64 protein-coding genes (2 of these 64 only partly in view) are annotated in these 54,890 nt (G+C 59.3%); 14 read left to right on the top strand and 50 right to left on the bottom strand.

The window, feature by feature from the left end:
- Positions 1-1,148 carry the 5' portion of a DNA topoisomerase IV subunit B gene (gene parE, locus AAY24_RS17005; protein ID WP_046860680.1) on the bottom strand. It extends 742 nt beyond the left edge of the window, so the window shows 1,148 of its 1,890 coding nt (coding positions 1-1,148); it begins with the start codon at positions 1,146-1,148; the stop codon falls past the left edge of the window.
- Between the two features lie 201 nt (positions 1,149-1,349).
- Here parE and AAY24_RS17000 point away from each other — a divergent pair, with 201 nt between their 5' ends.
- Complete coding sequence (locus AAY24_RS17000; protein ID WP_234422203.1) at positions 1,350-1,604, top strand: exodeoxyribonuclease VII small subunit; 255 nt, start codon at positions 1,350-1,352, stop codon at positions 1,602-1,604.
- Complete coding sequence (gene ispA, locus AAY24_RS16995; protein WP_046860678.1) at positions 1,594-2,496, top strand: (2E,6E)-farnesyl diphosphate synthase; 903 nt, start codon at positions 1,594-1,596, stop codon at positions 2,494-2,496. Before AAY24_RS17000 ends, ispA begins: the two co-directional genes overlap by 11 nt.
- A gap of 81 nt (positions 2,497-2,577) precedes the next feature.
- On the opposite strand, the gene hybE is transcribed toward ispA, so the two are convergent.
- The 8 genes from hybE to AAY24_RS16955 are packed head-to-tail and all read right to left on the bottom strand — an operon-like array spanning position 2,578 to position 9,008.
- Entirely contained in the window at positions 2,578-3,162 is a 585-nt protein-coding gene (gene hybE, locus AAY24_RS16990) for a [NiFe]-hydrogenase assembly chaperone HybE (RefSeq protein WP_052761299.1), read from the bottom strand.
- Positions 3,159-3,377, bottom strand: a complete 219-nt coding sequence (locus AAY24_RS16985) for a rubredoxin (RefSeq protein WP_046860677.1) — start codon at positions 3,375-3,377, stop codon at positions 3,159-3,161. The genes hybE and AAY24_RS16985 overlap by 4 nt, the downstream gene beginning before the upstream one ends.
- Complete coding sequence (locus AAY24_RS16980) at positions 3,374-4,234, bottom strand: hydrogenase expression/formation protein (protein WP_046860676.1); 861 nt, start codon at positions 4,232-4,234, stop codon at positions 3,374-3,376. Before AAY24_RS16980 ends, AAY24_RS16985 begins: the two co-directional genes overlap by 4 nt.
- Positions 4,235-4,256: 22 nt before the next feature.
- Positions 4,257-4,682 carry a thioredoxin domain-containing protein gene (locus tag AAY24_RS16975; RefSeq protein WP_046860675.1) on the bottom strand — a complete coding sequence of 142 codons (426 nt, stop codon included), beginning with the start codon at positions 4,680-4,682 and terminating at the stop codon, positions 4,257-4,259.
- Between the two features lie 3 nt (positions 4,683-4,685).
- Positions 4,686-5,426 (bottom strand): HyaD/HybD family hydrogenase maturation endopeptidase, encoded by a 741-nt coding sequence (locus AAY24_RS16970; RefSeq protein ID WP_046860674.1) that lies wholly within the window; start codon positions 5,424-5,426, stop codon positions 4,686-4,688.
- Positions 5,423-6,106, bottom strand: a complete 684-nt coding sequence (cybH, locus tag AAY24_RS16965) for a Ni/Fe-hydrogenase, b-type cytochrome subunit (protein ID WP_046860673.1) — start codon at positions 6,104-6,106, stop codon at positions 5,423-5,425. The genes AAY24_RS16970 and cybH overlap by 4 nt, the downstream gene beginning before the upstream one ends.
- Positions 6,107-6,135: 29 nt before the next feature.
- A complete protein-coding gene (locus AAY24_RS16960; RefSeq protein ID WP_046860672.1) occupies positions 6,136-7,932 on the bottom strand; it encodes a nickel-dependent hydrogenase large subunit in 1,797 nt (598 codons plus the stop codon).
- Positions 7,929-9,008, bottom strand: a complete 1,080-nt coding sequence (locus AAY24_RS16955; RefSeq protein ID WP_046860671.1) for a hydrogenase small subunit — start codon at positions 9,006-9,008, stop codon at positions 7,929-7,931. Before AAY24_RS16955 ends, AAY24_RS16960 begins: the two co-directional genes overlap by 4 nt.
- A 498-nt stretch (positions 9,009-9,506) precedes the next feature.
- Here AAY24_RS16955 and folE2 point away from each other — a divergent pair, with 498 nt between their 5' ends.
- Positions 9,507-10,316, top strand: a complete 810-nt coding sequence (gene folE2, locus AAY24_RS16950) for a GTP cyclohydrolase FolE2 (protein WP_046860670.1) — start codon at positions 9,507-9,509, stop codon at positions 10,314-10,316.
- Positions 10,317-10,447: 131 nt separating this feature from the next.
- Here folE2 and AAY24_RS18670 read toward each other — a convergent pair whose 3' ends face one another.
- The 15 genes from AAY24_RS18670 to glyA form a co-directional block, all read right to left on the bottom strand.
- On the bottom strand, positions 10,448-13,294 hold the full coding sequence (locus AAY24_RS18670) for an autotransporter outer membrane beta-barrel domain-containing protein (RefSeq protein WP_052761298.1): 2,847 nt from the start codon (positions 13,292-13,294) through the stop codon (positions 10,448-10,450).
- A gap of 172 nt (positions 13,295-13,466) precedes the next feature.
- Positions 13,467-15,233 (bottom strand): ATP-binding response regulator, encoded by a 1,767-nt coding sequence (locus AAY24_RS16940; protein ID WP_046860669.1) that lies wholly within the window; start codon positions 15,231-15,233, stop codon positions 13,467-13,469.
- A gap of 6 nt (positions 15,234-15,239) precedes the next feature.
- Complete coding sequence (locus AAY24_RS16935; RefSeq protein ID WP_046860668.1) at positions 15,240-15,857, bottom strand: LuxR C-terminal-related transcriptional regulator; 618 nt, start codon at positions 15,855-15,857, stop codon at positions 15,240-15,242.
- 176 nt (positions 15,858-16,033) lie between these two features.
- Positions 16,034-16,675, bottom strand: a complete 642-nt coding sequence (locus tag AAY24_RS16930) for a TetR/AcrR family transcriptional regulator (protein WP_046860667.1) — start codon at positions 16,673-16,675, stop codon at positions 16,034-16,036.
- Positions 16,676-16,980: 305 nt separating this feature from the next.
- Positions 16,981-18,672: an AMP-binding protein gene (locus AAY24_RS16925; RefSeq protein ID WP_046860666.1), complete on the bottom strand. Its 1,692-nt coding sequence runs from the start codon at positions 18,670-18,672 to the stop codon at positions 16,981-16,983.
- 245 nt (positions 18,673-18,917) lie between these two features.
- Positions 18,918-19,586 (bottom strand): retropepsin-like aspartic protease family protein, encoded by a 669-nt coding sequence (locus AAY24_RS16920; protein WP_082117204.1) that lies wholly within the window; start codon positions 19,584-19,586, stop codon positions 18,918-18,920.
- 35 nt (positions 19,587-19,621) lie between these two features.
- Entirely contained in the window at positions 19,622-20,125 is a 504-nt protein-coding gene (locus AAY24_RS16915) for a phosphatidylglycerophosphatase A family protein (RefSeq protein WP_234422304.1), read from the bottom strand.
- Positions 20,088-21,092, bottom strand: a complete 1,005-nt coding sequence (thiL, locus tag AAY24_RS16910; RefSeq protein WP_234422202.1) for a thiamine-phosphate kinase — start codon at positions 21,090-21,092, stop codon at positions 20,088-20,090. Before thiL ends, AAY24_RS16915 begins: the two co-directional genes overlap by 38 nt.
- Before the next feature lie 40 nt (positions 21,093-21,132).
- Positions 21,133-21,555 (bottom strand): transcription antitermination factor NusB, encoded by a 423-nt coding sequence (nusB, locus tag AAY24_RS16905; protein WP_046860664.1) that lies wholly within the window; start codon positions 21,553-21,555, stop codon positions 21,133-21,135.
- Positions 21,556-22,026 (bottom strand): 6,7-dimethyl-8-ribityllumazine synthase, encoded by a 471-nt coding sequence (gene ribH / locus AAY24_RS16900; protein ID WP_046860663.1) that lies wholly within the window; start codon positions 22,024-22,026, stop codon positions 21,556-21,558. It lies immediately after the preceding gene.
- Between the two features lie 90 nt (positions 22,027-22,116).
- Positions 22,117-23,229, bottom strand: coding sequence for a bifunctional 3,4-dihydroxy-2-butanone-4-phosphate synthase/GTP cyclohydrolase II (ribBA, locus tag AAY24_RS16895; protein ID WP_046860662.1), 1,113 nt, complete (start codon positions 23,227-23,229; stop codon positions 22,117-22,119).
- A gap of 159 nt (positions 23,230-23,388) precedes the next feature.
- On the bottom strand, positions 23,389-24,054 hold the full coding sequence (locus AAY24_RS16890) for a riboflavin synthase (protein WP_046860661.1): 666 nt from the start codon (positions 24,052-24,054) through the stop codon (positions 23,389-23,391).
- A 3-nt stretch (positions 24,055-24,057) separates the two neighbouring features.
- Complete coding sequence (ribD, locus tag AAY24_RS16885) at positions 24,058-25,206, bottom strand: bifunctional diaminohydroxyphosphoribosylaminopyrimidine deaminase/5-amino-6-(5-phosphoribosylamino)uracil reductase RibD (RefSeq protein WP_234422201.1); 1,149 nt, start codon at positions 25,204-25,206, stop codon at positions 24,058-24,060.
- Entirely contained in the window at positions 25,181-25,696 is a 516-nt protein-coding gene (gene nrdR, locus AAY24_RS16880; RefSeq protein WP_046860659.1) for a transcriptional regulator NrdR, read from the bottom strand. Before nrdR ends, ribD begins: the two co-directional genes overlap by 26 nt.
- A gap of 50 nt (positions 25,697-25,746) precedes the next feature.
- Positions 25,747-27,000: a serine hydroxymethyltransferase gene (glyA, locus tag AAY24_RS16875; protein WP_046860658.1), complete on the bottom strand. Its 1,254-nt coding sequence runs from the start codon at positions 26,998-27,000 to the stop codon at positions 25,747-25,749.
- Positions 27,001-27,466: 466 nt separating this feature from the next.
- Here glyA and AAY24_RS16870 point away from each other — a divergent pair, with 466 nt between their 5' ends.
- Positions 27,467-28,249, top strand: a complete 783-nt coding sequence (locus AAY24_RS16870) for a type IV pili methyl-accepting chemotaxis transducer N-terminal domain-containing protein (RefSeq protein WP_234422200.1) — start codon at positions 27,467-27,469, stop codon at positions 28,247-28,249.
- A gap of 195 nt (positions 28,250-28,444) precedes the next feature.
- Here the strand turns inward: AAY24_RS16870 and AAY24_RS16865 are convergent, their stop codons facing one another.
- Positions 28,445-29,185 (bottom strand): class I SAM-dependent methyltransferase, encoded by a 741-nt coding sequence (locus AAY24_RS16865; RefSeq protein ID WP_199930423.1) that lies wholly within the window; start codon positions 29,183-29,185, stop codon positions 28,445-28,447.
- Between the two features lie 24 nt (positions 29,186-29,209).
- Complete coding sequence (locus tag AAY24_RS16860; RefSeq protein WP_046860655.1) at positions 29,210-29,791, bottom strand: TetR/AcrR family transcriptional regulator; 582 nt, start codon at positions 29,789-29,791, stop codon at positions 29,210-29,212.
- Between the two features lie 170 nt (positions 29,792-29,961).
- Here AAY24_RS16860 and AAY24_RS16855 point away from each other — a divergent pair, with 170 nt between their 5' ends.
- Together AAY24_RS16855 and AAY24_RS16850 are read left to right on the top strand one after the other, a co-directional pair.
- Entirely contained in the window at positions 29,962-30,510 is a 549-nt protein-coding gene (locus tag AAY24_RS16855; protein WP_046860654.1) for a carboxymuconolactone decarboxylase family protein, read from the top strand.
- Between the two features lie 131 nt (positions 30,511-30,641).
- Entirely contained in the window at positions 30,642-30,893 is a 252-nt protein-coding gene (locus AAY24_RS16850) for a DUF2798 domain-containing protein (RefSeq protein ID WP_046860653.1), read from the top strand.
- A gap of 44 nt (positions 30,894-30,937) precedes the next feature.
- Here AAY24_RS16850 and acuI read toward each other — a convergent pair whose 3' ends face one another.
- From acuI to AAY24_RS16805, 9 genes are all read right to left on the bottom strand, one after another.
- Positions 30,938-31,924 (bottom strand): acrylyl-CoA reductase (NADPH), encoded by a 987-nt coding sequence (gene acuI, locus AAY24_RS16845; protein ID WP_046860652.1) that lies wholly within the window; start codon positions 31,922-31,924, stop codon positions 30,938-30,940.
- A gap of 54 nt (positions 31,925-31,978) precedes the next feature.
- Positions 31,979-32,614 carry an acrylate utilization transcriptional regulator AcuR gene (gene acuR / locus AAY24_RS16840; RefSeq protein WP_082117202.1) on the bottom strand — a complete coding sequence of 212 codons (636 nt, stop codon included), beginning with the start codon at positions 32,612-32,614 and terminating at the stop codon, positions 31,979-31,981.
- Positions 32,615-32,780: 166 nt separating this feature from the next.
- The gene (locus AAY24_RS16835) at positions 32,781-33,278 is read right to left on the bottom strand and encodes a nitrous oxide reductase accessory protein NosL (protein WP_234422199.1); all 498 of its coding nucleotides are present in this window, start codon (positions 33,276-33,278) and stop codon (positions 32,781-32,783) included.
- 75 nt (positions 33,279-33,353) lie between these two features.
- Positions 33,354-34,037 (bottom strand): nitrous oxide reductase accessory protein NosL, encoded by a 684-nt coding sequence (locus AAY24_RS16830; protein WP_052761297.1) that lies wholly within the window; start codon positions 34,035-34,037, stop codon positions 33,354-33,356.
- Between the two features lie 85 nt (positions 34,038-34,122).
- Positions 34,123-34,614 (bottom strand): TlpA family protein disulfide reductase, encoded by a 492-nt coding sequence (locus AAY24_RS19335; protein ID WP_046861422.1) that lies wholly within the window; start codon positions 34,612-34,614, stop codon positions 34,123-34,125.
- Complete coding sequence (locus AAY24_RS19330; protein ID WP_046860651.1) at positions 34,611-35,618, bottom strand: hypothetical protein; 1,008 nt, start codon at positions 35,616-35,618, stop codon at positions 34,611-34,613. Before AAY24_RS19330 ends, AAY24_RS19335 begins: the two co-directional genes overlap by 4 nt.
- Positions 35,619-35,620: 2 nt before the next feature.
- Entirely contained in the window at positions 35,621-36,298 is a 678-nt protein-coding gene (locus tag AAY24_RS16815) for an ABC transporter ATP-binding protein (RefSeq protein ID WP_199930422.1), read from the bottom strand.
- Positions 36,299-36,305: 7 nt separating this feature from the next.
- On the bottom strand, positions 36,306-37,436 hold the full coding sequence (locus tag AAY24_RS16810; RefSeq protein WP_046860650.1) for an ABC transporter permease: 1,131 nt from the start codon (positions 37,434-37,436) through the stop codon (positions 36,306-36,308).
- Positions 37,436-37,726: a hypothetical protein gene (locus AAY24_RS16805; RefSeq protein ID WP_199930421.1), complete on the bottom strand. Its 291-nt coding sequence runs from the start codon at positions 37,724-37,726 to the stop codon at positions 37,436-37,438. The genes AAY24_RS16810 and AAY24_RS16805 overlap by 1 nt, the downstream gene beginning before the upstream one ends.
- Before the next feature lie 227 nt (positions 37,727-37,953).
- Between AAY24_RS16805 and cobO the strand changes: the two genes are divergently transcribed.
- The 8 genes from cobO to AAY24_RS16765 all read left to right on the top strand — a co-directional run bounded on the left by cobO (position 37,954) and on the right by AAY24_RS16765 (position 44,627).
- A complete protein-coding gene (cobO, locus tag AAY24_RS16800; protein WP_046861419.1) occupies positions 37,954-38,490 on the top strand; it encodes a cob(I)yrinic acid a,c-diamide adenosyltransferase in 537 nt (178 codons plus the stop codon).
- Positions 38,491-39,139: 649 nt separating this feature from the next.
- Positions 39,140-39,742, top strand: a complete 603-nt coding sequence (locus tag AAY24_RS18665; RefSeq protein ID WP_052761295.1) for a hypothetical protein — start codon at positions 39,140-39,142, stop codon at positions 39,740-39,742.
- A gap of 111 nt (positions 39,743-39,853) precedes the next feature.
- Complete coding sequence (locus AAY24_RS16790) at positions 39,854-40,096, top strand: DUF4177 domain-containing protein (RefSeq protein ID WP_046860649.1); 243 nt, start codon at positions 39,854-39,856, stop codon at positions 40,094-40,096.
- The gene (gene yidD, locus AAY24_RS19715) at positions 40,096-40,302 is read left to right on the top strand and encodes a membrane protein insertion efficiency factor YidD (RefSeq protein WP_418064573.1); all 207 of its coding nucleotides are present in this window, start codon (positions 40,096-40,098) and stop codon (positions 40,300-40,302) included. Before AAY24_RS16790 ends, yidD begins: the two co-directional genes overlap by 1 nt.
- A 1,027-nt stretch (positions 40,303-41,329) precedes the next feature.
- On the top strand, positions 41,330-41,782 hold the full coding sequence (locus AAY24_RS19325) for an HNH endonuclease (protein WP_199930420.1): 453 nt from the start codon (positions 41,330-41,332) through the stop codon (positions 41,780-41,782).
- Positions 41,783-42,098: 316 nt separating this feature from the next.
- Entirely contained in the window at positions 42,099-42,545 is a 447-nt protein-coding gene (locus tag AAY24_RS16775) for a hypothetical protein (RefSeq protein WP_046860646.1), read from the top strand.
- A gap of 376 nt (positions 42,546-42,921) precedes the next feature.
- Entirely contained in the window at positions 42,922-43,467 is a 546-nt protein-coding gene (locus AAY24_RS16770; RefSeq protein WP_046860645.1) for a hypothetical protein, read from the top strand.
- A 497-nt stretch (positions 43,468-43,964) separates the two neighbouring features.
- Positions 43,965-44,627 carry an alpha/beta hydrolase gene (locus AAY24_RS16765; protein WP_046860644.1) on the top strand — a complete coding sequence of 221 codons (663 nt, stop codon included), beginning with the start codon at positions 43,965-43,967 and terminating at the stop codon, positions 44,625-44,627.
- 135 nt (positions 44,628-44,762) lie between these two features.
- Here the strand turns inward: AAY24_RS16765 and clpX are convergent, their stop codons facing one another.
- From clpX to AAY24_RS16690, 15 genes are all read right to left on the bottom strand, one after another.
- Entirely contained in the window at positions 44,763-46,037 is a 1,275-nt protein-coding gene (gene clpX, locus AAY24_RS16760; RefSeq protein WP_046861417.1) for an ATP-dependent Clp protease ATP-binding subunit ClpX, read from the bottom strand.
- Positions 46,038-46,141: 104 nt separating this feature from the next.
- Positions 46,142-47,005, bottom strand: coding sequence for a nitrogen fixation protein NifM (gene nifM / locus AAY24_RS16755; RefSeq protein ID WP_046860643.1), 864 nt, complete (start codon positions 47,003-47,005; stop codon positions 46,142-46,144).
- Positions 47,002-47,460, bottom strand: coding sequence for a nitrogen fixation protein NifZ (locus tag AAY24_RS16750; RefSeq protein ID WP_046860642.1), 459 nt, complete (start codon positions 47,458-47,460; stop codon positions 47,002-47,004). The genes nifM and AAY24_RS16750 overlap by 4 nt, the downstream gene beginning before the upstream one ends.
- Positions 47,444-47,791 carry a nitrogenase-stabilizing/protective protein NifW gene (gene nifW, locus AAY24_RS16745; RefSeq protein ID WP_046860641.1) on the bottom strand — a complete coding sequence of 116 codons (348 nt, stop codon included), beginning with the start codon at positions 47,789-47,791 and terminating at the stop codon, positions 47,444-47,446. Before nifW ends, AAY24_RS16750 begins: the two co-directional genes overlap by 17 nt.
- Positions 47,792-47,837: 46 nt before the next feature.
- Positions 47,838-48,365 (bottom strand): hypothetical protein, encoded by a 528-nt coding sequence (locus AAY24_RS16740; RefSeq protein WP_046861416.1) that lies wholly within the window; start codon positions 48,363-48,365, stop codon positions 47,838-47,840.
- A gap of 2 nt (positions 48,366-48,367) precedes the next feature.
- Complete coding sequence (cysE, locus tag AAY24_RS16735) at positions 48,368-49,159, bottom strand: serine O-acetyltransferase (protein WP_046860640.1); 792 nt, start codon at positions 49,157-49,159, stop codon at positions 48,368-48,370.
- Positions 49,156-50,304: a homocitrate synthase gene (nifV, locus tag AAY24_RS16730; protein WP_046860639.1), complete on the bottom strand. Its 1,149-nt coding sequence runs from the start codon at positions 50,302-50,304 to the stop codon at positions 49,156-49,158. The genes cysE and nifV overlap by 4 nt, the downstream gene beginning before the upstream one ends.
- A gap of 297 nt (positions 50,305-50,601) precedes the next feature.
- Positions 50,602-51,813: a cysteine desulfurase NifS gene (gene nifS / locus AAY24_RS16725; protein WP_046860638.1), complete on the bottom strand. Its 1,212-nt coding sequence runs from the start codon at positions 51,811-51,813 to the stop codon at positions 50,602-50,604.
- Between the two features lie 3 nt (positions 51,814-51,816).
- Complete coding sequence (gene nifU, locus AAY24_RS16720) at positions 51,817-52,707, bottom strand: Fe-S cluster assembly protein NifU (protein WP_046860637.1); 891 nt, start codon at positions 52,705-52,707, stop codon at positions 51,817-51,819.
- A gap of 18 nt (positions 52,708-52,725) precedes the next feature.
- Positions 52,726-53,049: a HesB/IscA family protein gene (locus AAY24_RS16715; protein WP_046860636.1), complete on the bottom strand. Its 324-nt coding sequence runs from the start codon at positions 53,047-53,049 to the stop codon at positions 52,726-52,728.
- Between the two features lie 254 nt (positions 53,050-53,303).
- Positions 53,304-53,726, bottom strand: coding sequence for a hypothetical protein (locus AAY24_RS16710; protein ID WP_199930419.1), 423 nt, complete (start codon positions 53,724-53,726; stop codon positions 53,304-53,306).
- Between the two features lie 6 nt (positions 53,727-53,732).
- Positions 53,733-54,059 (bottom strand): (2Fe-2S) ferredoxin domain-containing protein, encoded by a 327-nt coding sequence (locus AAY24_RS16705; protein WP_046860635.1) that lies wholly within the window; start codon positions 54,057-54,059, stop codon positions 53,733-53,735.
- Between the two features lie 10 nt (positions 54,060-54,069).
- Entirely contained in the window at positions 54,070-54,402 is a 333-nt protein-coding gene (gene fdxB, locus AAY24_RS16700) for a ferredoxin III, nif-specific (RefSeq protein ID WP_046860634.1), read from the bottom strand.
- 10 nt (positions 54,403-54,412) lie between these two features.
- Positions 54,413-54,628 (bottom strand): CCE_0567 family metalloprotein, encoded by a 216-nt coding sequence (locus AAY24_RS16695; RefSeq protein WP_046860633.1) that lies wholly within the window; start codon positions 54,626-54,628, stop codon positions 54,413-54,415.
- 53 nt (positions 54,629-54,681) lie between these two features.
- Positions 54,682-54,890: the 3' portion of a NifX-associated nitrogen fixation protein gene (locus tag AAY24_RS16690; RefSeq protein WP_046860632.1), read on the bottom strand. Its footprint extends 265 nt past the window's final position; 209 of the gene's 474 nt are visible here — the last part of the coding sequence; its start codon lies beyond the right edge, outside the window; its stop codon occupies positions 54,682-54,684.

The following is a 54,890-nucleotide window of genomic DNA, read 5'->3' as shown; positions in this document are numbered from 1 at the left end:
GCCCGCAGACGGGACTGGGCGGCACTGATGGCCATGTCGGCGATACGCTCACCCACATCGGTGTGCTGATTCAGCCAGAGACTGAAGGCGTCCTTCACCACCCCGGAGACAAACGAAGCGCACTCCCGGGAGGAGAGGCGCTCCTTGGTCTGACCGGAAAACTGGGGGTCGGCCAGTTTCACCGACAGAATATAGCAGCAACGGTTCCACACATCGTCCGGCGCCAGCTTGACCCCGCGCGGCAACAGGTTGCGGAACTCGCAGAACTCCCGCACCGCGTCGGTCAGGCCGGAACGCAGCCCGTTCACATGGGTGCCGCCCTGGGCGGTCGGGATCAGGTTGACGTAGCTTTCGGTCACCGCCTCGCCGCCCTCCGGCAGCCAGGTCACCGCCCAGTCGGCGGTCTCGGTATTGCCCGACATGGTGCCGACGAACGGCGGTTGCGGCAGCAGTTCCAGGCCCTGCAGGGCGTCCAGCAGGTAGTCCTGCAGGCCGTCCTCATAATGCCACTCATAGCTGTTGCCGCTCTGCTCATCCAGGAACAGCACCTTGAGTCCGGGACAGAGCACCGCCTTGGCACGCAGTACGTGGAGCAGTTGGCGTACCGAGAACTTGCCGGAATCGAAATAGCTGGCGTCCGGCCAGAAGCGCAACCGGGTTCCGGTGTTGTTCTTGCCGACCCGGCCCACCTCTTCCAGGTCGGACACCTTGTGTCCATCGGCGAAGGCCATGTTGTACTCGGCCCCGCCCCGCTTGACCCAGATCTCCAGGTGCTTGGAGAGGGCATTCACCACCGACACGCCGACCCCGTGCAGGCCGCCGGAAAACTGGTAGTTCTTGTTGGAAAACTTGCCGCCGGCATGCAGCTTGGTGAGAATCACCTCCACCCCGGGCAGGCCCTGCTGCGGATGGATATCCACCGGCATGCCCCGCCCATCATCCTTCACTTCCAGCGAACCGTCCTTGAACAGGGTCACCTCGATGGTGCTGGCAAAGCCCGCCACCGCCTCGTCCACACTGTTGTCGATCACCTCCTGGGCCAGATGATTGGGACGGGTGGTATCGGTATACATGCCGGGACGCTTGCGCACCGGCTCCAGCCCACTCAGCACCTCGATGGCGGAAGCGTCGTAAGAACTGCTGCTCATGGATTAAAGACCTGACTCAATGACACACAATGGGGCCAAAGTTTACACGCCCCCACGGCGCTATGCGAGTGGGGCACCGTTGAGCAGTTGGTCAAACCCCGCCTGTTGCGCGGCATTGCACTTTCCGACCACGGCGCCGATTGACCGCCACCCCTCCTCTGGTTAAGGTTTACCTAATACCCAACAACCATGAGACGCACCGTGCCGAAAAAAGAACCCAGCCAAAAAGAGCCGACAGCGCCCTCTTTCGAACAGGCGCTGAGCGAGCTGGAATCCCTGGTAGAGACCCTGGAACGGGGCGATCTCACCCTGGAGGATTCCCTCAAATCCTTTGAGCGGGGAGTTGCCCTCACCCGCACCTGCCAGATGGCCCTGAAGGAGGCGGAGCAGAAGATCCAGATCCTCACGGACCAGCGTGTCGACGCCGAACCGGAACCCTTTGATCGTGACAACTGAGTCCGCCCTCAAGCAGTACCTGACAGCGTGCCAGCAGCGGGTCAACGCCGCCCTGGAGCAACAACTGCCCATGGAGACCGTCCAGCCGGTCCGACTCCATCAGGCGATGCGCTACGCCACCCTGAATGGCGGCAAGCGTATCCGCCCCATGCTGGTCTACGCGGCCGGTGCAGCCCTGGGCACCGCCCCCGAGCGGCTCGATGGTCCGGCCTGCGCGGTGGAGCTGATCCACGCCTACTCCCTGATCCATGACGATCTGCCGGCCATGGATGATGACGACTTGCGCCGGGGTCGTCCCACCTGCCACAAGGCGTTTGACGAAGCCACCGCCATTCTGGCCGGCGACGCACTGCAGACCCTGGCCTTCAAGGTGCTGTGCAGGGATGACTGGACACCGGTCGAGGCGCCGGTCCGGGTGCAGATGATCGAAGCCCTGGCCCATGCCAGCGGCTCCCGTGGCATGGCCGGTGGCCAGGCGCTGGACCTGGCGGCAATCGGGCGGCAGATCGACCTGGCCCAACTGGAGAACATGCATATCCACAAGACCGGCGCCCTGATCCATGCCAGTGTCAAGCTGGGCTGTCTGGCCACACCGGCGGTGAAACCGGAGCAGACCCGGCAACTGGAGCACTACGCCAACTGCATCGGCCTGGCCTTTCAGGTACAGGATGACATCCTGGATGTGGAGGGGGACACCGAGACCCTGGGCAAGACCCAAGGCAAGGATGAGGCCAATGGCAAGCCCACCTACCCCTCCCTGATCGGTCTGAAAGGGGCTAAGGAGTTGGCCTCCAATCTGCGTCAGGATGCCCTGGACAGCCTGGCGAATCTGGACGAGCGGGCCGATCCACTGCGCTGGCTGGCGGACTACATCGTCAGCCGGGACGCCTGAGTCCAGATAACCGCGTGGGCACACTTGCCGCCCACCCTACCCGGCAGCTTTCAGCGCGGCGGCAGTCGTACGATCGGTGCCCTAGGATGGGCCGGTCAACAGCTCCCGGCGGGTCAGCGGCGTCTCCAGGCGCTCACTCAGGGTAGAACCCTGTTCAGGGTCGGCTGCCGGCTCTTCAGAAAGCGACGTATCACTGCCCCAGACCCGGGCGATCTCCTGTTCACGGGTGGAGATGCCGGAACGGTTCTCATCCTGCATGACACCGGTCATCACCGCCTGCGCCGTCTCCACCGCCAGCTGCTGACTGGTGAACTGCTGCATGGGTGAGAACAGGGAACAGGCCTGATAGCGGCCCTGGAACTGCCCCAGGGCCGGCTCTTCAGCGACAATGAACTCATACACGCCAGAGGGAAAGCGGTGCCGGATTTTGTCCCCAATCGGCCGCTCCGCCAACCCCACATCGGCCCCCTCCCCCAGCAGGACCAGGTTCATGAACCAGGGCGTGATCAGCACACCCAGCTGATAATCGTTCCAGCGGCTGAAACCTACCGCCTCGACCTGCAGCGCCAGGTTGAGAATCGGGATACCCGCCATGCGTGTCTGTTCGATATAGCGGAACAGCCCCTCCAGACGGGTCACCAATACTGGCCGATCAGCCTGTTTCACAGCACCACCATGAAGTCGTCTTTGCGGCCGTCACAGTTGGGGCAGCTCCAGTCTTCCGGCAGCCGGGAGAACGGCGTGCCGGGGGGAATCTGCCAGTAGGGGTCACCCTGGGCCGGATCGTACAGGTACCAGCAGATCTTGCACTCCAGGCGTGCTTCGTCGCTCAGCTTGTCCGCACTGCCACCGTAGGAGCCGGCAAAAAACTGATCCGTCACCGGTAAATCTCCAGTATCTCATCCAGCCGCTGGGCACTATCCACAATATCTTCCTGGGCGGCACAGGCCACCTCAGGCACATCGGTCACCTCCAGCGTATTGAGAATACTCTTGTCCTGGGAGTTGAAATACTGCACCCACCAGACAAACCGGGTGTTGGTGCTGGTGATGCGGCAGTTGCCATAGCCCCGGGAGAGGATGGTCACCGTACCGGCACCCAGCAACTGATCCAGAAACCCCAGATCCTGCTCGGTCTGGGGCAGCAGGGTCAGGTTGATCACATGGGGCTGGACACCGGGGCGGAAGCCGGTTGATTTCTCATCCAGTTCTGCCACCAGCGGCGGGGCGTTCAATACCCCCTCCGGCAGTGCCCCATCCGGCAGGACCAGCCGGTCGGCGGCCGAGGCGAAAGTGCCGTCTCGCACCAGCCGGGGAATATCCGCCACCTCCAGGGTATCCTGCACCAGCTTGCCCTGATCATCCAGGTAACGGACCCGCCACAACCCGGCCAGCACCGACTCCTGTATCCGGGCCCGGTACTGGCCGGTCACCACGATGCTCACTTCGCCTTCACCCAGCATCTGGTCCACCAGTTCCAGGTTGTCCTTATCCAGCTGATCCAGTACAAACTGCGGTGACGGCTCACCGACCCGGTAATCACCCATGGCACGCAGTACATCATCCAGCAGGCTGCGTGCCGCCAGGCAGTCCGCCACCAGTTCCGGTTCAGGTATATCCGGCATGGCGAAAGTGGCCATCTCCTCCGGCATCGGTTGATAGTTGAGCTCCGCCCCATCCTCTTCCGGCGGCTGTGTGCCGACACCCAGGGTGCCGGCCGGCAATTCGTAATAACCCATAATCTCTCTCCTGAAAGCTCGCTTAACCCTGGACGACTCCGGTGGCGATAACCGGGATACCGACACCACGTAGATGCAGCGCCTCGGCACCCAGCAGCCGCTCGATCTCGCCCAGGTAATCGCTCCAGTTCTGCACCCGGGTGATCGCCCCCAGGTAGTGCTCCCCGCGCAGAAACACCAGCGCCGGCCAGCTGCTGAAGGGGAAGCGCTGCTGCAGCGCCTCCTCTGCCTCCCTGGCCACCACCGCCACCCGGAAACGACCGGCAAAATGGGCCGCCAGCTCCGGCAGGATCACCGCCACGTCATCGCTCTCGGGGTATTTCTTCGGATCACCGGTAAAAAACAGCACCGAATGGGGCTGCGCCTGCAGGAAATCATCCAGGGTGGTGGTATCCACCACCGGGTAATCCTGCTGCTCTATCATCAGTCTGATCAGTGTTGATGGCATCTGCTACTCCTCTTGCTCAAACCGGGCCCGACGATACGGGTCCAGGTGTTGATCCAGTCCAACCTGCAGGAGCTCTCCGTCCAGATCGGCGGGGCGGTAACTCACCTGAAATTCACCAGACCAGACCACCCGCTCATCCCCTATCCGACACGCCTGTTCAGGCCGCGGCCGCTCCGCTTCATAACGCTGTATATCGCCAATAGCCGCGGCATAAGGATCACCTTCCAGGGGGTGGGGACGGCGGCGCACATCTACACCATGACGCTGCAGATAGGCCGCCGCCTGCTTTATGGCGGGCCCGACCTGCGCCTTGACCGACGGGTGCAGACTGCCACCAAAATCCTCGATCTCCGCCGGCTGCACACCGATCAGCAGCATCTGCTGCGGGTAGTCGCCCATCATCTCCGCCAGCGCCAGCACCTCCTGAAAACCGGTCTGGTGCAGGCTCACTTTCTTGACGCCGAGATATTTGGGTACCGCGTCATCCTCGATCAGCTTCAGGGTACCGGGGGGCAGGCCGTAATCGATGGCGTCGAACACCACCAGCAGCTCCGCCTCCCGCACCTCCTGCACCAGGTAGACGCCCTGGGTACCGCCGTCCAGCACCCGGACATTCACGGGAGTGTGGTAGTGCTGCTGAAAAGCCTCTACCGCCCGAACCCCAAACCCCTCATCCGCCCACAGCAGGTTGCCGATGCCCAACACCAGCACGCGGGGGGGACGTCGCTTCAGCTTGCAGTTCATGGCCGGTCATCCTTGAACGTGCGCCAACCGCTGATCATGGTGCTGATCAGGCTCTGGCGGGAGACGATATCCTCCCGGATCGCCACGTAGACATGCAGCATCACGAACACCACGATCACCCACATGCCCCAATGGTGCCAGGAGCGCACATCCATGCTCTGTCCCATGAGCGGAATCAACCAGCCAAACAGCCGGTCCTGCCAGCTGCCCAACCCGGTCTGCTCCGCGTACAGGGCAAAGCCGGTCACAATCATCACGACGCCGCCCACGGTAATGATTGCCACCATCACCAGGTGGGCCAGCGGATTGTGCCCTGCATACTTCTTCGGCTCCCGTTCCAGAAAGGCGTACCAGCGTATCTCGTGCAGCAACTCCTGCCAGAATGACAGCCTTAACAGCGGCAGTTTGAACAGCTGGCGGGAGTAGGTGTTGCCCACCATGGCCCAGTAGATCCGGCCCAGAAAAGCGACCGCGAAGATATAGGCGGCGGCAAAATGAACAAAGCGGATATAGCCCATGAGGAAGTGATCACTCGCCTCCCCGGGCAGGGTGGGCAAGGGATTAGCCACCAGGTAACCGGTGACGGCCAACAGGGTGATGGCCAGGGCGTTGACCCAATGCCAGACCCGGACCGGGGCTTCATAGACGTAGATCGCCCCCGATTTGATTTCTGTCTGCATAATCGTGCCTCCTTTGAGACGGGCTGATCCTAGCGAACCTTGACTTCGGCCAGATTCTGCCCGTCCTCGCTCATCACATGGGTGGAACAGGCAAGACAGGGGTCGAAACTGTGCAGGGTGCGCAGAATCTCCACCGGCTCTTCCGGACGCTCCACTTTGGTGTTCATCAGGGAGGCCTCGAAGGCACCAATATTGCCCTGATGATCACGGGGCGAGCCGTTCCAGGTGGTGGGCACCACGCACTGGTAGTTGGCAATGCGGGTATCCTCGATGCGCAACCAGTGCCCCAGGGCTCCGCGCGGCGCCTCGGTAAAACCGACCCCCTTGGCCTGCGCCGGCCAGGTCTCCGGATCCCACCGTTCCACGTTGGCGGTGTTGCTGTCACCGGCCTTGATATTGGCCATCATCTTGTCCATGAAGTAACGCATTTTGTCCGCCGCCCACTGCGCCTCCAGTCCGCGGGCAGCGGTTCGGCCCAGGGTGGAGAAGAGCGCCGTGACGGGCAGATCCAGGGTCTTGAGGGTAAAGTTGATCTGCTCGGTGATCTCCTTGTCCCCTTTGGCATAGCCGATGATGTAACGGGCCAGGGGCCCCACCTCCATGGCGTGCCCTTTCCAGCGGGGTGCCTTGATCCAGGAGTACTTGGCCGCCTCGTCGATCTGATGGATATCGGTCTTGCTGCCCCGGGTGTTGGCCCCCAGCTGAAAATCGGCCTCGGTCACACCGTCCCAGGGATGCAGCCCCTTGGACTCATCCGGGTACTTGTACCAGGAGTGGGGTACGAACTCCTGAATCTCGTCAGGGTCACGCAGGTCCACCTCGTGCACCTCTTTCAGGTTGCCGTTGATAATGGCGCCACTGGGCATCATCAGGTTCTCCGCCGAGTAGTCGTTGGCCCGGTCCGGGATATCACCGTAGGCCAGCACGTTCATGCTGGAGAGGCCACCGCCGTAGTTCCAGCCTTTGTAGAAGCCGGCGATCGCCAGCAGGTCCGGCACATAGACGTTGTCCACGAACTGCCGGATCTGATCGATGATGGAGGAGATCTGGTTCAGGCTGGCCATGTTCAGGGCACCCACCGCCCCCACACCGTCCAGATTGATGGGACAGGGCACCCCGCCCACCAGCCAGTTGGGGTGGGGATCCTTGCCACCGAAGATGGTGCGGACCTTAACGATCTCTTTCTGGAAGTCGAGCGCTTCCAGGTAGTGGGTTACCGCCATCAGATCCACTTCCGGCGGCAACAGGTAGGCGGGATTGGTCCAGTAACCGTTCTTGAACGGCCCCAGCTGCCCCGACTCGACAAACTTCTTCAACCGGTTCTGGATATCGCGGAAATAACCGGGTGAGGAGAGGGCATGGTGCGGTGAGACCTTCTGTTGCAGTTCGGAGGTGGCCTTTGGATCCGCCTTCAGGGCATTGACCGGGTTGACCCAGTCCAGCGCGTGCAGGTGGTAGAAGTGCACCAGGTGGTCGTGCACCTGCAGGGCCAGCTGCATGATATTGCGGATCGAGTTGGCGTTCTCCGGGATCTGAATCCCCAGGGCATCCTCCACCGCCCGCACCGAGGTGAGTGCATGGGTGCCGGTGCAGACGCCACAGATGCGCTGGGTGAAGGCCCAGGCATCCCGCGGGTCACGCCCCTTCAGGATCACCTCCAGACCGCGCCACATGGTGCCGGTGGAGACGGCATTGCGGATAACGTTGTTCTCATCCACGTTGACTTCACAGCGCATGTGTCCTTCGATCCGGGTAACCGGATCCACCACCACACGCTGACCGGAATCATCCAGGGAAAAACCGTTCGGTGTCTCTATTACGCTCATTGATCCTGCTCCCCTTTGTGCTGAGCCTGTTTGATAGCGGTGACGGCCAGGTGTGCCGCGGCCGCTGCGCCGACGGTGCCGGCGGCGGCCATACCAACCTTGTCCGCATTGGCCTCCACACCAAACTGATGGGTATCGGTAACCCGGTCATAGAAGCTGCCCTTGTCCCAGAAACCATCTTCGGAGCAGCCGATACAGCCGTGGCCGGCCTGGATCGGGAACGACAGGCCACCATTCCAGCGCACGGTGGAGCAGGCGTTGTAGGTAGTGGGCCCCTTGCAGCCCATCTTGTACAGGCAGTAACCTTTGCGCGCCGCTTCGTCATCCCAGTGTTCGACAAACTGGCCGGCGTCAAAATGGGGCCGCCGGTAACACTTGTCATGGATGCGCTGGCTGTAAAACATCAGCGGCCGCCCCTGGCGATCCAGTTGCGGGAAGCGTTCGAAGGTGAGGATGTAGGTGATCACCGCGGTCATCACCTCGGCGATGGGCGGGCAGCCCGGCACCTTGATGATCGGCTTGTCGGCCAGACCCGGCACCTTGTGCACCGGGGTTGCCCGGGTCGGATTGGGCCGGGCCGCCTGGACACAGCCCCAGGAGGCGCAGGAGCCCCAGGAGATGATCGCCCGGCAGTGCTCGGCCGCCTTGCGCAGCTGCTCCACGAACGGCTTACCGCCGATGATGCAGTACATGCCGTCCTCATCCAGGGGCGGATTGCCCTCCACGGCCAGGATGAAGTTGCCGTCGTACTTGGCGATGATCTCATCGATAATCGCTTCCGCCTCGTGTCCGGCAGCCGCCATGATGGTGTCGTCATAATCCAGCGAGATCATGGACAGCACCACATCCTTGGCCAGCGGATGGGCGGAGCGGATGAACGACTCGGAACAGCAGGTACACTCCAGGCCATGCAGCCAGAGCACCGGAATACGTGGCTTGGTCTCCATCGCCTCGGCGATGGTCGGCGCGAAGGCCGGACCCAATCCCAGCGCCGAGGCGGTCAGACTGCAATATTTCAGAAAACTGCGGCGGGTTATCCCCTGCCGGCGCATAACGTCGTAAAAGGTTTCGCTCATTACCCGACTCCTCCAGATGTTTTGGTTAGTTGGAGCGGCATCATCGGGATTTCTCTGCCGCCTCCTGGAGAGCGGGATTGCAACGGCTGTGCCAAACAGCTTTTTTCTGATATTTATCAGTTTCTTACCATTCAACTGGAGAATCTGCCAGGGGCGACAGGTGGTTAGTGATACCGGGTAATCGGCCCGCCGACTGACAAGTGCTATTCCACTGCAATACCAAGGTAATCGGTAGGAAATCCATCCGCCGCTAAAGAGGATTGCCGCAAGCCCGACGACTCACTCCCAAGCTGTCAGATGACACTGAAGTTGCACAGAACCATGCCAGCCATCATAATCTCCTGTTCCCTGACGGCTGGCAGAGCCCACGGAGCACAAAACCCGGCAAACCGCCAGTGTTCGCCCTTCGCCAAACAGGGTAGATTGCAGGAAAGGGTAAAAAAATTCTGGATGCGTAGGCCGATTGTGCGCGCACCGTTGTAGCGAGGAACAGAGACAGTGACCACCACCACCGAGATTGCTGACGTACAGAACAGCGTCGATACCCGGCAGATCGCCATTAACAAGGTGGGTATCAAAGACATCCGCCATCCGGTGCGGGTCAAGGACCGCAGCGACGGTGAGCAGCACACCATCGCCACTTTCAACATGTATGTGAACCTGCCCCACAACTTCAAGGGCACCCACATGTCCCGTTTCGTGGAGATTCTCAACTCCCACGAAAAGGAGATCAGCATCTCCAACTTCAAGGTGATGCTGGCGGAGATGGCCGAGAAGCTGGAAGCCAACTCCGGCCATATCGAGATGAACTTCCCCTACTTCATCAACAAGACCGCTCCGGTCTCCGGCGTACAGAGCCTGCTGGATTACGATGTCACCTTTATTGGTGAAGTACACAACGGCGAGCCGACCACCTACATCAAGGTGCTGGTACCGGTCACCAGTCTCTGCCCCTGCTCCAAGAAGATTTCCGAGCGCGGCGCCCACAACCAGCGCTCCCATGTCACCGTGCAGGTCAGAACCTGCGGTTTTGTCTGGGTCGAAGAGATTATCGACCTGGTGGAGAGCCAGGCCTCCTGCGAACTCTACGGCCTGCTGAAACGGCCGGACGAGAAGTTTGTCACTGAGCGCGCCTACGACAACCCCAAGTTTGTCGAGGACATGGTGCGGGATGTGGCCGGTATGCTGGATCAGGACGAGCGTTTCTGCGCCTACATTGTGGAGTCGGAGAACTTTGAGTCGATCCACAACCACTCCGCCTATGCGCTGATCGAGCGGGACAAGGAGGCCGAACAGGCCAACGCCTGAAGCGTATGCCCCAGGGCGCACTGAAGCGCGCATAAATAAACCCCGGCCATCCAGCCGGGGTTTGTCGTTTCCGGGGACCGGTGCCGGCCGGTTACACCCACCGGTCTGCGGGCCTGGCGGCCCGGCTCTGATTAAAAGTGCCAGTCAAAACGCAGCGAAGCGGTCTGGGACAGGAAATCCTCCCTGCCTTCCAGATCGTAACGAATGGCCAGCTGGGCCTGGTCACCCGTCTGCCAGGCGAGGCCCACTCCGCCCTGAAACAACCAGGGAGAGGGATCCAGCCCTTCACTGACAAACGCCGCACCGCCACCGCTGTAGCTGGCGTTGATCAGGCTGCGCTCATTCATCAAGTCATACCCCAGTCCGATATTGGCCAGCAGCCTGGCCTTCGGGTTCATCTGGTGTTCAACCCGTCCCTGCAGCGTCAGCACCAGCGCATCACTCTGCTCTTCAGCCACCTGCAGATTGAGCGCGCCGGCACCGCTTTCGCTGTAGGACTGCTGGCGCAACCAGGTGTAGTCCAGGCGCACCCCCGGCAGCCAGCGGGTCTGTTCATTCCATGTGAACAGCTGTTCCAGTCCCATACCCAGATGGGCCGTGTGGCTGTCATAATCGGCAACCGCGGTCCGGTTGATGAAGGCCATGTAGCGGCGGCTCTCGTTCTGGTTGAGCCCCAGATCCGCCTGCCAGTCAAACAGCATTCCGGGGCGGGACAGGGACCGGCTGCCGTAAAGGGTCACGTAGTAGGAGTCGATCTCGCTGTCGTTCCCGGCAGCAATGTTGCGGCCATCAACCCGGGTATCCCCGTAGGCCAGGGCCACACCCAATTGTCCTCCGTTCGCCAACCTGCCCTCGATACCCGCCACCACGCCACGGGTATCGGCATCATAGCCCCCGGCACCGTTGCGCGGGTCCTGCCGTACCTGGCTGTACAGGGGCATGACCCAGAGATTGTCCTCGGCGAAGAATCCATCTCCAGATGACATACCCTGGCCGGTTAGCTGCCGGCCCTGGATGACCCGGTCTATCCGGCGCTGCAGGGTCAGCGGAATGCGGGAAAGCCCGTGTACGCCGGTGGGCAACGTCTGTCCTACCGCATCACTCACCGCCTGCTCGGTGCCGAGCAGCCCTAACGCGGCAACCACGTTATCCATGTCGGTACCGGTGGCACCACCGGAGACAAAACCGTCCAGTACCTCAGCGGCGCCGAAGCCAGGGGTAAATCCGCTATCCAGTACGCTGTCGTAAACACCACTGGCAGTAGAATCGATCACCCGCAGGTCCACCGCATCGCCGCTAATGGAAGCGCTAAAGTCGAACAGCGCGCTGTTGTCGGTCAGGCTGAACGTGGAGGCGTTCAGGGTGCCGGCACTGATCACACCACTCAGAGTTTCGTTGTGGGCCAGGGTGTTGATCGTAGCCACATCGACTTCAATAGCGGCGCCATCCGCGAAGGTGGCGGTGCCGTCCACTTGTAAGCGTCCGTAACTGGCGGCACTGGAGACGCCAGTGCGGAAGCTGGCGGTCGCCGACTGGGTGTAATCCCCCTTGATATTCAGGGTCTCACCGTCGTCCACCCGCAGTGTCCCGCCAACTGCCTTTACGTTGTTCACCTCCACGGAACCGCTGCTGAAACGGGTAGTGCCCGCATGCAGTTCCACTTCGCCGGATCCGATAATAATAGGGTCAAAATCGTAACTTCCAGCAGTGTGATTAAACACCAGCCGACCGGAACTATCTCCCAGCAGGACTTCGTTAGCGTAGAGACTACCCGGGGCCGCCGCCGCGCTACCGGCCTCCGCACCGATATTGATAACACCGCTGGCATTCACGCTGTCCATCACGACCACCGATCCGGAATTCAGATCCACCACGCCGCCGTCGCTCAGGGTCAGGCTTCCGGTACCGAAGTCACCAATTATCAAGCTGTCAAAGCCCCCAGCGGTAATATCCCAGCGGGACCCGGCGCCCGTGACGATGACAGATCCGCTGCCGCTACTTTGCTGGCCGATAATTCCCTCCTTACTGGAAACTCCGGCCCCATTTTCGATGATCAGGGTGCCGTTACCTGTCAAGCCCACGTAGAGCTCGTTCTGAATGTCCAGGAGGGATCCGGCATCACCCACCGTCACGGAGCCAGTGCTTCCCGCGTAATACCCAACAAAAACGTCATCGCCGGTAACCTGGCCGCCATTTTCAATATACAGGGTTCCGCTGCCGAACGAACCAACGGAGAGGCGATCGCCCGTATCCCAGGTGGATCCGGCACCCGTCACAGTGGCGGTCCCGGAAGACCTCGCACCCAGAAGCGTGTTATAGCTGCCGTTCGTAGTGACAGCGCCGCCATTCTCGATCAACAGGATTCCGGTACCCCAGGATCCAACCTTCAGGCTGGAACCGACTGTCCACCGGGAACCGGCGCCGGTTATCGTCACCCGCCCTGTTGCACCTGCATCAGCACCGATATCGCTGGAGACAAAATCGCCCCCGGTGGCGAGTGTCGCGCCGGACTGCAGCTCCAGACTGCTGACTCCTGAATCTTTTCCAACGGTTATGTCTGTTTGCAGCGAGACAGCCGTACCCGCCCCCGTCAGTGAGAGGCTACCCCCGCCATCTATAGTACCCGAGGCCGTGACATTCAGATCCGAGCCACTGCTCATTGTCAGAGAATCGGGTTTACCGTCCGGATCGCCAACATAGAGCGAGAGCTGATCGACAGTCACCGTATCACCATTGTCGATCACCAGATCGGCGTCGGCCCTTGGTCCATCCCAGTTCCCGTCATCATTCCAGGAAGTGCCATCACCCGCCCCAGTCCAGGTAACGGTAGCGGCGGATACGGGATAACTCCCAACCAGCCCCCCCAGTATTGCGGTTGCTGCAAATACACCGGTCAGCATCCGCCGACCACCATCCCCATTTCGCTTCACGCCCGCGGCCACCCGGCCAGTGAGCATGTGTTCAAATACCCGGTTCATCGTCAAAACCACTCAAAAACTACAGGTTAGAAAGAAGATTCTAAGCTAGCACCATGCCACCTCTCTGCCCACCGTCCATTTGGACGGGCCAGGTATTGAACAGGCGGGATTCACGACACGGAAAAACAGGTTCTATCCCGGTAAGTGGGCCGGATATAACCGGCACAAGCGGTCACTCCGGTTCCGGTAGGGCGGATGGATAGTCAAGCGGACACCCGGCCGGGCGGAGTCTGGCCAGCATCCGATACAGCTGTGGCGCGGCAAGCGGCTTATGCAGCAGGGGTATACCACTGGCCTGGGCTTCCCGCAGGCGGGTCGGGGAGGTGTCACCGGTCACCAGCAGAGCAGGCAAATCGGTTCCCAGCTGCTTACGCAACAAGGCGATCACTTCACTGCCGGTCTCACCATCACCTAACCGGTAGTCGCTGACAACCACATCGGGACGGTTGGTCTGAACCAGCCGTTGCGCCTCCGACGAGGAAGTCGCCAGCCACGGGATGCAGGCCCATTTAAGCAACAACTGACACATCGCCTCACCGATGGCGGGATCATTATCAATCACCAGCACACAGATCCCCAGCGGAGCTTGCGGCACATCCACTCCTTCCGTATAGGGCTGCTCGATCAGCGCAGCTTCGGATAACGGCAGCTGGAGGCGGAAGACACTGCCCCGTCCGGGACGGGATGCAAGGGTCAGAGGATGGGCAAGGGCCCGGGACAGACCCCGTGCGATGGCCAATCCGAGACCAAGCCCCTTGCGCCGCTCCCGCGCAGGATTGTTTACCTGGTGAAATTCACGAAAAACCTGGCGCTGCTGATCCGCAGTCAGGCCGATACCGGTATCCCAGACCTCGATCCACACCCGGCTACCGCGCCGCCGGCACCCGAGCAGTACACCACCCTGCCGGGTGTATCTGATCGCATTGGTCAACAGGTTACGCAGGATCCGTTCCAGCAGAACCGGATCGGAAACTACCGCTACCGAAGTCTCCCGGACCCGCATAACCAACCCTTTTCGTTCCGCCTGGGGAGCCAGTTCACTCTCCAGCTTCTGGAACAGGGGCTGCAGGTGAAAAGCGGTACACTCCGGCACCACCACACCCGCCTCAATTCGCGAAATATCCAGCAAGGCATCCAGCATCTCAGCGGAAGCCTGCCAGGCTTGCCGTGACTTCCCCAACAACTTTTGCTGCCTGGGGGAGAGCCCCTCCCGGGAGAGCGCCTCCATGAACAGCCCCTGGGCATGCACCGGCTGACGCAGGTCGTGACTGGCAGCCGCCAGGAAACGGGTCTTGGCTTCATTGGCCTGCTGCGCATACTGCTTTTCCCGGCTCAACTGCTGTACCAGATCGAGATTTTCAAAACGCAGCGCAATGGTGTTGCCCACGGTACGGGCACCGTTACGCGCCATACCCAACAGACTGACCAGGTAGAGTATGCCGACCATGCCCAGGATCAGGTAGTTATCATCATCCAGCAGTATCAGGTAGACGATCGGCACCCCCATCTCAAACAGCACAAAAGCCAGGTAGGCAGGAAACAGCGGCATCAGGGTCGCCATCGCACCAGCAGCCACGCCAGTGATCACGGTCATCACCAGAATGCTGTCTACTGCACTGGCGGGGTCAAACGCCAGCAACGGCAAGACGCCCCAGCAGCACCCGGAAAGTACATTAACAGCAATGAAACGGCGCAGCACCAGCGGTGCCCTGGCCGGGGTGATTCCACTGGTCAGCCCCTGGCGCGCCTGGTAGAGAACGAGCAGACCGGAGAGTATGGTTGCCAGGCACCAGATACCAAGCTGTTGCCAGCTTTGACTATCGGCGAGTACCCACGCCAGCAGCAAGGCGACCAGCGGCGGAGGAAGGGCAGAGTTGATGAGATGACCGAAGGTGAGTTTCGCCCGCTCGGCCAGCATATGCTCATGGGACGGGGTCATCCGCGCCTAGTCCGTCAGTCCGAGACTGCGCGCCACAAACACCGCCTCAGAGCGGCTTGAGACCCGCAACAACTTCAACAGGTTCTGTACGTGCCAGCGTATGGTGTTTTCGGAGAGCCCAAGCCGACGACCGATACCCTTGTTTGAGAGCCCACGACACAGCAGATCCAGCACGTCGCACTGTCGTGGCGTCAGATCCAGTCGCTGCAGATGGGGTTGCTGTGAATTTTCCCGGGCACTGGTTTTGCTCCCGGTCGCTGTCTGGTAGAGCTGCTCAACCAGCTCGATAACGGCATCGGCTGGCGCGGTTTTGGGAATGAACGCACGAACACCTTGGGCAAGGGCCTGGCTGATGTTTCGCGGAGTATGCCAGGCGGAAAGCACGGCAACCACGATACCCGGCCAGCGCTGTCTGAATGCGCTTATACCATCCAGCCCGCTGCCCTCCTGTAACTGGATATCCAGCAGGAGCAGATCCGGGGCCGCTATTCGCAGCCGCTCCGCATCATCAATGGAGGCAGCCTCCAGCATCCTCACGCCTGGTAACCGACCCTCCAGTAACACACGCAACCCGGCGCGGAACATGGCATGGTCATCGATTAGCAGGATGGTGAACGGGGGCATGGAAAAACTGATTCAATAGCAACAAGCTGAGTCAGAAGAAACCGTGGTGTCGTCAGTAGTCTACCAGCAATCCCCAAGGCTGTCCGCCGCCGGGCCAAGCCGAAAAAACGCTGCGCACGACCGGGTTTGCAGGTCAACAAAAGCGTCCATGGCTGGCTGTCGGGAGAGGCGCAGCATCAGCTGGCAAGCCCGACCGGCTGGGGACGCTTCCGGGATGCGCCCTGACCACCAGCCACGCCCTGCCACATGGCATCGATCAGATCGTCATAGCATTCCGTCACCGGCTGGTCCATGACGCCGTCGAGCCGCAGGTGAATCAGGCGGAATGCACTGCCAAATACCGCGGCAGCAGCCACCCAGGGATTCCCCTGGCGGATCTCACCGGTTTCCATACCCTCCCGGACAATCTTGCGCATACCCTCGAAAGGCGTGGAGCTGCAGATTGGCGGTTCATCGGGCAGGAACTCCCGGTGTTTGGCATGCAGCATGAACTCGATGATATTGGTATGGCTCTCGGTGTACTCGAGCAGCAGGGCAATCACCCGGTTACAGCGCTCCCGGCAGCTCATATCCTCTGCCATGACCCGCTCCATCATCTCCTCGAACTCCTTCAGCAGATGATAATAGAGCGCCTTGGCGACCCCCTCTTTTCCACCAAAGTGTTTATAAATGGAACCGATACTGACCCGTGACTCCCGCTGAATATCGTGCACCGATACGTTATGGAAGCCGCGCTCTACAAACAGATCCAGAGCGGCGGTCAGCACCCGGCAATCCAGGGTCTCGGTTGACGGTTCTCTCTTGTTCAGGAAGGGCATGGGAACTCCAGGGTCCTCTGATGACTCCGGAGCATATATAACATAGGAATCGTCCGGGCAGTAATGAATATTCATTCTAGTTTTTGACCGGCATAACAGAAACGGGACCACACGGGGTATTTCAGGGAAATTTCAGGCCGCCATCTCGGTCAGCGCCGGCCTGATCCAATCGGAACAGGAGGGTTCCCGGAGTGCCCAGGCAAAAAAACCACCGGCCGTGCCAGCCGGTGGTTTCTATTCAGAGTCGATGCCTGGCGGGATTCATCTCCCGCTGGCCATCTCTGTTTCCATCGCCTGAGTACTGCTCAGGATTTCAGGGACGGGAAGTCCGACTCCCAATACTCGTTCGGCCGACGGCTATCGAGGCTGCGATTCTCCTCCTCCTTACGCAGTTGCACCCGCCGGATCTTGCCGGAAACGGTCTTTGGCAGATCGGTAAACTCCAGCCGGCGAATCCGCTTGAACGGCGCCAGGTGCTTGCGGCAGTGCTGCAGGATGGAGAGTGCCACCTCCTCACTCGGCTGATGACCATCAACCAGCATAACGAAGGCCTTGGGGACCGCCAGGCGTACCGGATCGGGGCTTGGTACCACCGCCGCTTCGGCAACCAGATCGTGTTCGATCAGCACGCTCTCCAGCTCAAACGGGCTGATACGGTAATCGGAGGCCTTGAACACATCGTCGGCACGGCCGACGTAGGTGTAGTAGCCATCCTCGTCCACCATCGCCACGTCACCGGTACGGTAGAAGCCGTCACGCATGATCTCGGCGGTCTTTTCCGCATCGTTCTTGTAGCCGATCATCAGCCCCATGGGACGCTCGGAGAGATCCAGGCTGATCTCACCCTCTTCACAGGGCTGACTGGCCGCATCGAGCAACTGCACCTTGTAACCGGGCAGTGGCCGACCCATGGAGCCGCTCTTCAGCTTCTGGCCCGGGGTGTTGCCGATCTGGGCGGTGGTCTCGGTCTGGCCGAAGCCGTCCCGCAGGGTCAATCCCCAGGCGGACTCAACCTGGGCGATGATCTCCGGGTTGAGCGGCTCGCCGGCCCCGATCACCTCGCGCAGCTTGACCGGGAACGATTTCAGATCCTGCTGAATCATCATGCGCCAGACCGTTGGCGGCGCACACAGGGTGGTCAGTTCACAACGGCAGATGGTGTTCAGCATCGCCTTGGCGTCGAAACGGTCGTAGTTGTAGACAAACACGGTGGCACCGGCATTCCAGGGAGCGAAGAAGTTACTCCAGGCGTGCTTGGCCCAACCCGGTGAACTGATATTCAGGTGGATATCCCCCGGCTGCAGCCCGATCCAGTACATGGTGGAGAGATGGCCGACCGGGTAGCTCTGGTGACTGTGCTCCACCAGTTTCGGCTTGGCGGTGGTACCGGAGGTGAAATAGAGCAGCAGCGGATCACTGGCCAGGGTCTCACCCTCGGGTGTGAACTCGTCCGATTGCTGATAGGCGTCCGCGTAATTCTGCCAGCCGGCCACTTCACCGTTCACGCTGATGCGAGTGAAGTCGCCCGGCATGTCGTCAAACTTGGCGGTAAACTCCGCTCCAACCACCGCATGGGAAACCTTGCCACGCTCAATGCGATCGAGCAGATCGTCATAACCGAGCAGGGTGGTGGCCGGGATAACCACCGCTCCCAGTTTGATGGCCGCCAGCATGGTTTCCCACAGGGGCACCACGTTGTTCAACATAAGCAGAATGTGTTCGCCACGCTGCACGCCCTGGGCACGCAGGTAGTTGGCCACCTGGTTGGAGCGGGCGGACATCTCCGCATAACTGATCCTGGTCTCGTCGCCCCCCTCCTGCACAACCCACAGCGCGGTCTGATTATTGTCTTTGGCCACCTCATCGAAGTACTCAAGCGCCCAGTTGAACTTGTCCAACTGCGGCCATTGAAACTCACGGTAGGCGGTGTCGTAGTCTTCCCGATGCTGGATCAGAAAATCACGGGCGGCGAGAAATCGCTCTGTAGCAGTCGACATGGGGGCTCCTGGTTTTCGTTTGAGACTGATGGATCATTACGGAGTAACACTACTTACGTTAACGTCAACTAACCTGATTACGTTTACGTAAACGTAAGTTATCTAAATCGACTCCATGATGCAAGTCCATCTGTATCATATTTGGAGTCACCATCTGACCGGCCTCCCGCCTGCCACAAACGGCGCAGAGCGGTCCGGTATCAGAACAGATCAGCAGGCGGATAGGGCGGTGCAACAGGGGCCGATCAGAACTTGCTCTGCAGGACCATCAGATTGCCCTTGTGCTCCATCTTCACCCGGCTCAGAAAACTCATACCAAGCAACACCTGGTGCGGGCTGCTACCCTCCACCACCACCGCATTAACCTGGTGCAGAACCAGCTCACCCACCCGCACCTGGTCCAGCTTCACAGCGTAAGCCCGGGCGATGCCCGATGCAGTGCGAACGGCGGTCTTGTCCCCATTGACACGATAGGCGATCCCCAGGCGCTTCGCCTCCACCTCGCTCATGGCAATGGAAGTGGCACCGGTATCCACCAGCATGTCGACCATGCGACCATTGATGCTGCCGGTGGTCCTGTAGGCCCCCCGGCTGTCCGCCCAGATCTGCACCTCAACCACCTTGCGCTTGGCAAAGTGACCTCCCACCTGGGAACCCAGCGCGTACTTGTCCCGCTTGCCGTTCACCTCGATCACGGCGCCCCTGGCATCGGCAGAGACCAGCAACACGCCCTCGGGACTGCGCTGGCCCGCCTTCAGCAACCGCTGCTTTCCATCGATCTGTAACATCGCCTTGTCGGCAAACAGAGCCATCACCCGCACCCGTTCAACCGCCAGAGACGGCGTTGCCCAACAGAGGCAGGTCAGCAGGAGCAACAGAAGGGATAAACGGGGCGCGGCGGGTAAGCAGGTCATGGGCAGTTCAACTCCGTCGATTCAGCACTATCTTCCTAGCCTATCAGATACCGGCCCAGTTGAATGATAACGAAACCAAATATTCCGGCCAGCACGTCATCCAGCATGATCCCCAGTCCACCGGAGACCCGGCGATCCAGCCAGCCGATCGGCCAGGGTTTGAGAATATCGAACAGACGAAACAGACAGAAGCCGGCCAGCAGCCAGTACCAGCCGGGCGGCGCCATCCACAGGGTGATCAGAAAGCCCACCCATTCGTCCCAGACGATGCCGCCGTGGTCGTGTACCCCCAGATCGCGGGAGGTGCGTTCACAGAGCCAGATGCCGAGCAGAAACAGCAGCACTACCAGGAGCAGGTAGTGCAGATCGCTCAGTGGCCGCACCAGCAGATAGAGGGGCACTGCCGCCAGGGTGCCGAAGGTACCGGGCGCTTTGGGGGCCGCACCGGAACCGAGGCCGAAGGCGAGCAGGTGGATCGGATTGCGCCAGTCCGGGCGCGCGTCAGGCGTTGCGGAAATGGTCGTACCCTCCCTGCAGATCGGCAACCTTATTGCCTGCCGCATCGACACAGTGGATGCCAGCGCCACTCTCCATCTGCCCGATCAGCGTCAACGGAACAGCCAGCGTCCGGGCGATGCGTTCGACCTGGGCCTGCTGCCCGGCCGGAATGACCAGGCAGAGTTCATAATCATCCCCGGCGGCGAGCGGCATGGACCAGTCGCCGGTGGTATGGACATAGTCCGCCACCGCTTCGGAAAGGGGAATGGCCGCCTGCCGGATAGTGGCCCCGAGCCCGCTCTTTTCGCAGATATGCCCCAGGTCGGCCAGCAATCCGTCGGAGATATCAATGGCACAGCGGCACAGATGGCGCAGTGCCTGGCTTGCCGCGACCCGGGGTTCCGGCCAATCCAGCTGCTGTTGCAGAACCGCCAGTCGCTCCCCGGCGTCATAACCCCCGCCAGCGGCCAGCAAGGCCAGTCCCGCATCCCCCAGGCTGCCGGTGACATAGATCTGGTCACCCGGTCGGGCCTGGTCACGCCGCAACGCCCGGCCCGGCTCCACAAAGCCGTGTACTTGAACCGAGATACTCAGGGGACCGCGGGTGGTGTCCCCCCCTACCAACTGCACCTGGTAACGGGCAGCCAGGCGGGCAAAACCGCGACAGAATCCCGCCAGCCAGGCCTCGTCCACTTTGGGCAGCGTCAGGGCCAGGGTAACCCAGGCCGGATCGGCCCCCATCGCCGCCAGGTCGCTGAGATTGACCGCCAGCGCCTTGTGGCCCAGGGATTCCGGGTCCACATCGGGGAAAAAGTGGATTCCCTCCACCAGGGTATCCATACTGACCGCCAGTTGCCGGTCCGCCGGCACCTGCAACAGGGCGCAGTCATCCCCCACACCCAGCACCACATCCGCCCGGGTCGTGCCGAGACGGGCGAAGTAGCGTTCGATCAGTTGGAATTCCGAGGCCGGCATGATGTTAGACAATACCCCGTGTTTAATCGGCATGCACGGGGCGCCCGGCAATGGCAGGGCGTCGACCCGCTGACTACCGTTTCAGCTCGCCTTTGCGCACCTGGCGGGCCAGCTTGTCCAGTACCCCATTGACATACTTGTGGCCCTGTTCGGCGCCAAACACCTTGGAGAGCTCGATCGACTCGTTAATGACCACTTTGTAGGGGACTTCAAGCTGATACTGCAGTTCGAAAGCGGCAAGACGCAGAATAGCCCGCTCGACCGGATCGACACTCTCGATGGAGCGATCCAGATAGGGCTCCAGGAGTTTGTCCAACTCGTCGAGATGGGCCGGTACGCCGTGCAGCAGGGCCTCGAAATAGGCCAGTTCAAAACTGTCCGCTTCCAGATCCGCGACAAACTGGTTACGAATATCCTTGATATCCTGCCCGGCGACCTGCCACTGGTAGATGGCCTGCACCGCATAGTGCCTGGCCTGGCTTCGTTTTTTGCTCATTCAGTCGATCTGACGCAGGACGTTAACCATCTCAATAGCGGACATGGCTGCTTCCGCTCCCTTGTTACCGGCCTTGGTACCGGCCCGTTCAATGGCCTGCTCGATGGTATCCACCGTCAACACGCCAAAGGCGATCGGTACCTGGTGCTTGAGGGTCACCTGGGCCATGCCCTTGACACACTCGCCGGCCACGAAATCAAAGTGGGGCGTACCGCCACGAATCACCGCACCCAGGGCGACAATGGCGTCATAACCACCCTTGGCCGCCAGCTTCTCCAGCACCAGGGGCATCTCGAAGGCGCCCGGCACCCGTACCACCGTGATATCGGCGTCGCCGGCACCGTGCCGTTTCAGGGCATCGATCGCCCCGTCCAGCAGGCTCTCCACCACAAAACTGTTGAAGCGCGCCACCACCAGGCAGAAGCGTGCATTTTGTACTGTCAGTGAACCCTCTATGGTTTTTATAGCCATCTCTTCATACAACCTTATAGTGCGGGAATATTCCCGATTGGATTATTCAATAGAGCAACCGTATTCGGAAGCCGGCGCGTTATCGGGCCGTTACTCACAAGCCACGTACTCGACAATCTCCAGGTCGAAACCGGAGATGGCGTGCAGACTTTTCGGCGCGCTCAGCACCCGCATCTTCTGCACTCCCAGGTCACACAGGATCTGGGCACCGATACCGTAGGTGCGCAGGTGCCGCTTGGAGTCGTTGGCGGTGGGTTTCTGCTCCTGACCCAGATGCTGGAAATCACGCATCCGCTGGATGATGTCCCGGGTGGTGTCATGATTACGCAGCACCACGATGATCCCGGAGCCCGCCTCGGCAATCTGTTTCATGGCGTTTTTCAACGGCCAGCTGCAGCCGGGATGGCTGGAGGAGAAAAGATCGCACAGGGTGTTCTGCATATGCACCCGCACCAGCACCGGTTGGCTGGTATCCACATCGCCGATCACCAGCGCCAGGTGCAGCTCCGGGTCGATACTGTCCTGGTAGGCCAGCAGACGGAAATCGCCATACTCGGTCGGCAGGACACACTCGCTGACCCGCTCGATGGTCTTCTCGTTACTGACCCGGTAGTGAATCAGATCCGCAATGGTGCCGATCTTCAGATTGTGCTCCTGGGCGAACCGCTCCAGATCGGCCCGGCGGGCCATGCTGCCATCCTCATTGAGGATCTCCACGATGGCGGCAGCGGCGCTGAATCCGGCCAGTCGCGCGAGGTCACAGCCTGCTTCGGTATGGCCGGCCCGCACCAGTACCCCACCCGGCTGGGCCATGAGCGGAAAGATGTGCCCCGGCTGCACCAGATCCTGGGGTACCGCATCCTCCTTCACCGCCGCCAGCACCGTGGTGGCGCGATCCGCCGCCGAGATACCGGTAGTAACCCCTTCAGCCGCCTCGATGGAAACGGTGAAGTTGGTGGCGTACTGGGATTCATTGACCCCCACCATCAGGGGCAGGCGCAGTTGCTGGCAGCGCTCCTTGGTCAGGGTCAGACAGATCAGGCCGCGCCCGTATCGGGCCATGAAGTTGATCGCTTCGGGGGTCACCGCTTCGGCGGCCATCAGCAGATCCCCTTCGTTCTCGCGATCCTCGTCATCCATGATGATCACCATCCGGCCCTGACGAAGATCCTCGATAATCTCTTCTGTTGTATTGAAAGCCATAGTTACTACTGTGCCTCGAAGCACCGGAAAATAGCAGAAAAGTGTAACAAAGCCGGGGGAAACACCCAAGCCATTAAAAAGTTGCCGGATAAATGGAGCCGGATTGACCGGCCGCACCCGGCGAGGCGCAGACTGCGTCCCACCGCGACAGATAATCGGTCAGCGCAGAAAACCCCGCTCCGCCAGCAGCGCCATGGTTACGCCGGATGCCGGCTGGGCCGGTTCCGCCGCCTGTTCCCCCAGCAGCAGACGCTCCAGGTAGCGGGCCAGCAGATCCACCTCCAGGTTGACCCGGCTGCCGGGTCGATAATCGGCCGTGATGGTCTCCTGCTGGGTATGGGGAACTATGTTCAGATCAAACCGATTGCCATCCACCCCGTTCACTGTCAGGCTGGCCCCATCCACGCAGATCGATCCCTTATGGGCAATATAGCGCGCCAGCGTCTTGGGCGCCTCCACCAGGAAGCGGATCGAACGGGCCTCTTCCCGACGCTCCAGAATGGTACCGACCCCATCCACGTGACCACTGACCAGATGCCCGCCCAGCGGCGTGCTGAGGGTCAATGCCTTCTCCAGATTGACCCGGCTGCCCACTGCCAGGTCAGACAGGGTACTGAGCGCCAGGGTTTCACGGGAGACGTCCGCCACATAACCGTCACCGGTCAGCTCGACCACCGTCAGACAGACACCGTTGGTGGCGATGCTGTCCCCCAGCTGCACATCCGCCAGGGGCAGCTGGTTGCTGCGAATCGTCAGGCGCAGATCGCCGCCCCGGAGTTCCCGGCCGGCTACACTGCCGACCGCCTGAATTATGCCTGTGAACATGGGCTATCCATCTCGGTTAATACGTTTTGGCCGCGCCCTGACCCGCAGGTCATTGCCGACTGAGCGCAGCTCCAGTATCTGCAGATCAATACGCTCTTTCATCTCCGTCACCCCCGGCAGATGCAGCAGCCCCCGGGCATCACCGCCCATCAGGATGGGGGCCGCATAGATCACCAGCTCATCCACCAGATTCGCCGCCACCGCTGCCCCGGCCAGGGTCGGGCCGGTTTCGATCAACACCTCGTTGATGCCCCGCTCCGCCAGTTGTATCAGAAGCGCTTCCAGGTCGATCCCCAGACCGGCCCGCGGCAACCGGATCACTTCAGCCCCCACCGCCTGCAGCGCCTGGCAACGCTCCTGGTCATCGGACGCGGTCACAATCAGCGTCTCACCCGGCAGGTTCAACAACCGGGCGCTGGGGGAAATCTGCAGATCGGGGTCCAGCACCACCCGCAGTGGTTGCAGCAGGTAGGCATCGGTCGCCACCCCCGGCAGATCGGCGGCGGTCAGACGCACATTCATGGAGGGATCATCCGCCAGCACTGTGCCGATGCCGGTGACAATGGCGTCGCTGCGGGCCCGCAGTCGCTGCACATCGCGACGGGCCTCGGGACCGGTAATCCACTTACTCTCACCGCTGGCCATGGCGGTGCGCCCATCCAGACTCATGGCCAGCTTGCAGCGCACGTAGGGACGACCACGGGTCATCCGGACGATAAAACCGGGATTCAGGGCCTCCGCCTGGGCCCTCATCAGCCCCTGCTCGACCCGGATGCCGGCCGCTTCCAGCTGGGCCATACCCTGGCCGGCCACCCGTGGATTGGGATCGGTCATGGCCACCACCACCCGCGCCACACCGGCCTCGATCAGGCCATCGCTGCAGGGCGGTGTTCTGCCGTGGTGGCAGCAGGGTTCCAGGGTCACATAGGCGGTCGCACCACGTGCCCGCTCCCCAGCCTCCGCCAGCGCATTGCGTTCCGCATGGGGCTCACCGGCTCGGCGATGGAAACCCTCCCCCACAATCTCGCCATCCCGCACCAGTACACAGCCGACGCGGGGATTGGGGTGGGTGGTGTAGAGTCCCTGTTCGGCCAGGCGGATGGCCCGGGCCATGTAACGGTAGTCGTCAGCCGTCATCGTCTTTGTCGCCATTGAGCAGATCCAGCTGATGACGACGCACATCCGGTGGCAGCTGTTTCTCCAACCGCTCGATCTCTTCGCGGAAGGCGTTCACATCCTCGAAACTGCGATAGACCGAAGCAAACCGCACGTAGGCCACCTGGTCCAGTGCCCGCAACTCCTCCATAACCCACTCGCCGATCTGCCTGGACGGCACTTCCCGTTCACCGTAGGCCAACAGCTTGCGGCGGATATGGCTGATCGCCTCGTCCACCTGCTCGGCACTGACCGGGCGTTTCTCCAGGGCGCGGGACATGCCGGAGGCCAGTTTACGACCATCAAACGGCACCCGGCTGCCATCCTGCTTGATCAGCAGTGGCAGGGTCAGTTCAGCGGTTTCGTAGGTGGTGAAGCGCTCCTTGCAGATAGCGCATTCCCGGCGACGGCGCACCTGGTCCCCATCCCCGAACAGCCGGGAATCCACCACCTTGGTATCCTGGGCACCGCAGAAAGGACATCGCATGATCTGGAACCTGACGATCGGGGCCGGCCTGGCCGACCCCGACGGTACACTTACTTATAGACGGGATGGCGCTTACACAGATCCAGCACCTTGGCCTTGACCTGGTCGATAGCCGCCTGGTCACCCCGGGCGTCGATCACATCACACATCCAGCCGGCCAGCTCTTTCGCCTCTGCTTCACCGATACCGCGGGTGGTCAGGGCCGGTGTACCAACCCGGATGCCACTGGTGATGAAGGGGGACTGGGGATCATTTGGCACCGCGTTCATGTTGACCGTGATGTTGGCCGCCCCCAGCCAGGCATCCACATCCTTACCGGTGAGACCGGCCTGGATGAAGCTGACCAGGAACAGGTGGTCATTAGTGCCGCCGGAGACCACATCATAACCGCGTTCAATAAAGACGCTGGCCATGGCCTGGGCGTTGGTCATCACCTGCTGCTGATAGGTCTTGAACTCCGGCTCCATCGCCTCTTTGAAAGCCACTGCCTTGGCGGCAATCACGTGCATCAGCGGGCCGCCCTGGGTACCGGGGAACACCAGCGAGTTGAGCTTCTTCTCGATCTCGGGATTGGCCTTGGCCAGGATCAGTCCACCACGGGGGCCACGCAGGGTCTTGTGGGTCGTTGTGGTGGTGACATCGGCGATCTGCACCGGGCTCGGGTAGAGACCGGCGGCGATCAGACCGGCCACGTGGGCCATGTCGACAAACAGATAGGCACCCACCTCGTCGGCGATGGCGCGGAAACGCTGCCAGTCGACCACCCGGGAGTAGGCGGAGAAACCGGCCACGATCATCTTCGGCTTGTGCTCTCGGGCCAGACTTTCCACCTGGGCGTAGTCGATCTCGCCGGTGGCGGGATCGAGGCCGTACTGGACCGCGTTATAGATTTTGCCGGAGAAGTTGGGCTTGGCGCCGTGGGTCAGGTGTCCACCGTCAGCCAGGCTCATGCCAAGCACGGTGTCACCCGGTTGACAGAGGGCCATGTAGACTGCTGCGTTAGCCTGGGAACCGGAGTGTGGCTGGACATTGGCGTAGTCGGCACCGAACAGCTGCTTGGCCCGGTCGATGGCCAGTTGCTCGGCGATATCCACAAACTCGCAACCGCCATAGTAGCGCTTGCCGGGATAGCCTTCGGCATACTTGTTGGTCAGCACGCTACCCTGGGCCTGCATCACCCGTGGGCTGGTGTAGTTTTCCGAAGCGATCAGCTCAATATGCTCCTCCTGCCGGATCTCCTCCGATTGGATCGCCTCCCAGAGCTCATCATCATAACCACTGATCTGCATATCTTTACTGAACATGACAGCCATCTCCGCCGGGAAAATAGAGTATTTTAACACCAAGCCGCGATAGCGTCGCCATATCTGTGGAGATAAACCGGCCAAACGGATCAAAAATCAATTTCCGAGAAATTAGTGCTTATAAAGCGAAGCAATCGGACGCTAACCCGTGGGAGACTTCACCACCAGGGAGACCAAACGGGGATGTTCACCCATGCCGCCTGCAGCCCCATGCCGCTGAGTTGGGCTGGCGCTCCGATTGAAAACGCAACCCGCCGGTTTCAACCGCAGCAAGAGCGGGGCAACCAACCCCTGGCATCGACCCACCGAACCGGCTTCCGGGTCATATCCGCAATACCTGGGTCGTGATAACCAGATGCACCAGATCAACCTCGATGAGAATTCGGATCATAATTCCTTGTTCTGATCGGGGTAATAACTATACACTTGAAACCATATAAGTAGAGAGAACCGGGGAACCAGCGCCATGATCCAAAAAAGCATTCAAGCCGTAATGTGCGGTCTGCTTATCCTGCTATGCCAGCTACCCGTTGCCCAGGCCGCTTCCAATATCGATATTGAGGAAGCGATCAACATGGCCGGCCGACAACGCATGCTCAGTCAACGCATCGTCAAGTCTTACTTACAGATGGGACAGGATGTTCGCTACCGCCTGGCGAGCAGACATCTGCGAAGCTCCATTGTGCTGTTCGAGCAGCAGCTTCGGGTACTAAAAGGATTTGCCAGCGACCCGGAAACCACCCGCACCCTGGAACTGATGGAGCAGCTATGGGTGCCGGTGAAGCAGATCGCCACCGGCCCGGTCCAGCGGGAGAAGGCCGAGGAGCTTCGGGAGCAGTCGGAAAAGCTGCTGGCGGCGGCACACCAGGTCGTGCTGTTGCTTACCGAGCAGTCCGGCACCAACCTGGGACAGGTGGTCAACATATCGAGTCGTCAGCGCATGCTGAGTCAACGCATGGGCGGCCTCTACATGATGATGAGCTGGAAGTTCGACAATGAGGTCTACCGCCAGGACTATAAAACCGCCAAGCGGGAGTTTGAAGAGGCGCTGCAGGAGCTGTTCAATTCCAATGAGAACACCCCCAAGATCAACGAGATGTTGCATCAGGTAGAGCTCAACTGGAACATGTACAAGCTCAGCGACCAGATGGAAAACGGCCAGTTTATTCCGGGGCTGGTGGCACGTCAGCTGGACAGAATTCTGATCCAGATGAACCAGATCACTGCACTGTACGCCGCCCTGCCGTAAGGGAAAAAGCGGCCGGTCACCGAATCCGGCTGGCAGCGCTCCCAAGGCAGTGAGACTCCGCGCAGATTAACCAGGGAAGAGAGGATTAATCGACTAAGGGAACTTCGCCCGGCCTCACGGCCTTGGGCGGGGTACTTTTGTGGCCAAAAGTACCCCGAAGCTTTGCGCCGCTCATCAAGCTAACCCTTAACGCTCCTATTTCCGGGTCAGCCTGAGTGAAAAGCCCGGATCCCGGTCCAGCAAAGGTGGCCCGAGTGCCAGCGTATAGTCGGGAAAGTTGGATTCACTCCAGCGCCATATCGCCTGCTGTCGAAAAAAAGAGCGGGCGCCCACATAGCTGAAGCTATGGTCATCGAATCTGTAGGAGACTCTCATCTTTACCCGGTTGAAGTCGGGCTCCTTTCCGGCTGGTGGCGCCAGCTCAAGAACCTCCCACTCCCCCCGACCGTCTGCGGCGTCAAACAGGAAGCGTTGCCCCGGTTCAATCTGATCGAGATCGAAAAAGTCGATCAACACCGTGTCCCGGGGCGCGGTACGTAGCGAATCGGCAAGCCGTTCAAGATCGGTCTGTGAATCCCAGTAGGCGGACAGGCGACAGGCGATGACCACATGGGGGTGGGCAAGGGTGCCGACCAGCCGGGTGACGTCCCCCGTCAATACCGCCTCCAGATCGGGGTACTGTTGCCGGGCGTGGGCGGTAATAGCCGGCGAATAGTCGATGAAAGTGACCGGATAGGCATCAGCCAAATGGGACGCGGTCTCCTGAAAACCGGCAAAGATGACCGGCCCGTTCCCGCCACACAGCGCCCGGTCTATTTCAACCGCCACCCGGGCGGGATCGTGGAAGGTGCGGTAGACTCGCTCCCAGTCCATGGCGCCGGAGTAGAGATCAAGCGTCATGACAGCTTCCGCCATGCCCGGCATTGGGGTCGGCACAGGGTCACCTGACAGCCCTGTGGTTTAATGCAGACCGGCGAAAACATCACCGATCAGCTCATTTACCTGTTCCATATTGTCATTGGCCCGGGTATAGGCGCGCAGTCCCATCAGTTGCATCTGTAAAACACGGGCCAGGCGGCGCGGATCCCGGGACGGGTCGATCTCGCCGCAGGCCTGGGCCTGGGCCAGCAGATCCGCAAACAGATCTTCAACCTGACTCAGTAGCTGTTTCGCCTCGGCCAGCAGTTCGGCGTTCTCCTCGGTCAGCTCCGCAACAGTTTTGACCAGCATGCACATACCGCTGGGGGAGGATTCACGATACTCCACCACCACCCGATTCACGAAGGTTTTCAAGGCTTCCAGCGGTGACGAGGACTCTTCCACACAGCTTGCCAACAGCTGCCGACTGGCATCGGCGTAACAGTGCAGGGAGGCCTTGAACAGCCCCTCCTTACTGCCAAAGCTGGCGTAGATACTGCCCGGGTGCATATCGGTCACATCATGCAGATTACGCATGGAGGTGGCGTGAAAACCCTTTTCCCAGAACAGGTAGGTGGCTTTTTGTATCGCTGCCTGGCGGTCGTGCTTGATAGCTTTGGTCATAAAGGCACCTCGAAGACCAACTTGAACATTTGTTCAATTTTAACTTGAACGACTGTTCCAGTCCAGGTAGGATAGCGGAATTGAACGAACGTTCAATTCTAATTCAAGGTTTAGCTGCACCCACGCCTAATCCTAAAACAGACTACTTAACCCATTGATCAGGAGAGATCATGAGAAACTTCACCATCCATAACGTGGATTCCGCCCCGGCTGAGAGCCAGCCGATGCTGGAAGATGCCCTCAAAACCACCGGCATGATTGCCAATCTGCACGGCGTCATGGCGGAGGCACCCGGCCTGCTGGAGGGTTATCGTCACCTGCACCAGCTGTTCATGGACTCCTCCTTCGATAAGGACGAACTGACGGTCGTCTGGCAAACCATCAACGTGGAGCATGAGTGCCACTACTGTGTTCCGGCCCATACCGCCATCGCCAACAGGATGAAAGTGGATCCGGCCCTGACCGAAGCGCTGCGCACCGGCGGTGCCATGCCCACAGCGAAACTGCAGGTACTGCACGACACCACCCTGGCCATGGTACGCAGTCGTGGCCGTCTGACCGATGACGAGTTATCCGTGTTTTACGCGGCTGGTTACAACAAACGTCAGTTACTGGAAATCATCCTGGGACTGTCACAGAAGGTGATCAGCAACTATGTGAACCGTATCGCCAGAACCCCGGTCGATGAAGTGTTCAACGAGTTTGCCTGGCAGAGTTAAAGCGCCAACGGCTGGCCGGGAAACGGGACCGTTTTCCAGCCAGCCCTGTCACCCCGGTAAAAATATCCACACGCTACGCCTGGCGGTCCGGTCGACTTAACCATTTCAGGGGAAACCTGGTTCAGATCATCATGAACAGCGAACCCGAAACCGACCCGCCCAAAGATGGCCGCGTCACCCGGAAAACCCTGATCCGCTCGATCCTGGTTGCCGCCCTGGTATCGGCGCTGGTTTCGTCGACCATCACCGCGCTCACCACCGGTATTGGGGAAGGATTTCTGGCACGTTGGTTGAGTCTCTATCCGTTCGCCCTGCCGCTCGCCTGGGTACTGCGCAATCTACTATGGCCGAAACTGGTACGGCTGCGCGCAGGTTCCGGCTAGGCCACCACCAGCGGACAGCACCGGTGGTCCTGCATCAACAGCTGTCAGCGACTCACATCGACCAAAACCCGTCCCCGTACCTTGCCCTCCAGCAGGTCGGCAGCCACCGATATCGCCTCGCTGAGATCGATTTCACTGCTCAGCATCTCCAGCTTGGAGGCATCCAGATCACGCGCCAGTCGCTGCCAGGCTGCAAGCCGCTCCGGCCGGGGACACATCACGCTGTCGATACCCGCCAGCGTCACGCCACGCAGAATGAACGGCGCCACCGTCGCGGGAAAATCCATGCCTCCGGCGAGACCACAGGCGGCAACCACACCGCGGTATTTCATCATGGAGCAGACGTTGGCCAGGGTATGACTGCCGACAACATCAATGGCACCGGCCCAGCGCTCCCTGGCGATCGGTTTGGCAGGGGATGTGAAGTCGGCCCGATCCAGCACCTCGGACGCACCAAGACTCTTGATGTAATCACTCTCTTCCGGACGACCACTGACGCCCACAACGGTGTAACCCAGCCTGGCAAGCAGGGATACAGCCACACCACCCACACCGCCCGCCGCACCGGTAACCAGTATCTCACCATCGTCCGGGGTCACCCCATGACGCTCAAGGGCCATCACACACAACATGGCGGTAAAGCCGGCTGTGCCGATCGCCATCGCCTGCCGGGGAGTGAACGCCTCGGGCAGCGGTACCAACCAGTCACTTTTCAGGCGTGCCTTCTCGGCCAGCCCACCGGGGTGCACCTCGCCCACGCCCCAGCCCGTATGGACCACGGTTTCCCCAACCTGGTAATCCGGGCTGTCGCTCTGTTCAACCGTACCGACCAGGTCGATTCCCGGAATCATCGGAAAGCGCCGCACCACCGGCCCCTTGCCGGTGATTGCCAATCCATCCTTGTAATTCAGGGTTGAGTAGGCCACCCGAATGGTGACATCGCCGTCATGCAAAACGGCCTCGTCGATCTCCTTCAGTGCCGCGCGATAACCCGCATCATCGTCCTTCTCAATCAGTATGCCTTTAAACATATCATGCCTCTCCAATAATTTTAGACCGTTTGTCTATTAAATAGCGAAAAAAATTTACCGCTCCAGGCTGGCAAAAAATCCATCGGCAAAAATCTCCAGCGGCGTCGCACTGAGCTCCAGCTTCGCACGCAGTACCGCCCCCTCCCAGCCGATCCAGAAAAACCGGGCCAAACCCACGCAATCGGCGGTTGCGGCGATTGTCCCCTCGTTACGCGCATCTTCCAGGCAGCGAGCCAGGCGCGACTCCCAGTCGGCGAAGACCGCTTGCAGGCGTGTCCGATACACCTCGGGGAGCGCGCCCATCTCCTGTCCCAGGTTGCCGATTACGCAACCGCGACGAAATCCATGCCGCTCCATGCCGGCACGGGCATCGGCAACAAAATTGGCGATGCGCGCCAGCGCCGGGACTGACTCGTCCAGCAGCCACCTATCCAACTTGCGTGCAAAGTAATGGGCATAGCTGTCGATCAGCTCCAGGCCGAAGGCCTCCTTGCTGTCGAAATAGTAATAAAAGGAGCCTTTGGGCACTCCGACACGACGCAGAATCTGTTCGATTCCGGTGGCGGCAAAACCCTTTTCGGTCAGTATTTCGACCCCGGTGCGCAGCAATGCGGCACGGGTCTCGTGCCGGCCATCGATCTGTTTTCGGGGCCGCCCTCGACCTCTCTTAGCAGGGGTCCCTGTGGTCATGGGACGAATAATAGACCGATCGTATAGTTAATTCAATCTTCCGCTCGGATTTTACTCTATGGGCAGTCGCCGACAGCCATCCCGATACTACCCACCCTAGCGCATGACGGCATCGTGGCAGTGCCGCCCTGGGGGACAGGAGGGCGGCCTTTAGCGTGGCCGTTAGCTATTCGAATTCACCCCGGTCCAGCTTCTCTAGCAGATCCAGTGACACCTCGTCTGCACGTAGTATGCGCACACCCTGGTGATCCTGCATGAACTCCTCGGCATCTTCCGGGGTCTCCAGGGGGATCAACTCGTGCCCCATGGGGCCAAGCACGTCGGAACCGATCACGTACCAGGCCTGCTGGGCGTCGATGCGGGTCAGGGTGTAATACTCGGTCACACCGATGGTTTGGATATTCTCCCGCTGATGACCAGGTGCCCAGCGCGGCAGATCCAGCAGGTACTTGAACAGATCCTTGGCCCCATCAAAATGGTGCAGATGGCCATCCTTGTATCGCACTGTCGCCACCCAAGCGGGATACTTGGCGACAAACATGCCGCACACCGGGCAGGTATCATCATCCTTCGGTGCCGGCAGATCGACCGGCTCCGACACCGCGCCCGCCACCAGACCGAACGACAGGCACAACGCCACAGCGTATTTTCTTATCAGAGTCACAGCTTTCCCATCCTCCGTAAAACCTGAGCCAAAGCGGTTGGCCAGTCCAGGCTGACCCACCGCTTCAAGCCGTTATTAACTGCTCTTTTTCATCTTCATTTTCTGCATCTTCTTGACCATCTCGGCGCGCCGTTTGCGGATCATCATGGTGTCTTTCGCCATGTCCAGATAGACCGCCTCCAGCGCCTCGTCGAAGGAGGCCAGTTTACCGCCCTGCTCCGCCTGGGCCGCCTTGGCCGCCGCCTCTGATGCAAACGCCATCTTGCTGTTGGCGGTCATGGTCCCCTTCAGCTTGGAGCCGACCAGGTAGGTCGCCTCGTCCACCTTCACCAGGGGCTTGATCTTCTCTGCGGAGGAGAAATCTGGCGCATAGATCGCCTTGGGTCCACGATCCAGATTCAACGACAGGCTGATCGCCAGACAGTGGATGGAACAGGTGCCGTCCACCAGGTCATCGTCATACTGCACCAGATGGCGGCTGTGGTTCCACTTGGTGCGGTTCATGCCGCAGTAGGGACAGACCGGATACTTCTCCAGCTCGTTCTCCAGCGGATTGCCATCCGGTGCCGTTTTCGGAATAAACTGCAGCGGTGTACCGTCGCCCTGGCAGGACTCACCGGAAGCCTTCACCCAGCCCTTGCCGGGCACCATGGCACCCGCGCCGGGACCTGCCACGACCGGGCCCGCCAGACTGCCGAGTCCTGCCACGGCCAGCATCTTCAGCATGCCACGTCGATCCATTGTCTTTGCTTCACTCATAACGTCTCTCCCAATCAATGACACTCTGCGGTGTAATCAGACGACACCGGACCTCTACCGCAGATCGGACCGGCTTGAAATAGGGTTACAGCAACTGTTTCACGATCTGCTCCAGCTGGGTTGCCGATGCGCCACCCAGCATGCGGGTGTGCAGCCGGCCCTGCCGATCCAGCAGATAGACCAGGGGCAGGGCCGAGACGCCGTAACGTTGCGCCATCTCCCCCTCCCCATCCAGCAGCACCGGATAGCTGATCGCCAGGCGGGACAGATAGTCGGCCACCGTGTCACGACTCTGCTGCATGTTGATGGCCAGCACTGCCAGTCCCTGATCGTGATAGCGCCGGTGGAGCGGTTCCGACTCCTGCAGTTCATCCCGGCAGAGCGCGCACCAATCGGCCCAGAAATGGATCAGTACCACCCGCCCCTGGTAGGCATCGGGAAACTGCAACTGCCCGCCGGCAAAGCGCTCCAGTTGCACCGCCGGTACCGGCTGACCAATCGTCAGGGGTGCCTGAGCCGAATCACAAGCGGTCAGCAACAGCAGCGGCAGTAACCAGCTCCATAACCAGCGTCTCACCACCACACCCCCTGCATCACCAGTTCCGAGTTGTAGACATACAGGGCGCACGCCAGGTAGAAGAGAAAAAACATCACCAGGGAGCGGCGCACCAGCCGGTTTCCGCCGGTCGCCACCGCCTCCCGCAGGCTCGCGACGTGCCGCCAGGGCGACACCACCGCCACCCCCAGCGCCCAGGCGGTGGCGGCAAACAGGGGGATGTAGAGCAGGTAGCCGGCAAACCCATGGCCGGACTTGAGAATGCAGAACGGGCAGTGATGCTCGGGGTGGGCATAGATATAGGGGGAGATCACCGAAACAATTGCCACCAGTGCGATCACAAAGGCCGCGATGGCGAACAGGCCAAACAGCAGACCGCCCTTGCCGGTGCGGTGGAAAAACAGCCCGATCAGCAGCACCAGCGCCCCGGAGATATACAGGCCCCACATGGCCAGGCTGGGCGAAACCGCTGACATATCGCCCGCCACGCCACTCTCGTCGGCGGAGAACAGGGAGCCACAACAGGAGGTGATGATGTCCGGTTGCAGATCCAGAAAATAGAGCAGTTGCAACCAGGTCTCGGCTGCCACCAGGGGCACCAGTAACAGCAGCAGCCAGTATTTAATCCGTATCAAGGGATAGTCGTAGCCCCGGTTGTCCAACGCATTGAGGATCAACCAGGCGGCCCCGCTGAAAAAGATGCCCATCTTCAGAAACAGGGTCGGCCAACCCCACTCGTTGACATTCAGCACCCCGATAGCGCACATGGCGCCGACAAACTGGCCGGACATCGATTCGGCGTTGTACACATAGAGCAGCAGGGAGACCAGTTCGGCGGAGAACGCCCAGGCCAGCAGGGTGGAGATCAGGTAGGTGCGCCGCTCCAGGCGCAGTTGTCGCTCACTACCGCTGCTCATATCCCAGTGGCGCAGCAGCTGGATGGCGAAACCGGCCGCGATCAGCAGCATCAGCAGCACCACGAAGGAGACCAGGATCAGGGCCATGATGGCGGGATTGAGCAGCACCGTCAGCCCCCGACCACCTGGCCGTCACACAGTTCGATCACCCGATCCACCACCGGCGACTCGAACACCACCGGGTCGTGGCTGGTGATCAGAATCGTCTTGCCGATCTCCCGCAGTTGGCGGATCTGCCCCATGAAGGCGTGGGAGAGCCGGGTATCCAGGTTGGCGGTGGGTTCATCGGCAATCAGGATCTGCGGATCGTTGATCAGGGCACGACAGATGGCGACCCGCTGCGCCTCGCCACCGGAGAGCCACTGCACCGGGTTCTGCGCCTTGTGCTCCAGGTCAAACCGGCCCAACAGCCCATGGGCGGTCTGCTTCAACGTCTTGTACTCCGGGGCCAGCGGATAGGCGGGCAGCATGATGTTCTCCAGCACCGACAGGCCACTGATCAGGTTGAACTGCTGAAAAATAAACCCGAAGGTGTGGCGCCGGATATCGGTCAGAAACCGCTCCGGCAGGCTGGAGAGCATGCGATCCCCCAGGTGAATACGTCCCGAAGTGGGACGGGAGAGGCAGCCGATCATCGACAGCAGCGTGCTCTTGCCCGAACCGCTGGCCCCCTTGAGACAGGTCACCTGGTTGGGTTCGATGGTCAGGCTGACGCCACGGATAGCGGCGTGGGCGTTGGGCCGCCCCTGGTTGAATACCTTGTGTACATCGTCCAGTTTTATTTGCACGGGGTCGTCACCTCATCACCGCGTCGGGATCAGTTACCGAGGCCTGCCAGATCGGGATAATGGTCGCCACCACGTAGGGGAACACGGTAAAGAAGAACAGGGTGGCGATCTGCAGGCCATCCACCACTGGTGTCAGCCGGAACGCCGGATAGAGCACCGCCCACCCCTTCAGCACCGGCTCAAACAGGCTGGCATTGGCATAGAACACATGCAGATAGGCCAGCAGATAGCCAACCAGGAAGGCCGTGAGGGAGAGAATCGCCCCCTCCCAGAACTTCATCTGCAACACGTCGCCGGTCTCCCAGCCGATCGCCTTGAGGATGCCGATCTCCCGCTTCTCTTCGGCGCTCAGACCGGACGCCTTGTCCCAGGCAAAGATCACAAACGCCATCACCGCTCCGGCCAGCAGCACAAACAGAATCCCCTGGCGCCAGGCGAAGATGGCATCGTAGGTGCGCAGGATCTCCTGCTTCAGAATCGGCCGGGTATCGGGCAGGCGCTGGGTCAGTTTTTCCGCGATTTTCGGCAACTCACGCTCGTTCCTCACCGACAACACGATGTCGGTGAAGCCCCCTTCAGTCATGCCCTGGGTGACCCGAAAGGCGCGCTCGGACATCAGCACCAGGTCGGCACTGAACAGCTCGGTGTCGGTATCCAGCAGGGAGCGGATCTGGAAGCTGTAGGCCTCACCGTCCTGTGAGCGAAAGGTGATGTAGTCGCCCGGCCCGATACCCCGGGCCCGGGCAATGGCGCTGCCAACAATCACCTCGGTATCCGCCAGTTGCCGTTCTTCGGACACCATCAGGGTGTAGTTAGCCTTCACCGTGGCGTCATAAAAGTAACCCCACAGGCGGCCCTTGCGTTCGGTCACTCCCCGCAAACGGCCGATCTTCTCCAGATAGGCTTCCGGCATCAGGGCGTGGCGCCCCGCCACGATGCGCTGCAGAATGATCTCCGGTGACGACTGCAGCACGTTGCCCACCTCCTGCTTCAGCGCATGGGTGAACAGCATCACCGAGGCCAGCATGAAGACCACCAGGGTGTAGACCAGCAGCAGGCCAAAATTCTTGCCCTTGCGGCGCAGCAGGGATGAGAGAATGAAGTCGATCAGATAACGCTGGCGACGTAACCATGCCATTACGGCAGACTCCTTTGGGGTGGCAACAGTAGCGAGCCGCTGGGAAAATGCTCCAGCGCCATCGGGTGGTCCTGAAAGGCGGAGTGCAGATCGGCCTGGGAAAGATGCCGGGTATAGCGGGCCTCGGTAAACAGGGCCGGATCGGTCAGGCCCAGTTCGCCGACCAGTTGCCGGGTCTGCTCGATTCTGACAATTTGATCTTCGGGCGATCTGGCGCTATCCAGCAGGGACCAGAGAAACAGCCCGGACAACAGCACATAGAGTAAAAACAGACGATCTGACTTACGCATAAACCGGAACTTCACCAGACGCTAGGATGGATGACGGGGCTAATCTACTGGTTGCAACGGACCTGACACATTGATAACCATCAACAGCTTTCCATTCCACGCACCACGATGGCCAGCGCGGTTTAAAGCGGGTTATTTCGCCCATTTCACCCGCCCTGATGGGTTATTTCACACATTTTGATCCGCCGGCTACCGGTGGCCAGATCATCCAACAAGAGAGAGCGACCATGAAACAGCGAGACAAACGCCAGGGCATCACCCTGGTCCACACCGGCGATGGCAAAGGCAAATCCTCCAGCGCCTTCGGCGTCGCCTTCCGGGCGGCGGGATCGGGCTTCAAGGTGCTGGTGATCCAGTACATCAAGGGCAAGTGGAAAACCGGCGAGGCCCAGGCGGCGGAAAAATTCGACAACATCGAATGGCACAGCCTGGGCGATGGCTTCACCTGGGACACCCAGAACCCGGAACAGGACCGCAAGACCAGCCGGGAGATCTGGGAGTTCAGCAAGCAGAAGATCCTGACCCAGGATTACGACCTGGTGGTACTGGACGAGATCAACTACTGCTGCGGTTACGGCTGGATCAGCGGCGCGGAGATCGCCGACTTTATCCGGGAACAGAAACCGGCCTGGATGCACCTGATCCTGACTGGCCGCAACGCCCAGGAAGCGGTGATCGAAGTGGCGGATACGGTCACCGAGATGAAGATGGTCAAACACGCCTACAGCCAGGGCATCAAGGCGCAACAGGGGGTGGAGTTCTAGGGCTGGATGGGCGCTGCGTCGGCCCGCCACCGGGGTAATGACGACGGGCAGGGCCGCCCACCCAGGAAGATCGACCTGCCAGATCGGCCCCACTCTGCCCGGAGGCCTATTAATTCCCTGGAAACGGGTTCATTAGCGACCGTTTATTTGATAGTCTTGGATGATCTATAGCGACCTGCCCGGGGATAAGCCGCCGAATTTTGGCAGATAGGCGGGGCTCTAAAGGTCGATAATTACAATAAATAAGCGGGTAACAAGTAATTACTTAACCGCAAACCCGACTAGCAGATGTCAGCCACGAAAACGATGACAACAAGGCACATCTCTAAAAATCAGTTAGCAATGGATAGCATCACCAAGGACTATCCAGGTCTCCCAATTTTCCCGGCGAAAGATTGGCCCGGCGATTTATATAAAAAGAAAAACGGATTGCGCAGACCGGGTACAAACTTTTCATTCAGATCAGCGGATTCGGTGTCATCAGCCTTGAGGCATCGGGGCTCGTCGCTCCTTGCCCAGAAGATGCAAAATCGAGACAAAACATTAAGTCGCAATATTCGATTATTCGTGCGTGCGTGCTGCAATATTCACTTACACGAGCAAGGAAGACGCAGAATCTTCTGTTAAGCGTAAAAAGGAACGGTGGTTCATGCGACTACAAGACATTCAACCAGCAATAGCTCTTATTCAAAATAATCCTGTGGTTACCGAACTTCGTAGCCACACGTATCTATCAACGTATCCAGATATTATCGCGCTTGGTCAGGAAACTGAAATTCAAGCGGCACAGTTCAAGCAGTTGGCACTAATGGTGTATGGCTGGATGCCAAGAGTGTTGAGAATAGACAGCGCACATTTGCCGGCTGCCTTACAAGCGGCCAATACCGCTAAAGAGGCAACAGCCGAAGGTTTTGAAATCATCCCAATTCAACACATTGCAGATTGCTTGCATTCAATGGTCGGTGCGTCAAAGTTCCTCCATTTCATAAACCCAAATGTATTCCCAATCTGGGATAGCAAAATACAAGCGTTCAGAGGCTTGCCCAACGGCAACTATGACATGTCGAATATCGAAAACTATCTCGAATACGTCAGAGATGTCCATGTAATAGCCAGAGAAGATGGATTCGATGAGTTTTATGAACGGTACTGCGTTGTCCACGCAAATCGCCTAAATCAAAGCAATATCGAGGAATATCAGGTTGGCAATCTGCGTGCAATTGAAGCATCTGCATTCGAGTTGGCACCGTGAATTCGCTCAACAAGTCAATTAACTACGCGCCTTCGGCGCCGGACGCAGCAAAGCTGCGCCGGTTATTGAGGCGTTATATTTCACTAAGCATCATCACATGGAGATAAATTGATGTTCGAATACAAAATGGTCCAAATCCCACCAAATATCGCTGTTCAAATGAAAACCCATAAAGGAAACGAAGCTGCCGCGTACTTAGAGAATGTGGTCAATAAGTACGCATCCGAAGGTTGGGAGTTTCAGCGTGTAGATAGTATTGGTGTTCAAGTTCAGCCCGGCTGCATGGATGCCCTAAGCGGCAAGAAAGCAGAAAATAGCAGTTACTACGTCATCACTTTCCGAAAGGAAAAGTAATGTTGGTTTGGTTGTCTATAAAGTTGATTCTTCTTTATCGGGTAATCGCGCCTCAGAGGTTGCGTGATTCATGCTTATATGAACCAACGTGCTCAGAGTACAGTATCCTCGCATTAAAAAAGTATGGTTTTATTAAAGGGTGGTCGCTTTCATTCAAGCGCATTACTAGCTGTAAACAGCCAAATGGTGGCGTAGATTATCCCTAAATATAATAAGGCCAAGCACAATCGCCCAATGCAAAAAACCGCATTGGGCTGTATCTCGCTGTCGGTTGACCTGTGTTGGCGGCGTTAGGTTTTAAATAAAGAACGGAGACTCGAAAGGATGTCAGAAAAATCGTTAAGCATGGAGATGGGCAATCTGAAGGATCAATAGGGTCAGAGTCATTGGTCTAGTCGGCTATGCTGGACATAATTCAGGTAAAACGCTTCGATGATCCTGTCAAAAGAACAGTTCACCGCTCGCACAGCTCTCTGGATCAATAGGGTCAGAGTCATTGGTCTAGTCGGCTATGCGGGACATAATTCAGGTAAAACGTTTCGATGATCCTGTCAAAAGAACAGTTAACGGATTCAATGGGGTCAGAGTCATTGATCTTGGAAAATATGCAGGACGTAATCCAGATAGAACGCTTCAATGACGCTGTCAAAGGAACAGTCAACTACTGGTGCAGCGCTCTTATTTGTAATAATCAATGACTCCGACCCCATTGATTTCCAAATTTTCCGGTGAGCAAGGCGTTCGGCGCCTACCGAGCGGTTGTAGGAGATTGAAGCATTGATTTCGTCGGATCTGGATTATCTTATCAGGAATCAAGTGTTCGAGTTCCTCGGCGAGCTGACAGATCGACATGGCGATGTCTTGCCGATTGGTCCTCTTCGGGAAGGAATTCAGTTTCGTGGCGAACGGGTTCCACTTCTTGGGCCTCAGGGAATATTCAAGCCAAGGATTTTGGAGCTACCACTTTCTATAACTACCGCACCGAATAGCCCATACGACGATTCATTCACATCCGAAGGCATGGTGCGGTATCGATATCGTGGGACCGATCCTCAGCACCACGACAATGTGCGGCTTCGTGCAGCGATGATACAGAGAAAGCCGTTGGTGTACTTCCATGGTGTCGTACCTGGGCGATATGTAGCTGCTTGGCCCGCATACATCGTTGGTGATGACCCTCAAGGGCTCCATGTAACCGTTGCAGTAGACGACAAGGCATCTCTGTCAGTGCCGATGGAGAACTGGGCCGCGGATGACGGTTCGGATGCTCGGCGCCGGTACATCACTTCTGCAGTAAAGGTACGTCTACATCAACGCCTGTTCCGGGAGCGAGTCCTGGCAGCATATCGGGAGCAGTGCGCACTGTGTCGGCTCCGACATGTCACCTTGCTTGAGGCGGCACACATCACGCCTGACTCCGATCCGGACAGTGAGCCAGTGGTCACAAACGGCGTCTCCCTCTGCAAGTTGCACCATGCCGCGTTCGATCAGAACATCCTCGGCATACGGCCCGACTACGTCGTTGAGATTCGACAGGATATTCTCGAGGAGGTGGATGGCCCGATGCTCCGGTTTGGGCTGCAGGAAATGCATGGGAGTAAGATCAATGTGCCCCGCAGGGAGCACTTGCGGCCCGATAAGGACGCTCTTGAGCAGCGGTACCAGTCGTTTCGGGAGGCGCAGTGAAGATGGCGCCGAATAAATCGCTGCAGGGATCGTTTGACCCGCCACCTATTTTTGCGGCAGCATAGATCAATGGGGTCAGAATCATTGATCTTGGAGGGTATGCAGGAGGTAATCCGGGTTGAACGCTTCTGTGACGCTGTCAAAGGACTAGTGAACCACTGGTGCAGTACCCTTATTTGTGAAATCAATGACTCCGACCCCATTGATTTTCAAGGTGAATGCTTCGATGGAGTCGTCAAAGAAATAGTCAACCACCAATACAGCTCCCTTGTTTGTAACATCAATTATTCCGACACCGTTGATTAACCGAGCAAAAATGGAAATATACGAATACGCAAGAATCATTGCCTCTGTAGCCACTGCGATCGGCGTAGGCATTGCTGCTTGGCAGATCCGTCGTAATGCTGAGCAAACAAAGACTTCCTTCGAAGATTCCTTAAACAGGGAGTATCGGGAATTAATGCGATCAATCCCACTGAAGGCGCTGATCGGTGAGGACGTTACCAAACACGAGAAGGAGATGGCGAAAGAGGCCATCTACAACTACCTAGATTTCAGCAATCAGCAGATCTATCTTCGCAAACAAAAGCGCATCCGTAAGTCCACATGGCAGGAATGGCAGGAAGGCATGAAAATAAATTTGACGTTGCCGCTGTTTGCCCATTTGACGCAAATGGTATTTGCAAGATTACCACACATTTTCAGCGAGCTGCGAAAAGTACGCGAATCAGGTTTCAATACGGACCCGGCAGATTGGAGTTAACAAAGCGAAAGGTGCCCTGTACAACAAGACGATCACTCTGGCGTTTCGAGGATCAATGGGATCAGAGTCATTGGTCTTATCGGGTACGCAGGACATAATTCGGACTAAACGCTTCGGTAATGTTAAAAAGCAGATAGAAATAACACTCCCCCAAAGCTGTTTAACCATTCGTCACACCCCACTGTTTTTCCGATGTTCAGTACTTTACTTAACCTGGAATTACACAAAAAAGTCGAGCTCCATACTGGAGAACATATTTACAGTTAGTTGCAGATATGGATAATTTTTTTGCCACATATTTAGAGCATAAAAGCACTCTAAAAATAACAAAAAGTTAGTGGTTTTAGTTTCTGGAATCTTCTAACTGGAGGAGAAAATGAAAAATAATAATTTGTTTGTCTACACACGGGGAATATCAGCATCGCTAATTTTGGGGCTGGTATCTATAGGACAAGCAGTTGCAGACAGCGCCCAGTTGACCATGATGAAAGATCAGATTCGCCAGATAGAGCAAATGGGCGGGCAGGTCCCACAAAGCATGTATGATATGGTGAAGCAGCTTGAGAAAATTGAGTCAAAAGAGGGGAAGAAGAGTGGTAAACCAGCAAACCTTAGCTGTTCACAAGATATTTCTGGCACCTGGGTAAGCAGTGGGCGCGATCAAACCGTGATATTAAACTCCAACGGTACAGGTAACTTCGTGCAAAAGTCTGTAGGTGGGGAGGCCTATACCTCCCGTGTTAAATATAATTGGAGTGCATCGGGTAGAAATATCACTTTCAATTACACCAGTGACCTGGAGTACACCCACCAGGAAACAGGTAAAGTCACCTACAAGGCGAAACCGGCCAGTGGCACCGTAGCCTGTAGTTTTGCCGAGAATGTTTTGAATATCGGTGGCGTGCCATTTTATCGCCAATAACATCTAAGGGAACGTTTATTGTGTGTCCGCCAGCTTCGGCTGGCGGACTTTTTTGTGCTACTGATACTTAGTCTTACGCATATCAAGGCCGTTCGCGCGCATCAATGGGGTCATGGTCCTGGCCATTGAAGGCATGCAGGCGCTAATCCGAGATAAACGCTCCGATGCCCCTGTGAGAGAAACAGTCAACAAGGGGTGAGCACGCTTTATTGTCGAATTAATGACTCGATGCCATTGATTGTGGCCTATCACCCATTCGGGTTCAGTGAAACCTGTTAGCCATAGCAGGCCAACCTTCCCACCGATCCAACCTGACGGTCAGGCATGAATGGTCGGGATCAATAGGGTCAGAGTCATTGATCTTGGAAGATATGCAGTACGTAATCCAGGTTGAACGCTTCAAAGAAAAGGGGTCAGAGCCCTTTTGAGTGCTAACGCATCGGCTAATTGATGCGTTAAACTCGAATAGCCTGTTTCTTACCACCAGAGGAAAAATAATGAAAAAATACTCGTTGCTGCTGTTTTGTTTTTGGCTGTTCATTGCGTCCGGCACCTTCGCCGGCCAGCCAGATGGTTCAGTGTACCTGGACGGTAAAAGCAGCACATTCGGATTGATTCTTGCCCACGGCAAAGGACAACACCCAACATGGCTTGTGGTTGATCCCGTGCGTAAAGGGATACACGAGGAACTTGGCTATCACACCATTTCACTTCAAATGCCAACAGGGTATGGCGACTGGAAAGAGTATGCGGATGGCTTTCCCAAGGCTTACAACACAATCAAAGAGGCGATCCAATTTCTGAAAGAGAAAGGTGTGACGCAAATTTACCTGTTTGGTCACAGCATGGGCGCCCGAATGGCAAGTGCTTTTGTTGCGGAAAATCAAAATTCTGACCTGGCTGGTTTAATGGTCGCTGGCTGTAGAAACAATGGTGGGTATCCATTAGCCTGCAAACAAACCCTGAAAAAGGTCGATCTGCCTGTGTTGGACATATGGGGTGGCAAAAATGGAAAAGACTCCAAGGCCGCATCCCAAAGAGAGGACATGGTTTCAGATACTTATGCCCAGGTGAGTATTTCTGGCGCAAATCACAAATTCGAAAACCGCGAGGATGCGTTGGTTGAAGCCGTGGCTAATTGGCTTAAAAACCAGCATTAAAAGGGAGAAGCAGGAACCGGTTGAACTGGGCACAGAGGATCAATGGGATCAGAGTCATGGCCCCTGGGAGGCAGGGTGAATTTGACCGATAAGCGCATCCAACGTGCTCAGGCAACCGGGTAAGCGCTTTAACGATTAACCACTGGCCTCATTCATCTTGCTCGCCTCCCCCTCCGGTAGGATGGTTACAGTCCCGGTCCCCAGCACCACATCCGCATCCAACACACAACCGGTAGCCCCTTCAATGGAAGGGATCTCATACATGGTTCTGCGCAACAACCCCTCCAGTACCGCCCGCAGTCCCCGGGCACCGGTACCCCGCTCGATAGCCTGGCGTGCGATCTGACGCAGCGCCTCCTCGGTAATGGTCAGCTCCACCCCTTCAAGTTGGAACAGCCGCTGGTACTGGCGGACCAGGGCGTTGCGGGGTTCGGTAAGAATGCGCAACAGCGCCTCCTCATCCAGGGCATGCAGCGCGGTGATGATGGGAAAGCGGCCGATAAATTCGGGTATCAGTCCGAAATGGCGCAGGTCGTCCGGCTCCACCTGCTCGAACAGTCGTAGGGGATCGTGATCGCTGCCCGGCACTACCGGTTCGGCGTGGAAGCCGATCCCACCGGCACCGACGGCCAGCCGTTTCTCCAGCAACCCTTCCATGCCGGCGAAGGCGCCGCCGGCAATGAACAGGATATTACGGGTATCCAGCAGCAGATCGTTGCCCTGCCCCTTGGCACCCTTGGCACTCAGTTTGACCCGCGCCCCTTCCACCAGCTTCAACAGTGCCTGTTGCACCCCTTCACCCGACACGTCCCGGGTTCCGTGGGACGATTCACCCACACGGGCCAGCTTGTCGATTTCGTCAATATAAACAATACCCCACTCCGCCAGCTCCAGGTTGCCCTCGGCACTGTCCACCAGCCGAGCCAGAATACTCTCCACGTCGTCTCCCACGTAACCGGCCTGGGTCAGGGTGGTGGCATCTGCAATCACGATGGGCACGCCCACGATCCGGGCCAGGGTGCTGGCAAGCAGGGTCTTGCCGGTACCGGAAGGCCCCAGCAGCAGGATGTTGGATTTCTCGATCTCCACCTCCTGCGTGCAGAGCTGCATCTTGGGATTGGCCTGATCCATGCTCAACCGTTTGAAGTGGTTGTAGACCGCCACCGCCAGGGTCTCCTTGGCATGATCCTGACCGATGATATAACGATCCAGTTGCGCCTTCAGTTCAACCGGTTTGAGCAGATTCTGCAGCGGCTTGGCAGCCGCCCGCTTGCGTCCCCAACTGCCCACCACCTGGGAGGCCAGGCGCACACACTCTTCACAGATATGCCCCTCTTCACCGGCAATCAGGGGCAGGTCCGGACTCTGTTCCTGACCACAAAACGAGCAGTGTGCTTTCTTCTGACTCACGGGAATCCCCTCGCTGGGCAGTGCCGGCACTGCCGTGGTTTTGGACGACCGCAACCGGATTGCAGGTCGCCGGAAGTGTGCCGATGTAGCGTCCGCTGCCGGTCTCAGCCGCAATCTGTCAGCAGCAGTTCGGTTCGCTGCGGCAAGGTCTCCAGCCAGGCTTTCTGGCGATTACGCTGCTGGCGCTCCTGCAACAGGCTGCGGATGCGCGGTGTTGCCTTGGTCAACGACATGCGTTTACCCGGCTTGATCCGTTCACACAGGAGAATATGAAACCCCATCTCCGACTCCACAATCGGGCTGATCTCGCCGGCCTGCATGCTGAACAGCAGGGCGTCCAGTTCCGCGTACAGCTGTCCCGGCTTCACATCACCCAACGCCCCGCCCTCCATGGCGGTCGGGCACTCGGAGAAGCGCTTGGCAAAATCGGCAAACCGGTTCACCCGGCCGGCTAGTTTTTCCACCACCTGCTCCATCCGCGCCTTGGCGGCGGTGCGGGTGTTGTCCGGAAAATCGGGATTCACGGTGATCAGGATATGGCGGGCCACCCGCAGCTCCGGCGTTTCGAATCGATCACGATGCATCTCGTAGAACAGGCCGATATCCACATCGCTTACCGGTGGACAGTCTGCCGCGACCCGTTGCAGGACGGCGTCGAACAGCAACTCCCGATGCAGGGCCACCCGCAGCCCGGCCTCGTCCAGGCTGTTTATCTTCAGGTCCTGGAGAAACTCGTCCCGGTCAGCGTAGCGTGACGACAACCGTTGCAGCGATGCATCCAGCAGTTTCTCGGGGATTACCAGATCCCGGGCCTCGTCAGTAGCCAGTACCCGCGTCTCCAGTTCAAAACTCTTCAGCGCCTGGTCACGGACCTGGCGATACTCTGCCCGATCCAGCTCGGCCAGGTTCTTGCTGAACAGGCTCAACGCGCTGCGCAACAGGTGGTAGTTGAATGCGGGACCGTTCATCCCGCCTCCCCGACATTGCCGGCCAGAAAATCGAGTGCACTCTCCGGCACCTGCAGGGTGCGTCCGCTGAAACGCACATGGTAGGCAGGCCCGTCGGCGTGGTCGCGCAGCACCTTCTCCACTTCACCGGGATCGCCCGGCTCGGCGATCACTTCACCCCGCAGGGCCAGGGGTATGCGGGGCGTCACCTTGTCCCTGAACTCGTAACGGGTCTCCACCCAGGGATCACTGGCCAGCTGCAGCTCCGGCTCCCGGCACCCCACCATGCGCTGACTGTCGATAAAGTCCACCGAGTAGACGATCTGGTCCTGCAGAAAAGTACCCACGTCGCGCACGTAGCCGATGCTACCCCGGCGCACCAGCAGGCGGCCGGTCGGTTCGCCGGGATAGGTGCCATCGTTGCGCAGGTTGCGCACCACCCGCACCGCCTGGCCATATTCAAATCTCGGTCGCATGTTGTACTCCATCCTTGAACAGCTCAGTCAGCGGCACTTCCACGCTGAAGGGTTCAAGCTGGCGGAACACCTTGAACACCTTTTCCGTGCGGGCATCGGACGCCACAAAATCGTCGTAGGCGCGACTCAGTTGCTGCGCATACAGGGCGCGTCGCGCTTCATCATCCAGCGGCATCTCTGCCACCCCATCCAGGTAGTCGTGGAACCGTTGCAGAATATGCAGCCGGTTCACGTGCACCACCGCCGGGTCGTAAGCGACCCCGAAATACTCCAGGAAATCCTCGGCACTGCTGAGTTCATCCAGGTCCAGATCAAATTCGCTGTCACTCATTGCTTAGTCTCCCGACTGAAATTGAAAACCGATTGCCAAATGCCGATCAGATGGCACCGAGGCGGGATTGCTGCATCCGCTCCCCCAGCACATCACGGGCGATATTGAGCAGGCTTCTGGCGCCCAGGCGGTCCCGGCTGTCGATCTCCGCCACCTTGCCCAGCCGTTCGATGGCCGAATCGTAGTAACCCAGCCGCAGTTCAAGATAGCCGGCAGCCTTCAGTGCCAGCAGGTAAAAACGGATCAGCACCATGGAGATCATCACCCCACCGCCGATACACATCTCGTTGATCTCCCGCCAGTTCTCTGGCAACTTGAGCCGCCGGGCGAAAACCCCGATGACCCGTTCCGCCACCATCAGGGCCTCCTCCAGCCGGTGCTGGTAGTAGAAATAGCGGTACAGGGCCACCAGCACCACCGGATGCTCCGGCTCCAGAAAGTAGGCCCGCATCAGGGAGCGTTCGGCGGCGCCCTCGGTATACTGTTCGGCAGCGCTGGCCAGGCACTGCTGCACCTCACCCGACAAGGGTTCGTCGAAATAGAGGTCTCCCGCTTCAAAATCCTGCATATCCATGATCATCTCCTTGAGTCAGCGCCCGAGGTTTCACAAACCTGTTTTGCGTTGCACACCAGGCATTCGTAGTCCGGCTGGCTGCCGCTCAACAGGGCATCGTGGGTACCTACCTGCTGCTCCAGATTGCGGATCCGTTCCAGCAGGCAATTGACCGCATCCGCCAACGGATCGGGAATCAGGTGATGGTTCAGGTCGATGGCGCCGGTTGGTGCATCGGACACCCGGGTCGGATTCACCAGCTTGCCCGGAATCCCCACCACGGTCCGGCCATCCGGCACCGAGGCGATCACCACCGAGTTGGCGCCGACCCGGGCCTGGTTGCCGATCTGGATGGGTCCGAGAATCTTGGCCCCGGCCCCCACCACCACCTGGTTACCCAGGGTGGGGTGACGCTTACCCCGGTTCCAGGAGACCCCGCCCAGGGTGACGCCGTGATAGAGGGTCACATCATCCCCCACTTCGGCGGTCTCGCCGATCACCACCCCGGCCCCGTGATCGATAAAGAAGCGCCGACCGATCCGGGCCCCCGGATGGATATCGATACCGGTCCAGATCCGCCCCAGGTAACTGATCAGCCGGGGCAGGTAGCGCCAGCCACGCCGCCACAGCCGATGGGCCACGCGATAGAGCAGAATGGCGTGAATGCCCGGATAGGTGGTGATGACCTCCAGCCGGGTGCGGGCGGCCGGGTCCCGGTCAAAGGTGCAGCCGATATCCTCCCGGATAGTGCGCCAGAGCGACGCTTCCGACCGCTGACCAAGCGCTGGGTGGATCAGTTCCGTGCCACCGTTCATTGCGGTCTCCCTACCCGTTCGGGCCGGTTAAGATCCAGGTTGACCTCCAGATAGAACTGACGCAGCTCCTGGTCGGCGGGGGGGCGCTTATGCAGGGTGGTGTAGTGCCTGACCCGCTGCAGCAGGAATCCGGCCTGCTGGCGGGTCAGCTGTATATTCATATCGGCATAGGCCTGGATCACGGCATGACTGCCGGAGTGCTTGCCCAGCACAATCCGGTGTTCACGGCCCAGTTCCGCCGGATCAACGCCCTGGTAATTGAGCCGGTCCTTCATCAAGCCATCCACGTGGATACCCGCCTCATGGGTGAATACCCCGGCCCCCACCAGACTCTTGTGCCAGCCGACGCTGCGACCGGAGGCCTGCTCCACCAGCTCGGAGACAGCGGGGAAATGGGTCATGTCGATCTCCAGACCCTGGCCGAAGAAGCGCCGCAGTCCCATCAACACCTCCTCCAGCGGGGCGTTACCGGCCCGTTCACCCAGTCCATGTACGGTGGTGTTAACGTGGGTGGCACCGGCCCGGATCGCCGCCAGGGTATTGGCGGTGGCCAGACCCAGGTCGTCGTGGGCGTGCATCTCGATCTCCAGGTCGCAGATACGGCGCAAGTCGCCGATGCTCTCATGCACCCGGAACGGCTCCATGATGCCGACGGTGTCGGCAAAGCGGAACCGGGCCGCGCCGGCCTGTTCGGCCATCTCCACCACCTGCCAGAGAAACTCCGGATCGGCCCGCGAAGCGTCCTCGCCACCCACGCACACCTCCAGGCCCAGTTCCAGCGCCTCGCCGACACAGCGTTCGATCTGCTTCAATAACCAGTCACGGCTGCGATTGAGCTTGTGGTAGATCTGCTGATCGGAAACCGGAATGGAGAGATCGACCCGCTGGACGCCCAGGTCCCGGCAGCGGGCGATGTCCCGGCTCTGCATGCGACACCAGACCATCAGCTGCGCCTGCTGCATCGCGCCGGCCACCACACGGATCGATTCACGCTCCTCCACCCCCATGGCCGGTATACCCACTTCCAGTTCCGGCACCCCGAGTCCATCCAACGCACAGGCGATGGCCAGTTTCTCCTCCAGGGTGAAGGCGACGCCGGCAGACTGTTCGCCGTCGCGCAGGGTGGTGTCGTTAATGGTGATCATTGCGCTCCGCCTGTTGCTGAATAACCGTTTCTGTCAAAGACTGGAGCAAACTGTGTGCCAGCAGGAATAATCGCTGATTTTCAATAAGATAGCTTTCCCGGTCGGAAAAATTGAATGTCGCGTTACGGGCGATTGTCGCAAACCGGACAAAGGGGAATAGGTGTTAGTCAATCCCCCCACTGCCCCGCCAAGCAGCCGGCCGATGTGGCAAAAAAAAAGCCGCAATCAGATTGCGGCAAGGAGGACCCATTCGGGACCGGTTATCCGACCATGGGCAACGGTCGGATACCGGAATATTCAGCCATAGCTCGGGGCAAAGGCCAGCTCCGGCCCTTCCGCCGGGGCGTCACCATTCCAGTAGGGCGACAGTTTACGCAGCCGCTCCACAATCGGCGGTACCGCCGCGATGACCCGCTCCACCTCCTCCATGGTGTTGTAGCGGGAGAGGGAGAAACGTACCGAGCCGTGGGCCGCAGTGAAGGGTATATCCATGGCCCGCATCACATGGGAGGGTTCCAGTGAGCCGGAGGTGCAGGCAGAGCCGCTGGAGGCGGCGATACCCAGCTTGTTCAGCAGCAGCAGAATCGCCTCGCCCTCGATATATTCAAAGGCGATATTGCAGGTATTGGGCAACCGGTTGTTGGGATCGCCGGTAACAAAGCAGTACGGCACCTGCTCCAGAATGCCCTGCTCCAGACGATCCCGCATCGCCTTGACGTAACGCTTCTCGTAATCCAGCGACTCGGCGGCCATTTCACACGCCTTGCCGAGTGCCACGATGGAGGCAGCGTTTTCCGTACCGGCGCGTCTGCCCCGCTCCTGATGACCACCCCGCAGCAATGGCCGAAAGCGTACGCCACGGCGCAGGTACAACACGCCAATCCCCTTGGGGGCGTGCAGCTTGTGCCCCGACAGGGAGAGCATGTCGATGGCGCTCTCTTTCAGATTGATGGGCAGTTTCCCCACCGCCTGCACCGCGTCGGTATGGAACATCACCCCGGCGGCCCGGGCCATCTCCGCCATCTCCAGCACCGGGAACAGGGTGCCGCTCTCGTTGTTGGCCCACATCACCGAGACCACCGCCACCTTGTCTGACAGCAGCCTGGCGTAGGTCTGCATATCCAGCCGGCCGCGCTTGTCCACCTCCAGGTAGTGGACCTTGTAACCATCTTTCTCCAGGTAGTTGCAGAGCGTCAGTACCGCTGGATGCTCCACCACGGTGGTGATGATCTCGCGCCGCTCCGGCTGCGCCCGCAACGCGGAGAGGATGGCAGTGGAGTCCGATTCGGTACCGCAGGAGGTGAAGATGATCTCCGAGTCATGCTCCGCACCCAGCAGCGCTTGCACCTGCCGGCGCGCCTTTTTCAGCGCCCGTCCAACCTGGTTGCCGAACTGGTGCAACGAGGAGGGATTACCGAACTGCTCGGTGAAATAGGGCAGCATCGCCTCAACCACCTCGGGTGCCACCTGGGTGGTGGCGTTGTTATCCAGATAGATTCCCTTTTCCATGATTCAGGCCCCCACGCTTGCCCGGCGGGCCAGCTCTTCAGCCGGTAGCACCAGGATAAATTCACTGAGTCCCTCGGCCAGGTGCTGCTGAATCCCCCCCAGGGTGGTGGCCGCCATCTGGCAGCCGGCGCAGGCGCCGGTCATCTTCACGTAGATGTGACGACCATCCACTTCCACCAGCTCTACATCGCCATGATCCCGCTGCAGGTTGGGGCGAATCTCCTCCAGCAGCTCCTCGATACGACGGATACGCTGCAGGTTGGTCAGTCCGCTGCCGGAGGGCTGACGCTTCGGGGCCACCGCGTTGACATCGAACTGTTCGCCCTGTTCGGCCAGCACCCGGCCCAGTATCTCCTCGATACCCTCATGGCAGGAGGAGCAGCCGCCCCCCGCCTTGGTGTAGTTGGTCACCTCTTCCACGGTGCGCAGCCCGTTGGCCCGCACCGTCTCTTCGATCATCACTGCGTCGATGGCGAAACACTTACAGATCAGGGCGCCCTCTTCGTGGTCGTCCGACCACTCTTCACCCCGATAGTTGGCCACCGCCGCCTGCAACGCCTCGCGGCCCATCACCGAGCAGTGCATCTTCTCCGGCGGCAAGCCGTCCAGATAGTCGGCAATATCCTGGTTGCTGACCTTGAGGGCCTCCTCCAGGCTCATCCCCTTGATGATCTCGGTCAGTGCCGAGCTGGAAGCGATGGCCGAACCACAACCAAAGGTCTGAAAGCCGGCATCCAGAATGGTCTCGGTCTCCGGATCGACCCGCAGGGTCAGGCGCAGGGCGTCACCGCAGGAGAGGGAGCCCACATCACCCACCGCGTTGGCCTCTTCCACGGCACCGGCATTACGCGGATTGAAGAAATGTTCCTGAACTGTTTCTGAATAATCCCACATGACTGTTCTCCCGATGCATCAGGCTGAAAATGAGTTGCCACAACCGCAGCTGGCACTGGCGTTGGGGTTGTCGAAGCGGAAGCCGCTACCCTCCATGCTGTCGACGAAATCCACCGTCACACCCTGCAACAGGGGCGCACTGTAGGGATCGACAAAGATCTTCAGCCCGCCCGACTCCACCACGGTGTCCTCAGGACTCCGGGACGCTTCCAGGGTCATGCCGTACTGCATCCCCGAACAACCACCCCCGGTAACCGCGATGCGCAATCCCGCTACCGGACTATCGGAACCTTTGATAAAACGGCCTATGGCCTTCTGGGCACTTTCCGTCAGTGTCAACATGGCAAACTCCCGTGACAAATGTGTTTGGTTTCGCTTCAGAAAGAGCGGTTGCAAGGGCTGTGCCACGCCAATAAAAAAACATTAGCCATTGATTTTTATAGTTATTTTCAGATTCTGCGGACTGTAGGGATTGTCGCAATCACGACAATGCAGCGGGGATTGAAGGGTGTCGGAAAGGCTGGATGAACCGGGCTGACAGGGGGAAACTTTTAACATGGGGCGCACAGGATGTGCGGCCTCCAGCGGGGGAGAGACTACTCCGGCATGGGCAGCAGTCGGAGTTCGGTCTGGATGGTCAACTCCCGTCCCCAGGCGGTAATGGCCTCCACGAACCAGCCCGGTCTGCGGGGATGGGGCTGGAGGATGTCCTGCTCCACGAAGAAACTGCCGTCGGCATGAAAAACCAGGCTGCCCCGGCGGCGACCCTGGCTGTCCAGCCAGCGCCCCACCAGCGCCGGGGCACCCGTGAAGCTGTCCCTATCCAGGCCGTAGTTGGCCAGCGGCGGCGGCAGCAGGGTGATCTGGTCGGAGGCGAAACCGTGGCGCCACAGTTCATCCCCCAACCGATCATGGATCTGCCCGGACAGTTCACGCAGTGCCTCATAACGGGATGAAACAGCCGCGCTCATGCCGCCCACCGGCGCCAGTTCCGGCAATTTAGAGGATGAGTTGGACACCTTGCCCTATCCCCAGAACTCCGCTGGGACCCGCAGACGATCAACCGGCTGATCGTTCTCCAGGTGCTCATCGAAAATCACCGCCACGTCCTCCTTGCGTACGCCGCCATACATCACACCTTCCGGATAGACCAGTACCGACGGGCCTTCACCGCAGGGGCCAAGACAGCCAGCGGTAGTCACCCGGACCTTGTCGAACAACTGCCGCTGCTGCAGATGCCAGAAAAACTCATCCGCCACCTCGCCGCAGTTTTTCTGGCCACAGGCGGGCCGGGGATGGCCCAGGGGGCGGTTCTGGGTACAGATGAATACATGCTTTTCCGGTTTTGCCATGCTCTTTTCCTCAAGCCTGCAGGGGCTGCGCCTCATGGGTGAAACAGTTCTTCGGGCAGATCCGGGCACAGGAGCCGCAGCCGATGCAATCCAGGCTGTTTTTCAGACTCATCACCATGGCCGTATCATCGGAGAAGCCGTCATCGTCATCCCCATAATCATCGTCGTCGTAATCGTCCGCCTCCAGGCCATCCAGCGCTTCCCGTTCCACCAGGTCGAACACCTCCCGGGGGCACACTTTGAAGCAGCGTCCGCAGCCGATACAGTTGGCCTGCTCGATCGCCATCACGAAAGCCGGGGTGTAGGGCTCCCCACCCCGGGTAACTCCAGTTATCAGTTGCATCGTGAACTCCTCAACTCGATTCCGCTTCCAGCGCCGCCAGGGCGGCATTCGCCTCGTCCCAGGCCTTGCAGGCATCGTAAGTCGCCTGGGCCAGGGCCGGTATATCCTGGTAGGCGGCGGGCAGCCGATCCTCCACCAGATCGTGCAATTCCCCGGCCCGCTCGGTGGCAATGCGTTTCGCCCTTCGGACGGCTTTCTGCATACCTTTCAACTCTTCCGGACTCATCCGATTTCTCCTCTGATCTTCATGGCCGGGAGGGCAATCCCGGCCCTGCGCCACTAAAGGCCGGCCACTTTCGGGTACAGGCCGATAATCTCCAGGGCCACCGCCAGCAGCTTGTCGCCCTCGTCTTTCATTTTCGACAAAGAGGGAAAACCGAACCGGTGTACATCCCGCAGTGTCTTGTCCATCACCACCAGCTTGCCGACGGTGATCACGGCGCGACCGAACCCTTCGTGGGTCAGGTTAAGCATGGGTACTGCCATCA

Origin of the sequence: Sedimenticola thiotaurini, assembly GCF_001007875.1 — a bacterium.
Taxonomy (GTDB): domain Bacteria; phylum Pseudomonadota; class Gammaproteobacteria; order Chromatiales; family Chromatiaceae; genus Sedimenticola; species Sedimenticola thiotaurini.
This window is presented reverse-complemented; position numbering and strand designations above follow the sequence as displayed.

What these genes read in the sequence shown, in the direction of transcription:
- AAY24_RS16695 (WP_046860633.1), bottom strand. Translation starts at nt 54,628, where the DNA reads ATGAGTCCGGAAGAGTTGAAAGGTATGCAGAAAGCCGTCCGAAGGGCG.
- AAY24_RS16750 (WP_046860642.1), bottom strand. Translation starts at nt 47,460, where the DNA reads ATGCGACCGAGATTTGAATATGGCCAGGCGGTGCGGGTGGTGCGCAAC.
- AAY24_RS16850 (WP_046860653.1), top strand. Translation starts at nt 30,642, where the DNA reads ATGAACAGCGAACCCGAAACCGACCCGCCCAAAGATGGCCGCGTCACC.
- AAY24_RS16940 (WP_046860669.1), bottom strand. Translation starts at nt 15,233, where the DNA reads ATGACCCCGTCCCATGAGCATATGCTGGCCGAGCGGGCGAAACTCACC.
- AAY24_RS16775 (WP_046860646.1), top strand. Translation starts at nt 42,099, where the DNA reads ATGGAAATATACGAATACGCAAGAATCATTGCCTCTGTAGCCACTGCG.
- ribBA (WP_046860662.1), bottom strand. Translation starts at nt 23,229, where the DNA reads ATGGCTTTCAATACAACAGAAGAGATTATCGAGGATCTTCGTCAGGGC.
- ribH (WP_046860663.1), bottom strand. Translation starts at nt 22,026, where the DNA reads ATGGCTATAAAAACCATAGAGGGTTCACTGACAGTACAAAATGCACGC.
- AAY24_RS16805 (WP_199930421.1), bottom strand. Translation starts at nt 37,726, where the DNA reads ATGCGTAAGTCAGATCGTCTGTTTTTACTCTATGTGCTGTTGTCCGGG.
- cobO (WP_046861419.1), top strand. Translation starts at nt 37,954, where the DNA reads ATGAAACAGCGAGACAAACGCCAGGGCATCACCCTGGTCCACACCGGC.
- AAY24_RS16790 (WP_046860649.1), top strand. Translation starts at nt 39,854, where the DNA reads ATGTTCGAATACAAAATGGTCCAAATCCCACCAAATATCGCTGTTCAA.
- nifS (WP_046860638.1), bottom strand. Translation starts at nt 51,813, where the DNA reads ATGGAAAAGGGAATCTATCTGGATAACAACGCCACCACCCAGGTGGCA.
- nifM (WP_046860643.1), bottom strand. Translation starts at nt 47,005, where the DNA reads ATGAACGGTCCCGCATTCAACTACCACCTGTTGCGCAGCGCGTTGAGC.
- AAY24_RS16810 (WP_046860650.1), bottom strand. Translation starts at nt 37,436, where the DNA reads ATGGCATGGTTACGTCGCCAGCGTTATCTGATCGACTTCATTCTCTCA.
- AAY24_RS16765 (WP_046860644.1), top strand. Translation starts at nt 43,965, where the DNA reads ATGAAAAAATACTCGTTGCTGCTGTTTTGTTTTTGGCTGTTCATTGCG.
- nrdR (WP_046860659.1), bottom strand. Translation starts at nt 25,696, where the DNA reads ATGCGATGTCCTTTCTGCGGTGCCCAGGATACCAAGGTGGTGGATTCC.
- glyA (WP_046860658.1), bottom strand. Translation starts at nt 27,000, where the DNA reads ATGTTCAGTAAAGATATGCAGATCAGTGGTTATGATGATGAGCTCTGG.
- AAY24_RS18665 (WP_052761295.1), top strand. Translation starts at nt 39,140, where the DNA reads ATGCGACTACAAGACATTCAACCAGCAATAGCTCTTATTCAAAATAAT.
- AAY24_RS16770 (WP_046860645.1), top strand. Translation starts at nt 42,922, where the DNA reads ATGAAAAATAATAATTTGTTTGTCTACACACGGGGAATATCAGCATCG.
- AAY24_RS19325 (WP_199930420.1), top strand. Translation starts at nt 41,330, where the DNA reads ATGGAGAACTGGGCCGCGGATGACGGTTCGGATGCTCGGCGCCGGTAC.
- acuR (WP_082117202.1), bottom strand. Translation starts at nt 32,614, where the DNA reads ATGACCACAGGGACCCCTGCTAAGAGAGGTCGAGGGCGGCCCCGAAAA.
- cysE (WP_046860640.1), bottom strand. Translation starts at nt 49,159, where the DNA reads ATGAACGGTGGCACGGAACTGATCCACCCAGCGCTTGGTCAGCGGTCG.
- yidD (WP_418064573.1), top strand. Translation starts at nt 40,096, where the DNA reads ATGTTGGTTTGGTTGTCTATAAAGTTGATTCTTCTTTATCGGGTAATC.
- nusB (WP_046860664.1), bottom strand. Translation starts at nt 21,555, where the DNA reads ATGAGCAAAAAACGAAGCCAGGCCAGGCACTATGCGGTGCAGGCCATC.
- AAY24_RS16955 (WP_046860671.1), bottom strand. Translation starts at nt 9,008, where the DNA reads ATGAGCGAAACCTTTTACGACGTTATGCGCCGGCAGGGGATAACCCGC.
- fdxB (WP_046860634.1), bottom strand. Translation starts at nt 54,402, where the DNA reads ATGCAACTGATAACTGGAGTTACCCGGGGTGGGGAGCCCTACACCCCG.
- AAY24_RS16960 (WP_046860672.1), bottom strand. Translation starts at nt 7,932, where the DNA reads ATGAGCGTAATAGAGACACCGAACGGTTTTTCCCTGGATGATTCCGGT.
- AAY24_RS16920 (WP_082117204.1), bottom strand. Translation starts at nt 19,586, where the DNA reads ATGACCTGCTTACCCGCCGCGCCCCGTTTATCCCTTCTGTTGCTCCTG.
- thiL (WP_234422202.1), bottom strand. Translation starts at nt 21,092, where the DNA reads ATGCCGATTAAACACGGGGTATTGTCTAACATCATGCCGGCCTCGGAA.
- AAY24_RS16860 (WP_046860655.1), bottom strand. Translation starts at nt 29,791, where the DNA reads ATGACCAAAGCTATCAAGCACGACCGCCAGGCAGCGATACAAAAAGCC.
- AAY24_RS16870 (WP_234422200.1), top strand. Translation starts at nt 27,467, where the DNA reads ATGATCCAAAAAAGCATTCAAGCCGTAATGTGCGGTCTGCTTATCCTG.
- AAY24_RS16705 (WP_046860635.1), bottom strand. Translation starts at nt 54,059, where the DNA reads ATGGCAAAACCGGAAAAGCATGTATTCATCTGTACCCAGAACCGCCCC.
- AAY24_RS16830 (WP_052761297.1), bottom strand. Translation starts at nt 34,037, where the DNA reads ATGAGTGAAGCAAAGACAATGGATCGACGTGGCATGCTGAAGATGCTG.
- AAY24_RS16890 (WP_046860661.1), bottom strand. Translation starts at nt 24,054, where the DNA reads ATGTTCACAGGCATAATTCAGGCGGTCGGCAGTGTAGCCGGCCGGGAA.
- AAY24_RS16975 (WP_046860675.1), bottom strand. Translation starts at nt 4,682, where the DNA reads ATGCCATCAACACTGATCAGACTGATGATAGAGCAGCAGGATTACCCG.
- cybH (WP_046860673.1), bottom strand. Translation starts at nt 6,106, where the DNA reads ATGCAGACAGAAATCAAATCGGGGGCGATCTACGTCTATGAAGCCCCG.
- acuI (WP_046860652.1), bottom strand. Translation starts at nt 31,924, where the DNA reads ATGTTTAAAGGCATACTGATTGAGAAGGACGATGATGCGGGTTATCGC.
- nifW (WP_046860641.1), bottom strand. Translation starts at nt 47,791, where the DNA reads ATGAGTGACAGCGAATTTGATCTGGACCTGGATGAACTCAGCAGTGCC.
- nifU (WP_046860637.1), bottom strand. Translation starts at nt 52,707, where the DNA reads ATGTGGGATTATTCAGAAACAGTTCAGGAACATTTCTTCAATCCGCGT.
- AAY24_RS16970 (WP_046860674.1), bottom strand. Translation starts at nt 5,426, where the DNA reads ATGAACTGCAAGCTGAAGCGACGTCCCCCCCGCGTGCTGGTGTTGGGC.
- AAY24_RS18670 (WP_052761298.1), bottom strand. Translation starts at nt 13,294, where the DNA reads ATGAACCGGGTATTTGAACACATGCTCACTGGCCGGGTGGCCGCGGGC.
- AAY24_RS16855 (WP_046860654.1), top strand. Translation starts at nt 29,962, where the DNA reads ATGAGAAACTTCACCATCCATAACGTGGATTCCGCCCCGGCTGAGAGC.
- ribD (WP_234422201.1), bottom strand. Translation starts at nt 25,206, where the DNA reads ATGGCGACAAAGACGATGACGGCTGACGACTACCGTTACATGGCCCGG.
- AAY24_RS16715 (WP_046860636.1), bottom strand. Translation starts at nt 53,049, where the DNA reads ATGTTGACACTGACGGAAAGTGCCCAGAAGGCCATAGGCCGTTTTATC.
- AAY24_RS16740 (WP_046861416.1), bottom strand. Translation starts at nt 48,365, where the DNA reads ATGGATATGCAGGATTTTGAAGCGGGAGACCTCTATTTCGACGAACCC.
- nifV (WP_046860639.1), bottom strand. Translation starts at nt 50,304, where the DNA reads ATGATCACCATTAACGACACCACCCTGCGCGACGGCGAACAGTCTGCC.
- AAY24_RS16925 (WP_046860666.1), bottom strand. Translation starts at nt 18,672, where the DNA reads ATGTCGACTGCTACAGAGCGATTTCTCGCCGCCCGTGATTTTCTGATC.
- AAY24_RS16980 (WP_046860676.1), bottom strand. Translation starts at nt 4,234, where the DNA reads ATGGGTTATTACGAATTGCCGGCCGGCACCCTGGGTGTCGGCACACAG.
- AAY24_RS16930 (WP_046860667.1), bottom strand. Translation starts at nt 16,675, where the DNA reads ATGCCCTTCCTGAACAAGAGAGAACCGTCAACCGAGACCCTGGATTGC.
- AAY24_RS16935 (WP_046860668.1), bottom strand. Translation starts at nt 15,857, where the DNA reads ATGCCCCCGTTCACCATCCTGCTAATCGATGACCATGCCATGTTCCGC.